General features: G+C 62.3%; 54 protein-coding genes (2 of these 54 cut by a window edge). 33 read left to right on the top strand and 21 right to left on the bottom strand.

Translation table 11 applies throughout. The features are described 5' to 3' along the window. Positions 1-1662, top strand: the 3' portion of a protein-coding gene (locus D0544_RS13490; RefSeq protein ID WP_125016994.1) for a diguanylate cyclase. 24 nt of this gene lie to the left of the window's left edge; 1662 of the gene's 1686 nt are visible here — the last part of the coding sequence; the start codon falls outside the window, past its left edge; the stop codon is at positions 1660-1662. Between the two features lie 48 nt (positions 1663-1710). Here D0544_RS13490 and D0544_RS13495 read toward each other — a convergent pair whose 3' ends face one another. After that, on the bottom strand, positions 1711-2166 hold the full coding sequence (locus tag D0544_RS13495) for a bacteriohemerythrin (RefSeq protein ID WP_125016996.1): 456 nt from the start codon (positions 2164-2166) through the stop codon (positions 1711-1713). Between the two features lie 261 nt (positions 2167-2427). On the opposite strand from D0544_RS13495, the gene D0544_RS13500 reads away from it, so the two are divergent. Both D0544_RS13500 and D0544_RS13505 read left to right on the top strand, forming a co-directional pair. Beyond that, the gene (locus D0544_RS13500; protein WP_125016998.1) at positions 2428-2817 is read left to right on the top strand and encodes a DUF4870 family protein; all 390 of its coding nucleotides are present in this window, start codon (positions 2428-2430) and stop codon (positions 2815-2817) included. A gap of 18 nt (positions 2818-2835) precedes the next feature. Beyond that, positions 2836-3075, top strand: a complete 240-nt coding sequence (locus D0544_RS13505) for a TIGR02647 family protein (RefSeq protein WP_125017000.1) — start codon at positions 2836-2838, stop codon at positions 3073-3075. A 149-nt stretch (positions 3076-3224) separates the two neighbouring features. Here D0544_RS13505 and D0544_RS13510 read toward each other — a convergent pair whose 3' ends face one another. Then, entirely contained in the window at positions 3225-4154 is a 930-nt protein-coding gene (locus D0544_RS13510; RefSeq protein WP_125017002.1) for a LysR substrate-binding domain-containing protein, read from the bottom strand. A gap of 181 nt (positions 4155-4335) precedes the next feature. Between D0544_RS13510 and D0544_RS13515 the strand changes: the two genes are divergently transcribed. From D0544_RS13515 to D0544_RS13545, 7 genes are all read left to right on the top strand, one after another. Further along, on the top strand, positions 4336-4896 hold the full coding sequence (locus D0544_RS13515; protein ID WP_125017004.1) for a TRAP transporter small permease: 561 nt from the start codon (positions 4336-4338) through the stop codon (positions 4894-4896). Then, positions 4889-6187 (top strand): TRAP transporter large permease, encoded by a 1299-nt coding sequence (locus tag D0544_RS13520; RefSeq protein WP_125017006.1) that lies wholly within the window; start codon positions 4889-4891, stop codon positions 6185-6187. Before D0544_RS13515 ends, D0544_RS13520 begins: the two co-directional genes overlap by 8 nt. Positions 6188-6240: 53 nt before the next feature. After that, the gene (dctP, locus tag D0544_RS13525; RefSeq protein WP_125017008.1) at positions 6241-7239 is read left to right on the top strand and encodes a TRAP transporter substrate-binding protein DctP; all 999 of its coding nucleotides are present in this window, start codon (positions 6241-6243) and stop codon (positions 7237-7239) included. A 92-nt stretch (positions 7240-7331) separates the two neighbouring features. After that, positions 7332-8462, top strand: a complete 1131-nt coding sequence (locus tag D0544_RS13530; RefSeq protein ID WP_125017010.1) for an NAD(P)/FAD-dependent oxidoreductase — start codon at positions 7332-7334, stop codon at positions 8460-8462. Then, positions 8440-8760, top strand: coding sequence for a (2Fe-2S)-binding protein (locus D0544_RS13535; RefSeq protein WP_125017013.1), 321 nt, complete (start codon positions 8440-8442; stop codon positions 8758-8760). Before D0544_RS13530 ends, D0544_RS13535 begins: the two co-directional genes overlap by 23 nt. Next, entirely contained in the window at positions 8757-10181 is a 1425-nt protein-coding gene (locus D0544_RS13540) for an FAD/NAD(P)-dependent oxidoreductase (protein WP_125017015.1), read from the top strand. Before D0544_RS13535 ends, D0544_RS13540 begins: the two co-directional genes overlap by 4 nt. 53 nt (positions 10182-10234) lie before the next feature. Beyond that, the gene (locus tag D0544_RS13545; protein WP_125017017.1) at positions 10235-10582 is read left to right on the top strand and encodes a RidA family protein; all 348 of its coding nucleotides are present in this window, start codon (positions 10235-10237) and stop codon (positions 10580-10582) included. A gap of 99 nt (positions 10583-10681) precedes the next feature. On the opposite strand, the gene msrB is transcribed toward D0544_RS13545, so the two are convergent. Further along, a complete protein-coding gene (msrB, locus tag D0544_RS17460) occupies positions 10682-11869 on the bottom strand; it encodes a peptide-methionine (R)-S-oxide reductase MsrB (protein ID WP_125017019.1) in 1188 nt (395 codons plus the stop codon). Positions 11870-12076: 207 nt separating this feature from the next. Between msrB and D0544_RS13555 the strand changes: the two genes are divergently transcribed. The 6 genes from D0544_RS13555 (at position 12077) to D0544_RS13580 (ending at position 17930) form a co-directional block, all read left to right on the top strand. Further along, complete coding sequence (locus D0544_RS13555) at positions 12077-12790, top strand: response regulator transcription factor (protein WP_125017021.1); 714 nt, start codon at positions 12077-12079, stop codon at positions 12788-12790. Continuing rightward, positions 12784-14259 (top strand): sensor histidine kinase, encoded by a 1476-nt coding sequence (locus D0544_RS13560; protein ID WP_125017023.1) that lies wholly within the window; start codon positions 12784-12786, stop codon positions 14257-14259. Before D0544_RS13555 ends, D0544_RS13560 begins: the two co-directional genes overlap by 7 nt. Positions 14260-14288: 29 nt before the next feature. Beyond that, positions 14289-15179, top strand: coding sequence for a MaoC/PaaZ C-terminal domain-containing protein (locus tag D0544_RS13565; RefSeq protein WP_125017025.1), 891 nt, complete (start codon positions 14289-14291; stop codon positions 15177-15179). Beyond that, the gene (locus D0544_RS13570; RefSeq protein WP_125017027.1) at positions 15176-15787 is read left to right on the top strand and encodes a LysE family translocator; all 612 of its coding nucleotides are present in this window, start codon (positions 15176-15178) and stop codon (positions 15785-15787) included. The genes D0544_RS13565 and D0544_RS13570 overlap by 4 nt, the downstream gene beginning before the upstream one ends. Positions 15788-15895: 108 nt before the next feature. Beyond that, positions 15896-16324, top strand: a complete 429-nt coding sequence (locus tag D0544_RS13575; protein ID WP_243647339.1) for a c-type cytochrome — start codon at positions 15896-15898, stop codon at positions 16322-16324. A gap of 508 nt (positions 16325-16832) precedes the next feature. Further along, complete coding sequence (locus D0544_RS13580) at positions 16833-17930, top strand: polyamine ABC transporter substrate-binding protein (protein ID WP_125017031.1); 1098 nt, start codon at positions 16833-16835, stop codon at positions 17928-17930. Positions 17931-17945: 15 nt separating this feature from the next. Here D0544_RS13580 and D0544_RS13585 read toward each other — a convergent pair whose 3' ends face one another. Further along, the gene (locus D0544_RS13585) at positions 17946-18377 is read right to left on the bottom strand and encodes a hotdog fold thioesterase (protein WP_125017033.1); all 432 of its coding nucleotides are present in this window, start codon (positions 18375-18377) and stop codon (positions 17946-17948) included. A gap of 91 nt (positions 18378-18468) precedes the next feature. Then, a complete protein-coding gene (gene rep, locus D0544_RS13590; RefSeq protein ID WP_125017035.1) occupies positions 18469-20481 on the bottom strand; it encodes a DNA helicase Rep in 2013 nt (670 codons plus the stop codon). Positions 20482-20752: 271 nt separating this feature from the next. Here rep and D0544_RS13595 point away from each other — a divergent pair, with 271 nt between their 5' ends. Further along, entirely contained in the window at positions 20753-22516 is a 1764-nt protein-coding gene (locus D0544_RS13595; protein ID WP_125017037.1) for a putative bifunctional diguanylate cyclase/phosphodiesterase, read from the top strand. Positions 22517-22522: 6 nt separating this feature from the next. Here D0544_RS13595 and D0544_RS13600 read toward each other — a convergent pair whose 3' ends face one another. Further along, entirely contained in the window at positions 22523-24025 is a 1503-nt protein-coding gene (locus D0544_RS13600; RefSeq protein WP_125017039.1) for a YifB family Mg chelatase-like AAA ATPase, read from the bottom strand. Positions 24026-24240: 215 nt separating this feature from the next. On the opposite strand from D0544_RS13600, the gene D0544_RS13605 reads away from it, so the two are divergent. Beyond that, positions 24241-26568, top strand: a complete 2328-nt coding sequence (locus tag D0544_RS13605; RefSeq protein WP_125017041.1) for a HEAT repeat domain-containing protein — start codon at positions 24241-24243, stop codon at positions 26566-26568. Positions 26569-26601: 33 nt separating this feature from the next. On the opposite strand, the gene D0544_RS13610 is transcribed toward D0544_RS13605, so the two are convergent. Beyond that, positions 26602-27816, bottom strand: a complete 1215-nt coding sequence (locus D0544_RS13610) for a CaiB/BaiF CoA transferase family protein (protein WP_125017043.1) — start codon at positions 27814-27816, stop codon at positions 26602-26604. Beyond that, positions 27816-28997: an acyl-CoA dehydrogenase gene (locus D0544_RS13615; RefSeq protein WP_125017045.1), complete on the bottom strand. Its 1182-nt coding sequence runs from the start codon at positions 28995-28997 to the stop codon at positions 27816-27818. The genes D0544_RS13610 and D0544_RS13615 overlap by 1 nt, the downstream gene beginning before the upstream one ends. 133 nt (positions 28998-29130) lie before the next feature. Here D0544_RS13615 and D0544_RS13620 point away from each other — a divergent pair, with 133 nt between their 5' ends. After that, complete coding sequence (locus D0544_RS13620) at positions 29131-30006, top strand: LysR family transcriptional regulator (RefSeq protein ID WP_125017047.1); 876 nt, start codon at positions 29131-29133, stop codon at positions 30004-30006. Here the strand turns inward: D0544_RS13620 and D0544_RS13625 are convergent, their stop codons facing one another. Continuing rightward, entirely contained in the window at positions 30007-30273 is a 267-nt protein-coding gene (locus D0544_RS13625; RefSeq protein WP_125017049.1) for an accessory factor UbiK family protein, read from the bottom strand. Positions 30274-30836: 563 nt separating this feature from the next. On the opposite strand from D0544_RS13625, the gene glnK reads away from it, so the two are divergent. Then, the gene (gene glnK, locus D0544_RS13630) at positions 30837-31175 is read left to right on the top strand and encodes a P-II family nitrogen regulator (protein ID WP_125017051.1); all 339 of its coding nucleotides are present in this window, start codon (positions 30837-30839) and stop codon (positions 31173-31175) included. A gap of 75 nt (positions 31176-31250) precedes the next feature. Next, positions 31251-32489 carry an ammonium transporter gene (locus D0544_RS13635; RefSeq protein WP_424220787.1) on the top strand — a complete coding sequence of 413 codons (1239 nt, stop codon included), beginning with the start codon at positions 31251-31253 and terminating at the stop codon, positions 32487-32489. Between the two features lie 439 nt (positions 32490-32928). On the opposite strand, the gene D0544_RS13640 is transcribed toward D0544_RS13635, so the two are convergent. Continuing rightward, complete coding sequence (locus tag D0544_RS13640) at positions 32929-34380, bottom strand: lipopolysaccharide kinase InaA family protein (protein WP_207905885.1); 1452 nt, start codon at positions 34378-34380, stop codon at positions 32929-32931. A 182-nt stretch (positions 34381-34562) separates the two neighbouring features. Here D0544_RS13640 and D0544_RS13645 point away from each other — a divergent pair, with 182 nt between their 5' ends. Continuing rightward, positions 34563-35033, top strand: coding sequence for an FKBP-type peptidyl-prolyl cis-trans isomerase (locus D0544_RS13645; protein ID WP_125017057.1), 471 nt, complete (start codon positions 34563-34565; stop codon positions 35031-35033). 69 nt (positions 35034-35102) lie between these two features. Here D0544_RS13645 and draG read toward each other — a convergent pair whose 3' ends face one another. From draG to D0544_RS13670, 5 genes are all read right to left on the bottom strand, one after another. Next, complete coding sequence (gene draG / locus D0544_RS13650) at positions 35103-36047, bottom strand: ADP-ribosyl-[dinitrogen reductase] hydrolase (protein WP_125017059.1); 945 nt, start codon at positions 36045-36047, stop codon at positions 35103-35105. Next, on the bottom strand, positions 36025-36603 hold the full coding sequence (locus D0544_RS13655) for a nitrogen fixation protein NifQ (protein ID WP_125017061.1): 579 nt from the start codon (positions 36601-36603) through the stop codon (positions 36025-36027). Before D0544_RS13655 ends, draG begins: the two co-directional genes overlap by 23 nt. Continuing rightward, complete coding sequence (locus D0544_RS13660; protein ID WP_125017063.1) at positions 36600-36890, bottom strand: 4Fe-4S binding protein; 291 nt, start codon at positions 36888-36890, stop codon at positions 36600-36602. The genes D0544_RS13655 and D0544_RS13660 overlap by 4 nt, the downstream gene beginning before the upstream one ends. A gap of 11 nt (positions 36891-36901) precedes the next feature. Next, on the bottom strand, positions 36902-38356 hold the full coding sequence (gene nifB, locus D0544_RS13665) for a nitrogenase cofactor biosynthesis protein NifB (RefSeq protein ID WP_125017065.1): 1455 nt from the start codon (positions 38354-38356) through the stop codon (positions 36902-36904). A gap of 398 nt (positions 38357-38754) precedes the next feature. After that, complete coding sequence (locus D0544_RS13670) at positions 38755-40434, bottom strand: methyl-accepting chemotaxis protein (protein WP_125017067.1); 1680 nt, start codon at positions 40432-40434, stop codon at positions 38755-38757. 790 nt (positions 40435-41224) lie between these two features. On the opposite strand from D0544_RS13670, the gene D0544_RS13675 reads away from it, so the two are divergent. The 3 genes from D0544_RS13675 to D0544_RS13685 all read left to right on the top strand — a co-directional run bounded on the left by D0544_RS13675 (position 41225) and on the right by D0544_RS13685 (position 42719). Then, positions 41225-41614 carry a CBS domain-containing protein gene (locus D0544_RS13675; protein ID WP_164880935.1) on the top strand — a complete coding sequence of 130 codons (390 nt, stop codon included), beginning with the start codon at positions 41225-41227 and terminating at the stop codon, positions 41612-41614. A gap of 215 nt (positions 41615-41829) precedes the next feature. Continuing rightward, positions 41830-42216, top strand: coding sequence for an MAPEG family protein (locus D0544_RS13680; protein ID WP_125017071.1), 387 nt, complete (start codon positions 41830-41832; stop codon positions 42214-42216). 74 nt (positions 42217-42290) lie between these two features. After that, positions 42291-42719, top strand: a complete 429-nt coding sequence (locus D0544_RS13685; RefSeq protein ID WP_125017073.1) for an MAPEG family protein — start codon at positions 42291-42293, stop codon at positions 42717-42719. Positions 42720-42907: 188 nt separating this feature from the next. On the opposite strand, the gene D0544_RS13690 is transcribed toward D0544_RS13685, so the two are convergent. The 6 genes from D0544_RS13690 to nifL form a co-directional block, all read right to left on the bottom strand. Then, on the bottom strand, positions 42908-43915 hold the full coding sequence (locus tag D0544_RS13690; protein WP_125017075.1) for an NADP-dependent oxidoreductase: 1008 nt from the start codon (positions 43913-43915) through the stop codon (positions 42908-42910). A gap of 356 nt (positions 43916-44271) precedes the next feature. After that, on the bottom strand, positions 44272-44697 hold the full coding sequence (locus D0544_RS13695) for a hypothetical protein (RefSeq protein ID WP_125017077.1): 426 nt from the start codon (positions 44695-44697) through the stop codon (positions 44272-44274). A 107-nt stretch (positions 44698-44804) separates the two neighbouring features. Then, positions 44805-46280, bottom strand: coding sequence for a flavin-containing monooxygenase (locus D0544_RS13700; RefSeq protein WP_125017078.1), 1476 nt, complete (start codon positions 46278-46280; stop codon positions 44805-44807). Between the two features lie 195 nt (positions 46281-46475). After that, complete coding sequence (locus D0544_RS13705) at positions 46476-46928, bottom strand: Hsp20 family protein (protein ID WP_125017080.1); 453 nt, start codon at positions 46926-46928, stop codon at positions 46476-46478. 186 nt (positions 46929-47114) lie between these two features. Next, a complete protein-coding gene (nifA, locus tag D0544_RS13710) occupies positions 47115-48677 on the bottom strand; it encodes a nif-specific transcriptional activator NifA (protein WP_207905886.1) in 1563 nt (520 codons plus the stop codon). 10 nt (positions 48678-48687) lie between these two features. Then, positions 48688-50199 carry a nitrogen fixation negative regulator NifL gene (gene nifL, locus D0544_RS13715; protein ID WP_125017084.1) on the bottom strand — a complete coding sequence of 504 codons (1512 nt, stop codon included), beginning with the start codon at positions 50197-50199 and terminating at the stop codon, positions 48688-48690. A gap of 345 nt (positions 50200-50544) precedes the next feature. On the opposite strand from nifL, the gene rsxA reads away from it, so the two are divergent. The 8 genes in view from rsxA to modA are tightly spaced (at most 13 nt apart) and all read left to right on the top strand, a layout consistent with a single transcriptional unit that may run on beyond the window. Continuing rightward, on the top strand, positions 50545-51126 hold the full coding sequence (gene rsxA, locus D0544_RS13720) for an electron transport complex subunit RsxA (RefSeq protein ID WP_125017086.1): 582 nt from the start codon (positions 50545-50547) through the stop codon (positions 51124-51126). Positions 51127-51139: 13 nt separating this feature from the next. Further along, positions 51140-51682 carry an RnfABCDGE type electron transport complex subunit B gene (locus D0544_RS13725; RefSeq protein ID WP_207905887.1) on the top strand — a complete coding sequence of 181 codons (543 nt, stop codon included), beginning with the start codon at positions 51140-51142 and terminating at the stop codon, positions 51680-51682. Then, positions 51679-53184 (top strand): electron transport complex subunit RsxC, encoded by a 1506-nt coding sequence (rsxC, locus tag D0544_RS13730; RefSeq protein WP_125017090.1) that lies wholly within the window; start codon positions 51679-51681, stop codon positions 53182-53184. The genes D0544_RS13725 and rsxC overlap by 4 nt, the downstream gene beginning before the upstream one ends. 2 nt (positions 53185-53186) lie before the next feature. After that, the gene (locus D0544_RS13735) at positions 53187-54263 is read left to right on the top strand and encodes an RnfABCDGE type electron transport complex subunit D (protein ID WP_125017092.1); all 1077 of its coding nucleotides are present in this window, start codon (positions 53187-53189) and stop codon (positions 54261-54263) included. Further along, positions 54260-54958: an electron transport complex subunit RsxG gene (gene rsxG, locus D0544_RS13740; protein WP_125017094.1), complete on the top strand. Its 699-nt coding sequence runs from the start codon at positions 54260-54262 to the stop codon at positions 54956-54958. Before D0544_RS13735 ends, rsxG begins: the two co-directional genes overlap by 4 nt. Next, positions 54958-55680 carry an electron transport complex subunit E gene (locus D0544_RS13745; protein WP_125017096.1) on the top strand — a complete coding sequence of 241 codons (723 nt, stop codon included), beginning with the start codon at positions 54958-54960 and terminating at the stop codon, positions 55678-55680. Before rsxG ends, D0544_RS13745 begins: the two co-directional genes overlap by 1 nt. After that, the gene (locus D0544_RS13750; protein WP_125017098.1) at positions 55677-55949 is read left to right on the top strand and encodes an RnfH family protein; all 273 of its coding nucleotides are present in this window, start codon (positions 55677-55679) and stop codon (positions 55947-55949) included. Before D0544_RS13745 ends, D0544_RS13750 begins: the two co-directional genes overlap by 4 nt. Continuing rightward, on the top strand, positions 55946-56011 hold the 5' end (the start) of the coding sequence (gene modA / locus D0544_RS13755) for a molybdate ABC transporter substrate-binding protein (protein ID WP_125017100.1). It continues 681 nt past the right edge of the window; the window shows 66 of its 747 coding nt (coding positions 1-66); its start codon is at positions 55946-55948; the stop codon falls past the right edge of the window. Before D0544_RS13750 ends, modA begins: the two co-directional genes overlap by 4 nt.

The raw sequence follows: 56011 nt of genomic DNA on the forward strand, positions 1-56011 counted from the left end.
CGGATTATCGTGGTGGTGGGGGCCGTCGTCATTGCCGGTCTGGTGGCAATGGCCCTGTTTTATGCAGAGAAACAGCGCGAGAGCATCATTGCCCAGAATGAAGAGGCGGCGAACAAAATGACCGGCAGCCTGATCAGGGTGCTGGAAACGGTGATGTTGGCGGGTTATGCCGATATCGCCCAGGCGTTCGCCAACAGTCTCAGGTCCATACCCGAGGTGCATGAGTTCCGTATCATGCGCACCAATGGGCTGGAAGCCTTCCGCGATAACACCACCATCAGTGCCGTTAACCTCTACCGGGGCGAAGAGGATTTCTTTCCCCGTGATGAGGAGATCGAGGTGCCGATCTACGCTGCCGATAACCCGCGGTTGAGAGAGGTGCTACAAAAAGGGGAGATGGTTCGCTATTACGATGTGGCTGCCAGCGGAGAGCGTTTCCTGACCTACCTGGTGCCCATCGAAAATAAAAACCAGTGTCACAAGTGCCACGGTGACAGCCAGCAGTATCGAGGCGTCATCAAGCTGACCTCCACCCTGGCGCGGGTGGATGCGGATATCACCAAGGCCTGGCAACAGTCGATGGCGGTACTGGCTATCGTGGTGACTTTCATCCTGCTGGTGACCTGGTGGCTGGTGCGCCGCTCCATTGTGCAGCCGATTCACCGTGTGACCGAGGCGATGGAGGCGGTTTCCCGAGGGGATATGAGCCAGAAGGTGCCGGTGTTGGGCAAAGATGAACTGGGCTCCATGGCGAAAAGCTTCAACCGCATGTCCAGCGAGTTGCAGTCCACCTACCTGGGTTTACACCATGAGCAGAACAAGCTCACCACCATCATTCTCAGCGCCCAGGAGGGGATCGTGGTCACCAACGCCCTCGGCGAGGTGGTATTGGTGAACCCGGCTGCGGAATACCTGTTGCAGAAAAGCCATGCCCAGATTGTGGAGGAGGGCTTTATGCAGGTGTTCGACAACGAGGCGCTGATGGCCTCCTGGCTGAAACTGTCGGAGCAGACCCTGGAGCCGATCATTTATGAGTACAAGGGAAGACTGCTCAGCACCTCCATCGCGACCATTCGTAATCCAGAGGGGCAGGTGGTCGGCTCCTCCGCCATGCTGCGGGATATCACCAACCAGAAAAAGTTGGAGGAGGAGTTGCGGGCCCTGTCGAACACCGACGGTTTGACCAAGCTGTTCAACCGCCGCTTCCTCGATGAGACCCTCAAGGCGGAGCTGGAGCGCTCCTACCGCTATGGAACCGAACTCGGCATCCTTATGTTTGACGTTGACCACTTCAAGAAATTCAACGATGAACATGGCCATGACCAGGGTGACCGTGTACTGCAGGTGATTGCGAGGGAGATGCGCCGGGTCAGTCGCAGCCTCGACTTCCCCTGCCGCTATGGCGGTGAGGAGTTCCTCATTATTCTGCCCAATACCTCAATGGAGGGGGCGATGGTCCTGGCCGAACGCCTGCGCGCGGATATTGCGGCGACGGTGGTGGACGGGTTGCAGGTCACCATCAGTATTGGCGTCTCCAGTGCACGCGACCACAAGCCGGTCGATGCCGCCGCCTTTATTGCCCTGGCCGATGGAGCGCTCTACGAGGCCAAGCGTGAAGGGCGCAATTGCGTACGCAGCGCCACCGCCCAGGCGGCCCACTAGGGACTCAGTGTCCGCCCCTGCAGGATGGCTGGGGGCGGGTGCTGGACTCTAGCCGAAAAAACGGTGCAGTGAGCGGGAAAGCCATCCCTGGTGCTCATGGCGCATGCGGCGCTCGTAGTCCTGCACCGCGTCGACGTAATCGCCGTCTTCGTTCTTGATGTGATTGAGGAGCCACTTTTGCAGGGTGGTGAGCAGCTCTTCGGCGACATCCTCGCCCGCTTCGTAGCGTTTGCAGAAACGATCTACACGGCTGATAAAGAGCTCGTGAACCTTTTTGTGGGGGGCGCAGAAGGAGTAATTCGCCTGCTCCATAAGCGCCTCTTCAAAGGCAAAATGGGAGATGGTGTAGTCAACGACCTCGTTGAGGACGTCTCCCACCGCCTCCCGGTTTCCATTTTCATGCGCGTCCTGTAACTGGTTGATGTAACCGACGATTCGCTTGTGCTGCTCGTCGATGATATCGATGCCTGTCTCCAGTTCGCTGCTCCAAGCCAGCTTCTCCATAGATCACATCCTCCTGTGTGAATTGTTGGCCTGTCTCCCGCAGGCTCTGCCCTGACCGCCACTACCAAGCATTGCTCACACTATAGGGCCGCTGAGGGCAAGCATGCTTTGATATATGTTAACGTTTTGGTGCGCACCGCCGCCGCTTGGGGGTGGGTGTGTGAAACTGTGCACCATCACCGGTCTGGCACTTGAAGGCGTGACAGGGGCACTCACCCGCTGCTACAGTGAATCGGTCCCCGCCGGAGTATTAATAGCCCTATGAGCGAACAGAGTCCTCCCGAATTTCCCGCCGACCTCAGTCGGGTTATGACGCCGCTCAGCGCGGATGAGAGTCGTCGATTGACCATTATCTACGCGCTCTATGCGGCCTCTTTCTTTGTGGGTATCACCTTTTTTGCCGGCCTGCTCTTCAATGTGTTGTGGAAGGCTGAATTCCACAGCGATCTCGCCCGCATCCACGCCCGCTGGCAGTTGCGTAGCGCACTGTTCGCTCTGCTCTGGTTTATTATCGGCGGCATGGCGATACTGCTGGTGGTCGGTTGGATATTGATGGGGATAGTGGGCATCTGGTTTATCTACCGCCTGGTGCGGGGGTGGCTCGCGCTGTCGGATCAGCAGCCTCCCAAACCGGGGTTTGGGTTATCTTGAGCAATTCTAGGAGTCGCTATGTCATTATCACAAACGCTGTTTGAAGAGATTCGGGTACTGATGCAGTTCAGCCCGGACAGTCTCCAGGAGGGGATCAAGGTGCACCACGACGCCGCCCCGGAGCTGGTGCAAGCCGCCCAGAGCCTGTACGACAAGGGTTTGATTGACCGCCACGACGGCGGCTACCTGACCGACCGAGGGCTGGAAGCCCTGCAGCACGCGCGGGCTCTGACCGGCTTGCTCTCCTCGGCGGATTAGGCGCTACAGACACCTCCCATCGCGTCGCCCGAAGGGGTTGGTCGCAAGCGCGCTGTAGTTTGGGTGTGTGAATGAAAAATGCCCCACAGGTTGAGTCCCGTGGGGCATTTTTTTGACCCTGTTATTTTTTCACGCGGTGTAAGCCTGGGTTAGGCATCTATCTGAAACAAACCGTCAGAGCTGTCCGATAGTTGCTTTAGCCTCTGCCGCAGCAGCTGGGTGAACTCTTTACCCAATTGAGACTGGGAGCGAGTCACTGGGTAGAGAATGTTGTAGTTAAATGTGATGGCGGGTTCAAAAGGCTTAACGATTAGCCCCAGCTTGGCATAGTGGATTGCCGTTGCCGGATCAACCAGGGAGACGCCACCTCCAGCCAAAACATAGGCGCATGCTACGTGGGATACCTGGGTATCAAACAACAACTTGCGTTGAACACCCGCCTTATCAAACACTTCGTCAACCTTGTAGCGCACACTCTGCTCGGTACCGAGGGAGACAAACTGCTCGCCCTCCAGGTCCTCCGGCAAGATCAGTGCTTTATCAGCGAGTCGATGAGCCGGAGGTAGAACACACAGCAGTGAGCTGCTGGCCAGGCTACGTACTTCAATGGCGGGGTCGGAAACCTTTATAGCCGAAATCCCAATATCGAAGTGCTGGTTGGCGATCCAGTCGGCCACCTGCTGGGAGCTGCGGACCTGTAGCGTGATCGCGACCCCTTCATGGTCAGCCATAAACTCGCTCACTACGCCGGGTAGAAAGTCTTGAGCCAGCGCCGGCATGCAGACAATCCGCAAGGTACCCCGGTGAAAAACTTTCAGCTCTTCAGCGGTACGCGCCAGTTTTTCCATGCCTACGAAAGACTTTTCCACCTCTTCGAACAGAATGGTCGCTTCCGGGGTGGGGATCAGGCGCTTCTTTTGCCGCTCAAACAGTTGAACGCCGACGCTCTCTTCAAAATCGCTCAGCAAACGACTCACCGCAGGCTGGGATATATAGAGAATCTCAGCGGCTCCGGTGGTGGTGCCGGCAATCATCACGGCTCGAAAGGCCTCCACCTGTCTGAAACTGATCCGTGCCATGTGCTGACCTTTCGTTAGAAACAAGCTGCCCAACGGCAGAAAGTTTATAGCATGATGTTATTAACTACAGAAAACAAACGATTTGATGTTATTTGATCCGGGATCCAAACTAATTCCCTATCAAACGAAGGCTTTCTCTGCGTAGATGGCCTCTAAAGACTCCGTTAAAAGAGATAAGAACATGGAGAAACTTTTTCGCTATACGCTAGCGGCGTTGATCAGCACTGTAGCGGGCTTTCAGTTCCTACAGGTGATCACTCGCTATGTCTTTGAAACACCGATTATGGGGTTAGAGGAGGTGGCGATGATTCCTACTCTCTGGCTCTATATCCTGGGCGCAGTCAACGCGTCGCGTGAAGATACCCAGATCCGAGCTAACGTGCTGGAGATCTTTCTCAGCACAGAGCGGGCTCGCCATATTCTGCTGGTGGTCTCGGAGACCTGCAGCCTGGTGATCTCCATCTGGCTGACCAGCTGGGCATGGAACTACTTCCGCTATGCGCTGCGTGTCGACAAGGAAACCCCGACCCTCTACCTGCCCACGCTCATCTACGAATCGGCCCTGTTTTTCGGCCTGCTGCTGATGACCCTGTACACCGCCTGGCACCTGTTGGGTCACCTGCGCGCGCTGCTCAGGGGCGGAGCCGGACTGGACACCCCGATTGATCACGAACACCCCCACACCAGCGAATTAGACGAATTCAAGGTGCTAGAACGGAGCGAGGATAAGAGTCATGGTTGAGATTGCCCTCCTTGCGTTTCTGGTGCTGATATTCCTGCTCAGCCTCGGTGTACCGCTACCGTACTGCTTTGGCGCCGGCCTGATGGTGATGACGCTGGTCGGCGACGCCACCATGAAGGGGATGATGTTGTGGGGGTTTAGTCAGCTCACCAATCCGGTGCTATTGGCGATACCGCTATTCGTGTTTGCCGGTACCATCATGAGTGTCAGTGGAATCGCCGCCAGCCTGCTTAAGTTCGTCAACGTCTTTGTCGGCCGTGTCCGCGGTGGCCTCGGAGTGGTGGCTTCTGTCAGCTGCGCCATTATCGGTGCTATCTCGGGTTCCGGCCTGACCGGCATTGCCGCCATCGGCCCGCTGCTCATCCCGGAGATGGAACGCAAGGGCTATCCCCGGGCTTATGCCACCGCGCTGATCGCCAACTCCTCGGTACTGGGGCTGCTGATCCCGCCGAGTGTAACCATGATCGTGTTTGGATGGGTCACCGAAACTTCCATTCTGGCCAGTTTCCTGGCCACCCTCGGGCCTGGTCTGCTGATCATGATCAACTTCGCCATTGTTAACCTGGTGATGGCGCGGAAGTTCCCGCTGGTGCTGGATCAGCAGATCGAGTTCGGTGAAATGATGAAGCAGGCCGGGCGCAACACGGTCCACGCGATCCCCGCTTTGTTGATGCCGGTCATCATTCTTGGTGGTATCTACGGTGGTGTGATGACGCCCACCGAAGCCGCTGCGGTGGCGGTCATCTACGCCCTGCCGGTGGGCTTTATGATCTATAAAGGGCTCACCTGGCAATCGTTCCTGGAGTCCGGCAAAGAGTCAGCGACCGCGGTCGGTGCCATCCTGATCATGATCCTGTTTAGCCTGATGCTGAGCCAGATCTTCGTCATGGAAGATATTCCTCAGGCGCTGGTTGAGGCGATTTTTGAGATCACGACCGACAAGACCCTGCTGCTCCTGCTGGTAACGCTGTTCCTGTTCCTGATCGGCATGGTCGTTAACGATATTACCGCCATCATTCTGACCGCGCCCCTGCTGATGCCACTGATGGAAGCGCTGGGGGTCAGCCCGATCCAGTTTGCCGCCATCATGGGCGTTACAACCGCCATGGGAGGGGTCACCCCTCCTTACGCCAGCATCCTCTACCTGGGTGCGCGTATCGGTAATGTGAAATTCACCGAGATCATCAAGCCGGCCATGCTGCTTCTGCTGTTTGGTTACCTGCCGGTGGTAGCGCTTGTGCTGATCTGGCCGGAATTGTCCGAGTTTATCCCTCAAATGATGGGGTACTAAGAGCAATGACAAAACATTCCACTGTGGAATATTAAAATAAAGAGGAGAAGACCATGCATAATTCTTTAACCAAGAACCTGGCACTGGCGCTGTCACTGAGCCTGGGTGCTGTTGCAGTCGCGGAAGCGGCAACGTTGAAAATCAGTCATGTTCGTCCCCAGGGCGCGATCATTGACCAGGAGATCAACGCGTTCGCCAGTGAAGTCAATAAAGCCACTGACGGCGACCTCAAAATCAAGATCTATGCCGCCAGTGCGCTGGGTGATTACACCTCCGTCCAGGAACGTATTTCTGTGGGCGCGATTGATATGGCGGTCCAGCCTGCGGCTGCCGCGGCTGACCGTAAGATGCAAATCAGCTCCTTCCCCTATATCGCCGGCAACTGGGAGCAGGCACGTAAGATTTACGGTCCCAACGGGGCGATCTACAACACCATGAAGGAGCTGTACGCCAAGCAGGATATTACGATGCTGGCTGCCTATCCGGTTTATTTCGGCGGTATCGCCCTCAACCGTGAGGCCGTAGCTGCGGGTGACCCCAACGTGGCCAAAGGGATCAAAGTGCGCGTTCCCGGAATCAAGAGCTTCCAGCTGACCGGCGACGCTCTGGGTTACATCAGCTCCCCCATCCCCTTCTCTGAAGCCTTCACTGCCGTACAAACCGGTGTTGTCGATGGTGTCATCGGCTCCGGTGCAGAAGGCTACTACGCCTCCTTCCGTGATGTGACCAAGACTTACATTCCGATCAACACCCACTTTGAGGTGTGGTACATGATCATCAACTCGGAAACGCTGGCTGACATGGACGCAGATGATCGCCAGGCACTGCAACAGGCCGCCCTGGCATTCGAAGCCAATCGATGGGAGCGCGCCAAGTCGGACCAAGCCGCTTACGAGCAGAAACTGGCTGATAACGGAGCCACCATCGTTCGCCTGACAGACGACGAGCTGGAAGCCACGGCCCAGAAGGTGCGCACTGACGTTTGGCCACAGATCCTTGAGGATGTGGGTGCCGACTGGGGACAGAGCATCCTGGACCAGGCTGCCAACTGATCAGCACCCTGAACCAACCTGCCGGCCGCTTCCTGGCGACCGGCATTCAGGCCCCGTTGCAGGCCGAGTGATACCCCTTTGGAGAGAAGACCATGAACGCAGGATTGACACCTGGCTGCACGGATGCCGACGTGTCGGTTATCGGTGGTGGTTTGGTCGGTCTGGCGGTCGCGCTGGGTCTGCAGGATCATGGCCGACAAGTCGCAGTCATTGATGAGGGTGACATAGCCCTTCGTGCCTCGCGAGGTAACTTTGGTTTGGTGTGGGTTCAAGGCAAGGGCGACAGCTGCCCTGACTACGCCCGCCTGACTCGCCAATCCGCCAGGCAGTGGCGCCGATTTGCCGACGGCCTGACCGATGCTACCGGTATCGATATACAGCTATCACAGGTGGGTGGGCTCTACATCTGCCTCACCGAAGAGGAGTTGCAGCAGCGCCAGCAGATGCTCAGTTCGATGCGCGACGCCCTCGGTGGTGACTATCCCTTTGAGGTACTGGATCACAGTGCACTGAAAGCCAGGGTCAGGGAGATCGGTCCCACCGTGGCCGGCGCGACCTGGGGGCCGGAAGACGGCCACGTCAACCCGCTCTTTTTGCTGCGGGCGATGGTGGAGCGATTCCTGAAACGCGGTGGCCAGTTGCTCACCTGTGGCCCGGTTTCCCGTATTACCCCGGTTAACGGCGGCTTTGAAGTCCTGGCGGGAGACCACCGGATCGGGTGCTCCAAGGTGGTACTGGCCGCAGGGCTGGGCAACAAAGCCTTGGCTCCACAGGTCGGGTTATTCGCACCCCTTGAACCCAACCGCGGCCAGGTGCTGATTGCTGAAAGGGTACGCCACTTTCTCGACTACCCTACCGGCCACGTCCGCCAAACGGCCGAAGGCACCATACAGTGCGGCGATTCAAAGGAGGATGTCGGCTTTGATTGTGGCACCACTACCGACGTACTGGCCGCTATCGCCGCCCGTGCGGTACGTATGTTCCCACTGTTGGCGCAGGTTCGGCTGGTACGCTCCTGGGGAGCGTTGCGGGTTATGACGCCGGATGGCTATCCCATCTATCAACAGTCCGAACAGTACCCTGGCGCTTACCTGGTGACATGCCACAGTGGCGTCACCCTGGCGGCAGCCCATGCCGGTCCGATTGCGACCTGGATCGAGAACGGACAGCAACCTGACGAATTTTCACTGGAGACTTTTCATGGCCAGCGATTCAGCGTTTAAGCGCTTGCCGGCAAACCCGGCTGACGCGGTTGAGATTTGGGTCGAGGGGCAGGCCGTTACCGCGCGTGCCGGCGATAGCGTGGCGGCCGCGGTATTAGCGGCTGGACTCGGACCGACACGCACCACACCCGTGTCAGGCAGCCCGCGGGCGCCTTACTGCATGATGGGCGTGTGTTTCGAGTGCCTGATGGAGATTGATGGCCAACCAAACACCCAGGGCTGCATGATCCTGGTGACTGACGGCATGAAGGTCAGCTTTCAACGGGGTGCCCGTGATATCCCGGAGTGTAGCGCATGACCGAATCACATTACGACCTGGTGATCGTCGGCGCTGGCCCTGCGGGTATGGCGGCCGCCATTGACTCAGCCAGGGCTGGCCTCAGAGTCGCCCTGCTCGACGAGCAACAGACCGCCGGAGGCCAGATTTATCGGCGTGTGGGCAGCCCTGCCCTGCGTGATCGCAAGATCCTTGGTCCCGACTATTACTACGGCGAGAAGCTGGTAGACAGCTTCCAGCGCTGCTCTATCGACCATATTCGTGGAGCCAGTGTGTGGGAGGCGGAAGCGGACCAACTCTGTTTCTCTGTCGACGGCGGTAGCCACCGATTAACCTTCGATGCCCTGCTACTGGCAACTGGAGCACAGGAGCGACCGGTTCCGTTCCCGGGCTGGACCGCACCCGGTGTAATGACCTGTGGTTCCGCCCAGATTATGTTTAAGACCAGCGGCCTGGCCCCCGCCGTTCCCGTGGTCATCGCCGGTAGTGGTCCGCTGCTGTTGCTGGTGGCTTGCCAGCTGGTGCGTGCCGGCGTCCCGGTAGAGGCGGTGCTGGATACGACCCCCGGCAGCCACTACCGCGAAGCCCTGGCAGAGCTTGGCGGTGCATTGCGCGGATGGCGATATTTGCTGAAGGGGGTCCGGTTACTCGCCGAGTTGCGACAGGCGGGTGTGCCACTGATCAAAAATGTCCGTCAATTACAGGCCCTCACCGGTTCAGACGGGCAACTGGAGCGTGTTGAATATAGCCATCGCGGCCGCCGCTATAGCCGCGTATGCAAAACACTACTGGTTCACCAGGGTGTGGTGCCCAATGTTCAATTGAGCCGCTCCATGGGCTTGGAGCACTTCTGGAGTGAGCAACAGCAGTGCTGGCTGCCCCGCTGTGACCTATGGGGCGAGTCTTCCATGGCCGGCATCTACATCGCTGGTGATGGCGGCGGTATCGGGGGGGCTCTGGCGGCAGAGCTGCAAGGGCGCCTGAGCGCCTGCGCCATAATCCACCGGTTGGGGCGAATCAACCAGGGTGAACGAGACGAGCAGGCGCGGGGGCTGCGCCGCCAGCTTGATCAGCAATTGGCTATACGCCCCTTTCTTGACCGCCTGTACCGGCCCGCCGCTGAGTTTTTACATCCGGCGGATGAAACGCTTGTGTGCCGTTGTGAAGAGGTTAGCGCCGGAGAGATTCGCCGTATTGCTGGCCAGGGCTGTGCCGGACCTAACCAGGCCAAGGCGTTTAGCCGTGCCGGCATGGGGCCCTGCCAGGGCCGATTATGCGGATTGACCGTGTCGCAGTTGATCGCCGAAGTGCACCAGTTGCCGATTGAAGAGGTGGGGTATTACCGGGTGCGCGCTCCGATTAAGCCCGTCACCCTGGGGGAACTCGCAACAATGGCCCCCCAATCCTCTCATCATGGCGCGGGAGAGGTCGCAGAAAAGTGATCCGGATACTGTGTCTTTAAAATCCCCAAAACATTTCCAATTGAGTACTTATTATGTCTATTGATCGTTATCAAACCAGTGCTCGCATGAGCAAAATTGTTGTCCACAACCAGACGGTTTACCTCTGTGGCCAGGTGGCTGAAGATCGGAGTGCTGATATTACCCATCAGACCCAAACCATGCTGGCCAAGGTCGATGAGCTGTTGCAGTCGGTGGGCAGTAGCCGCGAAAAAATGCTGAGCGCCACGGTCTATCTAAAATCGATGGAGGATTTTGCCGCCATGAACGCGGTATGGGATGCGTGGGTACCCGAGGGCTACGCACCCGCCCGAGCCTGTGTTGAGGCCGCTATGGCGAGTCCGGAGTTAAAGGTGGAGATATCGGTTACAGCTGCCCTGTGACTGGTCCGTAGGGAGCATCTAGCGAGCCCTTAAGTGGCACTCTGTTGACCTTGTTACAGGTTGCACAGAATGCCACTGACTCAGGTTTTTACAGACTCGTTACTGGAACAGGTGGCTGTACTGGCCGTACCCTTCCTCTGCCAGGCGCTCCTTGGGAATAAAGCGCAGCGCCGCCGAGTTGATGCAATAGCGCAGGCCCGTGGGGGCGGGGCCGTCGTCAAAAACATGGCCCAGATGGGAGTCGCCGTAGCGGCTACGCAGTTCGGTGCGGGGCATGATCAGCTTGAAGTCCGTTTTTTCCACGATCAGCTCTTTATGCAGGGGCTGGGTGAAGCTGGGCCATCCACTTTGGGAGTCGTATTTGTCGAGGGAGGAGAACAGCGGCTCTCCACTCACCACATCGACATAAATACCCGCCTGCTTGTTGTCCCAAAACTCGTTGCGAAAGGGGGGCTCGGTACCCTCCTCCTGGGTCACTTTGAACTGCAGGGGCGTCAGGCGTTGGCGTAAGGTCGGTTCGTCGGGTTTGGTGAACTGCTCAAAGTCACTCATGGTCAGGTTACCTTTTGCTGGTGATGCCATCGGCATTGTGCCCATGGACTCGCTCTTCATGGCACCGGTTTTCATCATCTGTCCCGGAGTGTATTTGAGCTCTTCTCCCCAGGTTTGTTCCAGGTACTGGTCGCGGCCCGAGTTGTAGCGGTAGAACTTGTAGCGGATCGGGTTGGTGGCGTAGTAGTTCTGGTGGTATTCCTCCGCAGGCCAGAAGCGCTCATGGTTGCGCACGATGTCCGGCAGGATCGGCTTGGAGTAGCGTCCGGAGGCATTCATCTGGGCTACCGACTGCTCGGCGGCTGCACGCTGCTCGTCATTATGGACGAAGATAAAGGGGCGGTAATGGTAACCGCGGTCGACAAACTGGCCACCGCCATCGGTGGGGTTGATCTCGCGCCAGAAGATCTGCAGCAGGTCGTCGTAGCTGATTTTAGCCGGATCGTAGTACACCTCCACGGCTTCTACATGGCCGGTTTTACCGCTGGAAACCTGCTTGTAGGTGGGATTGTCCACATGGCCACCGACGTAGCCGGAGATCACCTCGGTGACACCCGGGTATTTCTCGAAGGTGGATTCGGTGCACCAGAAGCAGCCACCGGCAAAGGTGGCAACTGCGCCCTGGCCCGCCATGCTGGCGTCCATCCCCTGGCCGCTGGACTGGTGCGAAGTGCTGTAGACGCTGCCGGCAAGCACAAGCAGGGCGGCGGCGCCGAGGCTGATAAGGTGTTTCATGCTGGATCTCCTGTTACGGGCAGGTTCAGGTTGGCCCGTTAGTAACCAGTGTGCACAAGCGGTGGGGCGGGGGAAAGGGGTGGCCGTACGGTTTTATGGAATCATGACATCTCGTGACAGAATCGTGATAACTTCCCCTCAGGTCTAAACCATACTGGTGGCTAAGGGCCCCGCGGGGACCTCCCAATCCACCGGCCTGAGGGCGGCATGACAAAACGGATTCTGGTGATCGAGGACGATCCCGATATCAACAAACTGGTGGCGATGAACCTGGCCGATGCCAACCACGAGGTCGACAGCTGCGCCGATGGGACCGAGGGGTTGGAGCGTGCCCTCGCGGGCGATTACGACTTGCTGGTACTGGACCTGATGCTGCCGGGTATCGACGGCCTCGAACTCTGCCGCCGCCTGCGCTCAGCGCGGCGAACCCTGCCCATACTGATGCTGACCGCCCGCGACTCGGAGGCAGACCGGGTCGTGGGGTTGGAGATGGGGGCCGACGACTACCTCACAAAACCCTTTTCGGTTCGTGAGCTGCAGGCCAGGGTCAAGGCGCTGTTGCGTCGGGTAGAGATGCTCAGCCAGCGCGACGATGCCGAGGTGCAGCCGATCAAGATCGGGCAGCTGTCGATCGACCCTCTCCGGCGGCGGGTGGAGATGGCGGGGCAGGAGGTGGAGCTGACCGCGACCGAATTTGACCTGCTGCTCTATCTGGCGAGCCAGCCGGGGACCGTATTCAGCCGTACCGAGTTGCTCGATGGAGTGTGGGGTTACCAGCACAGTGGTTACGAACACACCGTCAATTCTCACATTAACCGCCTGCGCAACAAGCTGGAGTCGACTCCCTCCGAGCCCCGCTATGTGCTCACCGTGTGGGGGGTGGGCTACAAGCTGTGCGATGCGCCGGGGCCCCCATGCTGAAGCGCTTCGCCACCTTCTACAGCAAGCTGTCGCTGGCCCTGTTGGCGAGCTTTCTGCTGCTGGTGGTGCTGATGATGGCCCTGGCCCAGCAGCTCAGCCGTACTTACCAGGATGAAGTGGAGCAGCGTCTGCATAGGGACCTGGCCCGCCACATCGTGCAGGATTACCCCCTGGTGAAGGGGGGGGAGGTCGACCGGGTCGCCCTGCGCGAGCGCTTCCACTCGATGATGATCCTGGGTCCAAGTTTCGAGTTTTACCTGCTTGACCCCGCGGGGGAAGTGACCACTTACTCAGCCGATGATGCGCGCATCAAAAGACGGACCCTCAGCCTGGAGCCGATCCAGGCGTTTCTGTCCGCGAGCCGTATGCTCCCGATCAAAGGGGACGATCCCCGCTCAGTGGCGCGACGTAAGGTATTTTCGGCCGCCGAGATTCGCGACGGGGAGCGCCTGTTGGGTTACCTCTATATCATCATCGGCGGAGAAGCCTACGACGATCTGATGGCGCTCTTGCAACAGAGCCACATCGTCAAACTGGGGGTCTGGGGCGCACTGGCGGCGTTGGCCTTCGGCCTGGTGGTGAGCCTGCTGCTGTTTGCCCTGCTGACCCGGCCGCTCAGGCGGCTGTCGCGGGAGATGAGCCAGTACCGGCAGCGGGGGTTCGAGCAGGTGGTGCCGCCCCCCGGGCAGTGGTCCGCCGATAGCCCCGACGAGATCGAGCGCCTGGGGGCGACCTTCAACGAGCTGGTGGGGGTGCTGGAGCAGCAGTACTTGAGGGTCAAGGGCAGTGATGCCCTGCGCCGCGAGCTGGTCTCCTACATCTCCCACGACCTGCGCACCCCATTGGCCGCCCTGTTGGGCTACCTGGAGACCTGGCAGATTCGTCACGCCGATGCCGACGGGGCGGATCTGGTCCGGGTGGCGCTGGACAACGCCTACCGGGTCAGCGCGCTGGTGGAGCAGCTGTTTGAGCTGGCCCACCTCGACAGTGCCGACAGCGCGGTGCATGCCGAGCCGGTGGCGATCGCCGAGCTGGTGCAGGACCTGCTGCAGAAACTGGCGCTGCAGGCATCGGAGCGCGGGATCGAGCTGTCGGTCGAGCCCCGCGACCCCTCACTGCAGTTGATGGCGGATATCGAAAAGCTGGAGCGAGTGCTGACTAACCTGCTGGATAACGCCATCAGGCACTGTCAGCGAGGGGATCGGGTCTGGGTCCGGATCGAGGCCCAGCCCGGGGGGCTGGAGGTGAGCGTGTGCGACAGTGGGCGTGGCATCCCCGCCGAGGAGCTGCCCCGTATCTTTGAGCCTCACTACCGGGGCACCAACGCCGCCACCGGCAAACTGGGCAACAGTGGTCTGGGGTTGGCGATCAGTCGCCGTATCCTGCAGCTCCACGGCAGCGATATCGGGGTCGAGAGCCGCCTGGGGGAGGGCAGCCGCTTCTTCTTTGTGTTACCGTTTGCGCCCTGAATCAAGCCCATCCGAAGGACCCACACCCCGTGCTACTGGACCGCATGCCCTCGCTGCCCCTACTGCTTGCGCGTATCCTGCTGCGCCGCAAAGCCCCCTATCAGGGGCAGCCGCTGCCGCCGGGCCGGGTACGGGTGGAGGGGATTCGCATTAACCCCGCTCACCTTGAGCGCTACCGCCGCCTGATCCAGTGTGTCGAAGGCGATGCCGGTGTGCCACTGTGTTACCCTCACCTGCTGAGCTTCCCCCTGCAGTTAAGCCTGATCACGGTGCCGGCGTTCCCGCTGCCTCTGCTGGGGCTGGTACACCTGCGTAACCGTATCCGGGCCTATAGGGCGATCAATCCCCATGCGCCGGTGCAGCTGGAGAGCTGGCTGCAGGGTCAGAACCCGACCGAGCGGGGGCTGGAATTCGAGCTCTGTACCCGGCTGGAGCAGGGAGGCGAGCGGGTGTGGGAGAGTTGCAGTGTTAACCTCTACCGTAGCCGCACAGCCCCCCGGGCCGCTCGTGTCGCCGACCGGCTGAGTCCGTTGGGCTGCCGCGGGCGCTGGGAGTTACCCGCCAACCTGGGTCGCCGCTACGCCCGCCTTGCCGGTGACTATAACCCCATCCACCTGTTTGGACTGAGTGCCCGCCTGTTCGGTTTTCCCCGTGCCCTGATCCATGGCATGTGGAGCAAGGCCCGCTGCATCACCAGCCTGCAGGACGCGGTGGCCGAGCTGGGGGAGGCGCTGGAGGTGAGTTGTGAGTTCAAGACCCCGCTGTTTCTTCCGGGGGAGGCGCTGATGAGCTGGCAGGTGGGGAGTGAGGGTGGCGTGGATTTCCTGTTGCAGGATGGGGCCGGGGTCAGGCCTCACCTGAAGGGGGTTATGCGCGCGCTGAATCCCGGGGTTGGGGCGATCGCGGAGGGGGCATCATGACGCTGGCGGCCTGGTTGGCACTGGCGGGGGTCTGTTTGTTGGGGGCGGTCTCCCCCGGCCCGAGCCTGGCGGTGGTGTTGCGCCACACCCTGAACCATTCACGGGCCCACGGCATGGCGGTGGGGGTGGCCCATGCCCTGGGGGTCGGAGGCTACGCCCTGCTGTCGGTGACCGGGCTGGCGGCGCTCTTTGCCCACTACCCCCTGGCGCAACAGCTGTTGGGGTGGGGGGGCGCCGCGTACCTGGCCTGGCTGGGGATCAAGGCCCTTCGGTCGGAGGGCAGTATCGGTCCGTCGGGCACTGGCTCCGTCGGCCAGCACTGGCGGCAGGCGGCCCGGGATGGGTTGATGATCTCGCTGCTCAACCCCAAGCTGATGATCTTTTTCGTCGCCCTTTTCAGCCAGTTTGTGGAGGCGGATACCCCGTTCTGGGTAGGGGTAGTGATGGTGTTGACCCCCACCCTGATCGATGGCGGCTGGTACTGCCTTGTGGCTGTGTTGCTGTCGCACCGGTCGGTGCTGGAGCGCCTGCGGGCGCGGGCGCAGTTGATCGACCGGGTGACCGGGGTGTTCCTGCTGCTGCTGGCGCTACGGGTGGTGACCCTCTGAGCCGCCTGCTTTGTGGTGCGTAGAGAATGGTCTATAATCGCCCCTGCAAAAAAATCCATATGATCAAATAATGGTCAAACACTTTTAAAATTGATGAGGGGAAGCTGCGTGGCTTTAGCAATTGAGATGTTGAAAAAAGGTGCCTTTGGCGCACTCTGTATCGCCGGTCTGCTGCTGACTTCTGCCAGCCAGGCGGATGAAGCCATTGCCGAGCGAATCAAGCCTGTGGGCGAGGTCTGCGTTCAGGGCGATGCCTGTGCCTCTGGTGGCGCGGCGACCGCTGCGGCAGGGCGCAGTGGCCAGGATGTCTACAATGCAGCCTGTGCGGCTTGCCATGGAACCGGTGTGCTGGGTGCTCCCAAGCAGGGTGACACCGCTGAGTGGAAGGCCCGTGCCGATAAGGCCGGCGGTTTCGACCAGCTGCTCGCCCACGCCATCAATGGTATCAACGCGATGCCTCCCCGTGGCGGCTGTGGCGCCTGCTCCGACGATGAAATCGGCTCTGCCATTGAGTTTATGAGCGGCCTGTCCCGCTAAACCCGGACCGACCGATAAAACCTCCCCCGGTCCCCCGGCGGGAGGTTTTTTTATGTACAGGATGTACGGTAGATCGCGGGAGCCAGGGATGGTGTGAGCGATCAAGGGACGGGCGGGCCGATAGCTGCGCTCCTGCGCAATCGGCACTCCTGACATCCCTGTCAGTCGTAGATCGCGGGAGCCAGGGATGGCGTGAGCGATCAAGGGACGGGCGGGCCGATAGCTGCGCTCCTGCGCAATCGGCACTCCTGACATCCCTGTCAGTCGTAGATCGCGGGAGCCAGGGATGGTGTGAGCGATCAAAGGATGGGTGGGCCGCTGTACACCACCGGCACTTCCGGTTTGAGCGCGCACGATCGCTTTTTATTCCGGGCGCTATTCTGGCCGGCTTTGATTTTGCGTCGACAGGGGCGCGCTTTGAACTAGTCTGGAAAGGGGACTTGGCGGACCACTTAAGCGGTCATCCAGTGGCCCGGATCCTGGGTAAACAGCGAAGGAAACCTACACCATGCAGAGACTCTATCGATGGGGAGCCGTGGTGCTGCCCGCGTTGCTGGCCGCGCCCCTTGCCTGGGCCGAGGCGCAGGTCAACGTCTACAACTGGAATGATTACATTGCCGAGGACACCATCGCCAATTTCGAGGCCCGCACCGGTATCAAGGTGGTCTACGACCTGTTCGATGCCAACGAGGTACTGGAGGCCAAGCTGCTGACCGGCAACTCCGGCTATGACCTGGTGGTTCCCTCGGACAACTTCATGGCCAAGCAGATCCAGGCCGGCATCTACCTGCCTCTGGACAAGAGCAAGATCCCCAACCTGAAAAACCTCAACCCCAAGTTGATGGCCGAGTTGGCGGAGGTGACCGATCCGGGCAACCGCTATGGTGTACCCTATCTGTGGGGCACCACCGGCCTGGGTTACAACGTCGACAAGGTAAAGGCGGTGCTGGGGGATGACGCGCCGGTCGATAGCTGGGCGCTGGTGTTTGAGCCCCGGTACATGGAAAAGCTGGCCGGGTGTGGCGTCAGCTTTATGGACTCCCCCGCCGAGATGATGCCATTGGCATTGACCTATCTGGGGCTGGACCCCAATAGCCTGAGTGCGGGCGATTATGAGAAGGCGGCGGCCCTGATGCAGTCGGTACGCCCCTACATCACCTATTTCCACTCCTCCAAGTACATCACCGACCTGGCCAACGGGGACACCTGCGTTGCCGTGGGTTGGTCCGGCGATGTGCTACAGGCGGCCGACCGGGCTGAGGAGGCGGGCAATGGGGTGAATGTGGCTTACAGCATCCCCTTGGAGGGGGCTCCGATCTGGTTCGACCTGCTCGGCATCCCCAAGGATGCGCCCAACGCGGATAATGCCCATCGCCTGATCAACTACCTGCTGGAGCCTGAGGTGATGGCGGGTATTGTCAACTATGTGGCCTACGCCACCGCCAACGATGCTGCCATTGCGCTGGTGGATGAGGCGATCCGCACCGACCAGGGCATCTTCCCGCCCCCTGAGGTGATGGGCAAACTCTTTATCCACCGGCCGGTACTGCGCAAGATCGAGCGCCTGCAAACCCGGCTCTGGACCCGCCTCAAGTCCGGTCAATAAGCGCTGGCCGGGGTCTCAGGCCCCGGCCTCCCTTTTCAGGACCGCCATGGTCAAGCGCGAGATGCAGACCGCTTTGCCCTGGTCGTTGTGCATTTGAATCTCCCACACCTGGGTCGAGCGCCCCACATGGATGGCCCGCGCGGTACCGGTGAGGGTCCCTTTGCGCATGCTGGAGAGGTGGTTGGCGTTGATCTCCAGCCCCACGCAGTAGCAGTCGGGGTCGGCAGCCAGATTGGCCGCGGTGCTGCCCAGGGTTTCGGCCAGCACCACCGAGGCCCCGCCGTGCAGGATACCGAAGGGCTGGTGGGTGCGGGGGTCGACCGGCAGGGTGCCGACCAGGTAATCATCGCCGAGCTCGGTCATTTCGATCCCCAGGTGGCTCACCAGGGTGTTGTCCGACTGCTGGTTCAGTTGCTCGAGGGTCAGCGGGGTTTTCCAGATACTCATCGATAGGCTCCACAGAAAGGTGGATCGATTCAAGCAGGAAGCCCCTTGCCTGCGCAACCACTCGTTGGAGTGATACTTATTCGCAGGCTCCCTAGCGGTTGAGCAGCTGGCGCATGGCGCTCAGGTGGCTGTTGGCGTTGGCCTGTTTCTGCTCAGGGGAGGCGGTTTCACCCCAGCCCTCGCGAATCAGGTCTTCGGGGGGGAGCTCGTCGAGGAAGCGGCTGGGGGTAGTGTCGAAGATCTCCCCATACTGTTTGCGCATCCCGGCGAGGGTGAGGGTGAGGGTCTGGCGGGCACGGGTGATGCCGACGTAGGTGAGGCGACGCTCCTCTTCGATATTGTCCTCCTCAATACTGGTGCGATGGGGCAGCAACTCCTCCTCCATCCCCACCATAAACACATGAGGATACTCCAGCCCCTTGGAGGCGTGCAGGGTCATCAGCTGCACCCGGTCAGCGTCGTCCTCCTCCTCCTGGCGCTCCAGCATATCCCGCAGCACCAGGCGGGCGATGGCATCCTCGAAGCCCATCTCCTCATCCTCGGCTTTGGCCAACGTCTGCTGCAGCGCTTCCAGCAGGAACCAGACGTTGCCCATCCGCTTCTCGGCAATCAGGTCGTTGCTGCAGTGTTGGGCGATGTAGGTTTCGTAATCGCAGTCGTAGATCATCTCGCGAATCGCGGCGATGGGGTCGTCGGTGTAGCAGCGCTTGGAGACGCCCTCGATCCACTCGGAGAAGGTGCGCAGTTTTTCGAGGTGGCGCCCCCCCAGGTGTTGCTCCACCCCCAGCTCGTCGATGGCGGCGAACAGGCTGACGTGACGCTCATTGGCGTAGTTACCCAGCTTCTCAAGGGTGGAGGGGCCGATCTCACGACGGGGTACGTTGACGATGCGCAGGAAGGCGTTGTCGTCGTCACGGTTAATCAGCAGCCGCAGGTAGGCCATGATGTCCTTCACCTCGGCGCGGGAGAAGAAGGAGGTGCCACCATTGATGTGATAAGGAATCTGGTGGTGCTGCAGTTTCAGCTCCAGCAGGCGCGACTGGTGGTTGCCGCGGTAGAGGATGGCGTAGTCCTTATACTGGGTGCCCTTTTTCAGGCGCTGGCTAACGATCTCGGTCGCCACCCGCTCCGCCTCCGCTTCGTCGTTGCGGCAGCGCAGCACCCGGATCTCCTCCCCCATCCCCAGCTCACTCCAGAGACGCTTCTCGAACACATGGGGGTTGTTGTCGATCAGGGTGTTGGCCGCCTTGAGAATGCGGCTGGTGGAGCGGTAGTTCTGCTCCAGCTTGATCACCCGTAGAGAGGGAAAATCTTCCTTCAGTTGCACCAGGTTCTCCGGTCGTGCCCCGCGCCAGGCGTAGATCGACTGGTCGTCGTCCCCCACCACGGTAAAGCGGGCCCGTTGCCCCACCAGTTGCCTGACCAGCAGGTACTGGCTGGCGTTGGTGTCCTGGTATTCGTCGACCAGCAGATAGCGAATGCGGTTCTGCCACTTCTCGAGGATGTCGGGACGGGTCTGGAACAGTTTTACCGGCAGCAGGATCAGGTCGTCGAAATCGACAGAGTTGTAGGCCTTGAGGGTACGGTCGTAATGGTGGTAAACCCGCGCCGCCACCTGCTCACTGGGACCGCGGGCGTTGGCCAGCGCCTGCTCGGGGGTGACCATGTCGTTCTTCCAGTTGGAGATCATGTGCTGGATCTGGTCGGTCTGCTCCTCCTCCCCCTGGTCATCCTTGAGCATCAGGTCGCCGATCAGGGTCTGGGCGTCCTGGGCATCGAAGATCGAAAAGGTGCTCTTGTAACCCAGGGCCTGGTGCTCCTTGCGGATGATATTGAGCCCCAGGTTGTGGAAGGTGGAGACCGTCAGGCCACGCGCGGCTGCCCCTTTCACCAGTTTGCCGACCCTCTCCTTCATCTCCCGCGCCGCCTTGTTGGTAAAGGTAACGGCCACGATGTTGCTGGCCTTGAAGCCGCACTGCTGGATCAGGTAGGCGATCTTGGTGGTGATCACACTGGTTTTGCCGCTGCCGGCACCAGCCAGCACCAGCAGGGGGGAATCGATATAGTGCACCGCCTGGTGCTGGCGCTCATTAAGGTGGTTCACGGCGGTCCGGGTCAAAGGGAAGGGCGCGATATTTTAACAGGTTGCGACGCTGAAAAGCAGAACCTGTGAGGGGTAGAGGAGGGGAAGTTCGACTCTTTGATTTCGTTAGTTATTTAACATTTTATTTATTTTTCCCTTGTATCGACTTGTTTGTATTGAAAAAAACTAAATTAATCCGGTACTGTTGTCTTCTTTGGATGGATTCCTCAGGAGCTGGCGTGGAGTGCCAGAACGATAGTTTTTAACTCATTTGATAACTAAAGGTGGTCGTTTGTCCCCTCATCGCGACGCAGGGAGTCCCTCCCTTAACCTACTGCTGATCAGCACCGATCAGCAGCGGTTTCTGTTGTTGCGACAGCTGCTCGCCAGCCATGTCGACACCACCGATTGCCAGCTTTACTGGTGTCCCTCGGTACCCGGTGCCCTGGCGCACCTGGAGGGGTTTGACTGCGACCTCTTGCTGGTGGATGAGTCCACCAGCCAGGAGGGGGTTGAGGCCCTCGGTAGCGCCCTCAATGCCATGGCCGATCCCTGCCCGGTGGTGTTGCTGGGAGAGGGGGGCGACAGCGCGTTGACCAACAGCGACCGCCAGGTGGTCGACCTGCTGCCGGACAGGGCCCTGAATGCCGAACTGCTGGCACGGGTGATTCACTACAGCTGTGAGCTGAACCGTTGCCGCCTGCAGATGGACCAGCAGGCGCAGGTCGACCCCCTCACCAATCTGCCCAACCGCATTCTGTTCCGTGACCGCCTGCAACGCGCCATCGCCCGGGCCGACCGCGATGGGAGTAGCTTTGTGCTGCTGGTGGTGGACCTGGACGAATTCCGCAAGGTCAACGAATCCTTCGGTCAGGAGGCCGGAGACCAGCTGATCTGCAAGGTGACCGAACGCCTGCAGGCCTCCATGCGCCGTACCGATACCCTGGCCCGTACCTCCGGGGATGAGTTCTCCATCATCATGGAGCACATGCCCAATTCGGCGGAGATGCTGCGGGCCGTCAAGAAACTGGTGGATGCCATCGCCACCCCGATCGAGATCGGCGAGCACCTGGTGTCGGCCAAGTGCAGCGTCGGCATCAGCAGTTACCCCGAGGGGGGGACCGACCTGGCGGGGCTGGTGCATAACGCCGAGCTGGCGATGAAAGAGGCCAAAAAGCAGCTCGGTAGCAGCTACCAGTTTTATACCGAAGAGATGAAAGTCGAGGCGATGGGGCAGCTCTACCTGGAGGCGGAGCTGAGGCGTGCGATCCGGCTGCAGGAACTGAGGCTCTACTACCAGCCCCGCATTGATGTGGCCACCGAGCGGCTGGTGGGGGTGGAGGCGCTGGTGCGCTGGCAACACCCCACCCGTGGCCTGCTGTCACCGGCGGAGTTTATCCCGCTGGCCGAGGAGAGCGGGCTGATTGTGCCGATCGGATACTGGGTGGTCTACCAGGCCTGCAAGGATCTCGGGGTGCTCACCGCCGCCGGGCATAGCGACCTGCACGTGGCGGTCAACCTCTCCTTCCGCCAGTTCCGCGACGAGCGGCTGCAGGATACCCTGATCCATATCCTCAACGAGGCCAGGGTGGACATGGGGCGGCTGGAGTTCGAGCTCACGGAAACTGCGGTCATGCAGGACCCGGCCCGGGTGAGCGGGGTGATGAGGTCCCTCAATGAGCTGGGTATCCAGTTTTCCCTCGACGATTTTGGCTCCGGTTACTCCTCCTTCTCCCACCTGCAGCAGTTGCCGATCCAGACCCTGAAGATCGACCGTGGTTTTATCAGCGACCTGCAATCCAATACCGACAACCAGGTGATAGTGCGGGCCATGATCAGTCTCGCCCATAAGCTCAACCTGCAGGTGGTGGCCGAAGGGGTCGATCACCTCTCCCAGGTGGGTTTTTTGCGGGGCGAAGCCTGTGACCAGATCCAGGGTTTTCTCTACAGCCAGCCGATCCCACTGAACGCCCTGATGACCCTGCTCGAAAGCGACGACCATATCCGTCGCCTGCTGAACGACCCCCAGGTTGCCCTGGAGTCGATCGGCCTCTAGCCGGCCTTAGCCCGGCGGGCGATCCAGCTGGCGAAATCCCAGTGCTTCATTGAGGTGGTGCTCCTCCAGCGACCCCGTCTGCTCCATATCCCCCAGGGTTCGGGCCATGCGCAATACCCGGTGGTAGGCGCGTCCCGACAACCCCAGCTGCTCAATCGCCCGCTCCAGCAGGCGGCTCTGGGAGGGTTCGAGGGCGCACACCCGCATCAGGCTGCGGTTATCCAGTGCCGAATTGAGGCATCCCTGGCGCTCGAACTGAAACCGGTGACAGGCGCTGACCCGGTCGCGAACGGCGCTTGAGGGCTCTCCCCGGTAAGCATCAAGCTGTGCCAGCGCGCTGGCGGGCAGTCGTCCCAGCTCTACCTGCAGGTCGATACGGTCGAGCAGCGGGCCGGAGAGCTTCTGTTGATAACGCTCCAGTTGCGCCGTGGTGCAGCGGCAGGGGCGTTCGCTGTCTCCGCGGTAGCCGCAGGGGCAGGGATTCATGGCCGCGACCAGCTGGAAACGGGCCGGAAAAGTGACCTGCCGGGCCGCGCGGGAGATCACAATCTCCCCCGACTCCAGCGGCTCACGCAGCACCTCCAGCACCCGACGATCAAACTCAGGCAGCTCGTCGAGAAACAGCACCCCGCGATGGGCGAGGGAGATCTCTCCCGGCCGCGGATTACCGCCTCCGCCCACCAGGGCCACCGAAGAGGCGCTGTGATGGGGGGCGCGAAAGGGGCGTTGCCCCAGGGCCAGGGGGTGACCGCTGGCGATGGAGTAGAGGTTGGCGACCTGTAACGCCTCCTCACGCTCCAGCGCCGGCAGGATACCGGGCAGGCGGCTGGCGAGCATGGTCTTGCCGGTACCCGGCGGGCCATAGAGCAGTAGGCTGTGGCCACCGCTGGCCGCGACCTCCAGTGCGCGCCGTCCCTGGAACTGTCCCACCAGGTCGCTGAGGCAGGGTCCCGGGTGGCCATCGGCCATGGCAGGGGGCGGGCAGGGGGGCAGCGGCTGGCCTTCGGTTAGGGCGCGGCACAGGGCCAGCAGGTGGGGAGCACAGCGAATACGAGGGGATTGCAGCAGCGCTCCCTCGGCGGCATTGGCGACGGGGATCAGCATACAGCGCCCCGCCTGTTCCGCCGCCATCATGGCGCTTAGGGCTCCGCTGCAGGCGCGCAGCTCACCCGACAGGGCCAGTTCGCCGAGCAGTTCGTACCCCTCAAGCGCCACCCCCGACAGCTGGTCCGAGGCGGCCAGTATGCCGATCGCCATCGGCAGATCGTAGCGCCCCCCCTCCTTGGGGAGGTCGGCGGGGGCCAGGTTAATGGTGATACGGCGGGTGGGGAACTGGAAGCCGCTGTTGAGGAGCGCGCTGCGCACCCGGTCCTTGGCCTCCTTTACCGAACTTTCGGGTAACCCGACGATTGACAGCGAGGGGAGTCCGTTGGAGAGATGGGTTTCCACCGTGACCAGGGGGGCATCCACCCCCACCCGGGCCCGGGTATATACAATCGAGAGCGACATAAACCTTCCCTGGTTCTCTGTGGCTGGAGTGTGGCCGCAGCAGCCTAGCAGGGTCATGCGGGCAGCGCTGTGGGGAGATCGCCCCTGGTGCTGGCTGAGATTGCCGTTACCCGACTACGCCAATCTGCTAGGGTAGAGTGAGCGGACAGCGTCACCCGGACAGGGCGCTGTTTACCATCAATGGCGGGGCAAGGCTGGCAAGGATCAGAGGGCCGATGAATAAGAACGTGGAGAGCCGTGGGCGGGTGGTCGCGCGACTGGTTAGGCTGTTGCAGCAGGGTGATGAGGTGGACCGTTGTAGCGCGGCGGCCGCCCTCGGGGAGTTGCAGGCGGTGGAGGCCTCCGGGGTGCTGGTGGAGCAGCTGCGCGACCAGGATCTCGATCTCTGCATCGATGCCGCGCAGGCGCTGGGGCAGATTGGAGATGATAGCGCCGTTGCGGGCCTGCTGGAGGCGTTGGCCTGGCACGGCGATGGCGAGGTCAAGCTGGCGGCGTTGCAGGCGCTGGGCCGGATCGGCTCAGCGGCCGCATTGGAGGCCATTAAGCCCCTGTTGCTGGAGCGCCCGCAAGGGCTGGCCAGCAGCTTTACCGAGGGCTGGGACGACTGGTGGGACCTGCAGCTGGAGGCGGTGAACACCCTGGGTGAGTTAGGCTACCAGGCCGCCCTTGGGGATCTGGAGCAGCTACTGGAGCAGGATGAGGGGCAGGAGATCGAAGTGCCGCTGCTGAAGGCGATCGCGCAGATGGGAGCGCCGGGGGTGGCAAGCCTGCAGCGACGCTGGCCCCGGGCCTCACCCAGAACCCAGCGTCGTATCGCGGCCGCCCTTGGCCACAGCCCGTTGCCCGAGGCCGGCGAGACCCTGCTGGCGCTGTTGGCCAGCCCCCACGACGAGGTGCGCGAGGCGGCCCTGCGGGGGCTCGCGCAACGGGGTGGGGCGCTCCCCTGCAATGCGTTTTTGGAGGCGATCGATGACCCCAGCCCGGCGGTTCAGCTGGCGGCACTGGAGGGGTTGCAGACGGTCGGCGAAGCCCCCCTGGAGGCGGATCGTGCTCGCCAGTTGATCGCCTCGCCGGCGGCGCCGGTGCGCTGTTTTGTGCTGCGGCAGTGGCTGGCTCAGGCGGGCGAGGGAGCGTCGCTGGATGTGGTGGTGAACTGTTGCAACGGAGAGGAGGAGGCGGTGCTCGCCTGCCAGCTGCTGGCGCAGATGGGGACGGAAACCTCCCTGGCGGTACTGCTGGCGGTGGTCAACGACCCCGCTCGGTCGTTGCGGGTGCGGGTCCAGGGGATACAGGCGCTGGCACAGCGGGGGCGTTGTGAGCCCGAGGTGATGGAGGCACTGCTGGCCTGCGCGGAGCCGCAGGACGGGGTGCTGTGCCAGGCCGCGTTGCGGGCCCTGATCGCGCTCGATCCTGCGGCGGAGGCCGCAGGGCTCGACCCCTCCCCCCTCAGCTGGGTGCAGCAGCGATTGGTCGGTGCGGCGAGGGCGCCCGAGCCGACCACCGGGCCCGACCCAGAGTCCAACGCAGAACCCGAGCCCGACCTGATCCCGCTCCATGCGCTGGAGTCGGTCGAGGCGCCGCTCGAACCGCCCTCCCTGGATGAGGTGCTGGCGCAGCTCACCACCCATTACCCCGCGCAGGAGGAGGCCGCTATCGCGGCCCCCCTGGGGTCCACTCTGGAGGCGATTCATCTTCGTAACGCCGAGGCATTGGTAGCGGCGGAGCGGGAGCCGGCGACCGAGGCGGGGGATCTGTTGCCTATGGTCGAGGCGCTGCCGCCGGAGCTGGCCGAGTACGGTGCCCTGGTCAAGCACAACCTCGGGCGTATCCGCTCCCCCGGGGCGAGCCAGCCAGCGTCCGTCCCGCTGCGGGTGGTGGCCGCACAGGTACTGGGAGAGGCAAAGGCCCTCTCCAGCGTGCCGTTACTGCTGGGGTGCCTGCTGGACGACAACGCCGAGCTGCGCCAGCAGGCGCTTTTGAGTCTGGCGGAGATAGCCCGCGCGCAGCCCCACTGGCCGGGCTGGAGCGAGGCCCTTGGCCCCCTGGTAACCCAGCTAAACGCCGGTAGTGAGGGGGTGCGCCAGGCGGCGGCCCAGGCGCTGGGGGCGCTGTCGCTCGACGGCACCCGGGTGCCGCTACTGGCGGCGCTGGAGGATAGTGATGGGCTGGTGCGGTTGCAGGCGATTCGTGCACTGGTCAAGAGTGCGGGCAGCGACCCACGCAGGGCTCTCTCGCCGCGCCTGCTGGAGGCGATTCGGGGCTGCTGCGATGATAACTCCATCGCCGTGCGCACGGCGGTCATTGAGGCACTGGGGACGCTCGCGGGGCGGATGCGGGGGGCGGACGGGGTGGCGTCGCAGACGCTGGAACTGATTGTGGCCCTGGGGTTGGAAGAGGGGGGCGCGCAGGTCAGCGCCGCCGCCAAGGCGCTGGCCATGCTGGACCGGGAGGCTGCCAGCGACCGCCTGCTGGCGGTGATCGACGGTGAAGATCCGCTGCGCCGGCGGTTGGCGGTTCAGGTCCTGACCCTTCTCCAACGCTAGGTCCAGCGCCATTCACCGATCACTTACCCCCGCTTACTCCACTACCCCCTGGGCCCTGAGGCTTTCCCAGCTCTCATCGGGCAGGTCGAGCAGCTCCTTAAGCAGTTCGCGGGAGTGTTCTCCCCGCATCGGCGCCGCCCGCCCGTAATCGATGGGGGTGGCGGAGAAACGGATCGGGTTGGCGATGGTGGGCACCGTCCCGGCTTCCGGGTGGTCGAGCTGGCGCTCCATCTGCCGGTGCTGTACCTGGGGGTCGGCAAACACCTGGTCAAGGGTGTTGATGGGGCCGCAGGGCACTCCCTGGCTGGAGAGCCGATCGAGCCACCAGTCGCTCCCCTGTTGCTGCATCAGCTCCGCCACCAGGGGCACCAGATGCTGGCGATTGCGGACCCGCTCGCGATTGCTGCTGAACCGGGGGTCGCTGGCCAGCTCGTTGCGGCCGGCGATGGCGCAGAACTTGATGAACTGCGCGTCGTTGCCTACCGCGAGGATAATATGACCGTCGGCGGTGGCGAACGCCTGGTAGGGGACAATATTGGGGTGGGCATTGCCGAGGCGGCCGGGCACCTCACCGCTGGCCAGGTAGTTCATCCCCTGATTGGCGAGGGTGGCCACCTGCACATCCAGCAGGGCAAGGTCGATCTGCTGTCCCTCGCCGCTGCGCATGCGGTGCAGCAGTGCCGCCTGAATGGCGTTGCAGGCATAGAGCCCGGTCATCACATCGGCCAGGGCGACACCGGTTTTCATCGGCATCCCCTCGGCTTCGCCGGTGACGCTCATCAGCCCGCCCATGGCCTGGATCATAAAGTCGTAGCCGGCCCGCTCGCGATAGGGGCCGGTCTGGCCGAAGCCGGTGATGGAGCAGTAGATCAGTGCCGGGTTGACCGCCTTGAGGGCGTCGTAGTCGAGTCCGTATTTGGCCAGCCCCCCGACTTTGAAGTTCTCGATCAGCACGTCGCACTGCCCGGCGAGGGCGCGGATCAGCGCCTGGCCATCGGCCTGGGTGATGTCCACCGCCAGTGAGCGTTTGCCGCGGTTGGTGCTGTGGAAGTAGGCCGCCTCCCCGGTGTCGCTGCCGTCGCGGTCCTTGAGGTAGGGCGGGCCCCAGCTGCGGGTGTCGTCACCGCTGCCGGGGCGCTCGATCTTGATCACCTCGGCGCCGAAATCCGCCAGCATCTGGGTCGCCCAGGGGCCGGCCAGGATGCGGCTCAGGTCGAGGACGCGGATTCCACTCAGTGCGCCTTTCATCAGCCGAACGCCTGCAACCCGGTCTGGGCACGTCCCAGGATCAGGGCGTGCACATCGTGGGTGCCCTCGTAGGTGTTGACCGCCTCCAGGTTCATGACGTGGCGGATCACATGGAACTCGTCGCTGATGCCGTTGCCGCCATGCATATCGCGGGCGATACGGGCAATCTCCAGCGCCTTGCCGCAGTTGTTGCGTTTCATCAGCGAGATCAGCTCCACCGGGCAGGCGCCCTGGTCCATCAGCTGTCCCATGCGCAGGGCGCCCTGCAGGCCCAGGGCGATGTCGGTCTGCATGTTGGCCAGCTTAAGCTGGATCAGCTGGGTGGCGGCGAGCGGGCGGCCAAACTGCTGGCGGTCGAGGCAGTACTGGCGTGCCGCGTGCCAGCAGAACTCCGCCGCGCCCAGGGAGCCCCAGGCGATGCCGTAGCGCGCCTTGTTGAGGCAGCCGAAGGGGCCCTTGAGGCCGCTGACGTTGGGGAGCAACTGCTCCTCGCCCACCACCACGTTGTCCATCACGATCTCGCCGGTGATGGAGGCGCGGAGGCTGAACTTGCCCTCGATCTTGGGGGCCGAGAGGCCAGCCATCCCCTTCTCGAGGATAAAACCGCGGATCTCTCCGTCGAGCTTGGCCCAGACCACAAACACATCGGCGATGGGGCTGTTGGTGATCCACATCTTGTTGCCCACCAGGCGGTAGCCGCCCTCAACCCGCTCGGCGCGGCTGCGCATGCTGCCGGGATCGGAACCGGCATCGGGTTCGGTCAGGCCAAAGCAGCCGATCCACTCGCCCGTGGCCAGCTTCGGCAGGTACTTGCGGCGCTGCTCCTCGCTGCCGTAGGCGTAGATCGGGTGCATGACCAGCGACGATTGCACGCTCATGGCCGAACGGTAGCCACTGTCGACCCGCTCCACCTCGCGGGCGATCAGGCCGTAGCAGACGTGGCTGACGTTGGCGCAGCCGTACTCCTCCGGCAGGGTGGCACCGAGCAGCCCCAGCTCACCCATTTCGCGCATGATGGCCGGGTCGAACTGCTCATGGCGGCTGGCCATCAGTGCCCGGGGCATCAACTGCTTCTGGCAGTAGTCGCGGGCACTGTCGCGCACCATACGCTCCTCGTCGCTGAGCTGGGCATCGAGGTTAAAGGGATCTTGCCACTGGAAGGCGGTGCGGGACTGGCTCATGGGGTTCTCCAAAGTAAAAGCGGGATTGGAGCTACTGTACGATCTGGCTTTTGATAAATACAATATATGTTACTGATACTTTCAATCATTAACGTTGATACATTGGCGATCCACCTCCCCACAGGGAATCCTTATGGACCTGAAACGATTGCGTTATTTCACCGAACTGGCCAGCATCGGCAACTTTACCCTCGCCGCCAGCCGCCTGGGGATTGCCCAACCGGCCCTGAGCATGGCGATGCAGAAGCTGGAACAGGAGGTGGGGCTGAAGCTGATCAACCGCACTGAACGGCGCATGACCATCACCGCCGATGGCGAGGTGCTGTTGCGCTACGCGCGCCAGGTGTTGCAGTTGATGAGTGACGCCGAGCGCGAGCTGCAGGCGCAGAAGGGGGTGGAGCAGGGGGTGATTCGACTGGGGGTCTCGGCCATGCTGGCCTCCTATTACCTGCCGGAGCACCTGCTGGGGTTCTGCAAACGTTATCCCGGGGTGCGCATCACCCTGTTTGAAGCGGGCACCGCCACCCTGGAGCGGATGGTGCTGGAGGGGGAGCTGGACCTGGCCCTGCTGCGCACCGACCGTCCCCATGAGCAGATTCGCAGCCGGCCCCTGATCGAAGAGCAGATTGTGGCCTGCGTGCCCGCGGGTCATCCGCTGGCGGCGCAGCCCTCGGTGAGCCTGGCCGAGGTGACCGATCAGCCGCTGGTGCTGTTCAGGGAGGGGTATTTCCTGCGCGAGGCCCTCAGCGAGTATTCCCGCAGTGCGCGCAAGCCGCTGGATATTCGCTTTGAGACCAACCTGATCGAGCTGCTCAAGCGGCTGGTGCGCGAGGGGGTGGGGATCAGCACCTGCCTGTCGATGATTCTCGAGTCGGAGAGCGACCTCTGTGCACTGCCCTTCGATCCCCCGATTGCCCTACCGATCGGTATCGGCTGGAAGCGCAACCACTACCTTTCGCGGGCCGCGGAGGCGTTGGTCAACTACCTGCAAACACCCTCCAAGGGGTAATCAGGAGGGGGACTGGTCGCGCTTTTCCAGCTCGCTCACCAACGCCTCATAACGAGCCTCCAGGGCCTCGAGGCGGGCGCGGGTGCGGGCCAGCACGGCGGCCTGGGTATCGAACTCGTCGCGGCTGACCAGGTTGAGCTTGCCTAAGGCGTTCTGCAGCAGCAGCTGCAGGTTCTTCTCCGCATCCCGGTGGAGCTGGGACTTTTCGCCGCCGAGGATCTGCGCGGCTTGCCGGCTAAGGCCGGCGATAAACATCTTGTTGATCATATGACTGCTTCTACGGAGCCCAAAAGAGGGCGCCAGTCTACCACAGACGCACCCTAACGCCCCGCGGTTGCTTCCCCCATTTGTCCTCCTTTTTCACCGACGTGCCTAACCACTTGTTTCGTGGCTGTTTTACAGGGCCTCTGCAAGCGTCCCTGACCGCCCCCGCCGTCAAGGATGCTGCACCAGCCCTGCTCGGCCTGTGAGCCGTTCTAGTGCCCGCTGCGGCTGAGCGGGCGGGGTGCTCCCTGTTGGTGCACCGTTAGGGTGCACTGATCACAAATGGTGCTTTTTGGTGCGCCCAATCCGGGGCTGGGGGGTGTTTATATAGCTAACCTTTTGAAATAAATAGGGAAAAATAATGTGGCACAGCCAGTGCAAAGAGCCGGTACCACGTAATTGCACAGGCCGATCGCTCAATCGCAGTTACCCGAGGAGGCGTGGCCTTAGCCATCAACGCTGTACCGCAGTGTTTATGGCTAAGGTCCTTCCGGTCAGGATGACCAAAGAATAAGCCCGGGAGTCGAGCCAACGGCCAGCCCCGAAAACAAACCAGGAGATTCTACATGAAGTTAGTTTCAGCAATTGTCAAACCGTTCAAGCTCGATGATGTGCGCGAAGCCCTCTCCGAGATTGGTGTTCAGGGCGTGACCGTGTCAGAGGTCAAGGGCTTCGGTCGCCAGAAGGGCCACACCGAGCTCTACCGTGGGGCCGAGTACGTCGTTGATTTCCTGCCCAAGGTCAAGCTGGAGATCGCCATCTCCGATGAGTTGCTTGATCAGGTGATCGAGGCTATTAGCAAGGCGGCCCATACCGGCAAGATCGGCGACGGCAAAATCTTTGTAACCACCGTTGAGCAGGTGATCCGGATTCGTACCGGTGAGACCGGCACCGACGCCGTCTAACCCATTACGAATCACACGATTTTCAATTAGAGGGGAACTGTTGTGGAAAACAACCTATATCATCTCCAGTATGCAATGGATACGTTTTACTTCCTGGTGTGTGGCGCCCTGGTCATGTGGATGGCCGCCGGCTTTGCCATGCTGGAAGCGGGCCTGGTACGGTCCAAGAACACCACCGAAATTCTAACCAAGAACATCGCCCTGTACGCGATCGCCTGCATCATGTACATGGTGTGCGGCTACGCCATCATGTACGACAATTCGCTGCTGCTGTCCGGCATCGAGAGCGTTGACGTTGATGCGGTGATGGGCGACTTCGCCAGCCGTGAAGACGGCTTCGAGGGCGGCTCCATCTACGCCGGTGCCTCCGACTTCTTCTTCCAGGTAGTGTTTGTGGCCACCGCCATGTCCATCGTCTCCGGTGCCGTGGCTGAGCGTATGAAGCTCTGGTCCTTCCTGCTGTTCGCAGTAGTGATGACCGGTTTCATCTACCCCATGGAAGGTGCCTGGACCTGGGGCGGACAGTCCGTCTTCGGTATGTACACCCTCAGTGACCTTGGCTTCTCCGACTTCGCCGGCTCCGGTATCGTGCACATGGCCGGTGCGGCCGCCGCTCTCGCCGGTGTCCTGCTGCTGGGTGCTCGTAAGGGCAAGTACGGCCCCAATGGCCAGGTCAACGCCATCCCCGGTGCCAACCTGCCGCTGGCTACCCTGGGTACCTTCATCCTGTGGATGGGCTGGTTCGGCTTCAACGGTGGTTCCGTCCTCAAGCTGGGTGATGTGAGCAACGCCGCTTCTGTTGCCATGGTGTTCCTCAACACCAACGCCGCCGCTGCCGGTGGTGTTGTGGCTGCCCTGGTGGCTGCCCGCCTGCTGTTCGGCAAGGCTGACCTCACCATGGCCCTCAACGGCGCCCTCGCCGGGCTGGTGGCGATCACCGCTGAGCCCTCTACCCCCACTGCTTTCCAGGCCACCCTGATCGGTGCTATCGGTGGTGTGCTGGTGGTCTTCTCCATCCTGACCCTGGACAAGCTGAAGATCGATGATCCGGTTGGTGCCATCTCTGTACACGGTGTGGTGGGTCTGTTTGGTCTGCTGGTGGTACCGGCTACCAACAGCGGCTCCAGCTTCAGCGGCCAGCTGATCGGTGCCCTCACCATCTTCGTCTGGGTATTCGTCACCAGCCTGATCGTCTGGACCATCCTCAAGGCCGTGGCTGGAATCCGCGTCACCGAGGAGGAGGAGTACGAAGGTGTGGATCGTTCCGAGTGCGGAATGGAAGCCTACCCCGAGTTCACCAACACCTCCAAGTAATAGAAAGTCTTCTCGCTATTGGGCGCCCTCGGGCGCCCTTTTTTATGCCCAGGGACGGGCGGTATGCCGCGGGGCCAAGGATGGCCAGGAGCAGCTTATGTACAGGAAGTACGGTATGCCGCGGCCGTTTTTGGCTCCTGCAAAAACGGCACTTCCCACGTCCCTGTGGGTCGGGGCCAGGGATGGCGGTAGCGATCAGGTTGAGCGCACTCGAAGTTCCATGTAACCGGCCTGCGGCCTGATATCCAATAAGGGGGCAGGCGGCACAGGGGCTTCATCCACCAAGTCGGCAATCTAAGCCAAAGCGCAGCGTAGCCGCAGGTCGACTTGGTGGAGCCAGCGGGGATTCTTAAGGGGGCGCTGGTCGTCCCCTTAAGGCACCCGTCGGGGTGCATCCCGACAAAATGGCGGTCGCCAGACCAGGAGTGCCGGACGGCGTTCAGGCCGACAGGCGTTTGGCAACCGGTGCCAACAGGGTTTCAAACTCTTCGCGAAGCGCCCCCTCCCAGTTGCGCAGGAAGCGATCGAGATCCTTGCGCAGGGCGCTCTTGAGCGGCCCCGGGCGGCGGTGCATCCTGAGACTGTCGAGGTCGATCAGCTGGATCCCTTCGGCGGTGACCAGCAGATTGCTGGCCTTGAGGTCCCCATGGCTGAGGCGCGTGCGGTAGAGGGTGTCGAACAGATCTACCACCTGCTGCTTGAGCCGCTCCGGCGGGCAGGGGGAGCGGGCGGGTTGGCTGAGGGCGGTGTGCAGGTCGGTGCCCTCAACCGACTCCATGACCAGGAAGGCGCGCCGACGCAGGGGGCCGAAACGCTCCTCCACCAGAGCCAGCGGAGTGGGGGTGGCGATGCCCTCGAAGCGCAGGCGATAGGCGTTGCTCCAGTAGTGCCAGGCGCGACTGGGGCGAAGCCCTCGGCTAAGGGCGTGGCCCGCCCCCTTGAGGTTGTAGCGCTTGACGACCCAGCGATGCCCTTCAATCTCAACCCGGCTGACGGTGGCGGTATTGCCCTGTTTGAGGAGCTGGCCGCACTCGATCAGCGGATCGGGGTTGACCAGCAGCTGCTCCAGAGCGGGGCCGAGGGCGTCCCGTCGTGCCACCTGCCAGCGGTTGAAACGCGCCTGGCAGTGGAACTCGCTGCAGTCGCGGTAGAGTTTCTTGCGGTAGTGCTGCCAGCGCCGGGTTCGCATGCGCTGGACCGCCTCGGCCAGTGCGCTGCTGTCGAAGCCTGGATCAGCGACAACCCGGCGGTAACCTTGCCACAGGGGCGCGATCCAGTCCTCCACCGTGGCGGGCAGCTGCGCCAGCAGCAGGGCGAGGTTGTCACGGGCGCGGTCGGCGTCCAGCGGGGTCGGGTGGGCGCTGATGCCGGCGCAGTCGATCACCTGCAGGTGATCATCGGTGGCGAGGAAGTTGTCGAGGTGGATATCGGCCTGCACCAGCCCGGCACGGTGCAGGTGGGCACAGGCCTCCACGGCGCGCCCCAGAATGGCTAACCGCTGGTCGGCCTGGTCCGCCTGTTGCCAGCACTGCAGCAGCGACTGGCCGGCGCAGAAGCTGTAGAGCACCAGCGCCTGTTCAGCTTCCGGGTTCTGGTAGTGGTGCACCATTGCCGGGGTGTCGATGGCCTGCTGTTGCAGCTGTTGGTGGCCATCGTATTCGCGCTGGTAATCCTTGCGCCGGTAGAACAGCTTGGCCACCACCGGCGGCTCAGAGGCGCGTTTGAGGCGCAGCACCACCCGCCGTCCGGGCAACATGCGCAGCACGGCGCTGCAGTGCCAGGGGGCTCCCTCGTCGAGTTGAATCGAAAAGGGGGGTGCGAGATCATGGGTGGCGAGGCGCAGCGAATCCAGGGTGTGGAGGGTGGCGGGCATGGTCGGGTGCTTTGTCAAAGAGGGCCCTATTCTAGTCGCAACCGCCACGGGGGGGCCAGCCCGCCGGGGTATCCGGGTCGCCAAGGGAGGGCGCTTGATGTACTCTTTGCCCGAGGGCGTCGGATGACGGATGCAGGTGTGCGGGTCAAACCCAACTCTCCATCTTGGGCGCATAAGCCATCTATTAAACGGGAGAGACTATGTCTTTAATGATTGGGGATAACCTGGTGGTCAGCATGCATTACACACTGACCGACGACGAAGGAACGGTGATCGACAGCTCCGCTGGCGGCGAGCCGATGAGCTACCTGCACGGCTCCGGCACCATCATTCCAGGGCTCGAGAAGGAGCTGGTGGGCAAGGTGACCGGTGCCAAGGTAAAGGTCACCGTTGAGCCCGAAGAGGCCTATGGCGAAGTCGAGCCGGAGTTGATCCAGACCGTCGAGCGCGGCCTGTTCCAGGGCGTTGACACCATCGAGGCGGGGATGACCTTCCAGGCCCAGGGCCCCGATGGTTCCGTCCAGCGCATCACCGTCAAGGCGGTTGAGGGTGACGAGGTCACTATCGACGGCAACCACCCCCTGGCGGGTGTGGTTCTGCACTTTGATGTCGAGATTGTGGGTGTGCGCGAAGCCACCCCGGAAGAGATCGACCACGGTCACGTCCACTGATTGGACCTCAGCCGAACAGAAGGGAGCCCACGGGCTCCCTTTTTTATGCCCAGGGACGGGCGGTATCGATCAGGGACTGGCGGCCAGTTCAAAAGGCGCCAGGGCCAGCAGTCGGTTGGCCTGGCTGATGCACTGTTGGCGAATCGTCGGGTCGAGGGCCTGCAACCATCTGGGGGGGATATCACGCTCCCCGTAGGCGGCACCGGCCAGCATGCCGGCGATGGCGCCGGTGGTGTCGGCATCGCCGCCGCGGTTGACCACGGTCACCAGGCACTGCTCGAAGTTTTCGCTGTCGAACAGCCCTTCGAACACCACCCGCAGGGTGTGACCCATAAAACCGGTGGGGTTAAGGCAGGGACGGCGCCGGAAGCCGTAGGCCGGGTAGGCCTGGGCGAGTGGCTGCACCTGCTGTTTGAGCTGCAGCAACAGGGTTTCGCCGCGCCAAAGCCCCTGCAGCATCAGCATCACCGCCTCGGTACCGGCATCGGCCAGTGCATTGTTGTGGGTAATGTGAGCCTGCAGTCGCGAGGCCTGGCGCAGACGGGGCTCATCCAGCCCCAGGGTGGCGATCGCCAGTGGCAGGCAGCGCATACAGGCACCATTGCCGGCGCTCATCTCCTCCACCGGCATACAGGTATCCCCGGTGCGGCGGTAGCGGGCGATGCCGGCGCGCACCGTATGGCCGATATCCACCGGCTTGGCGCGCATCCAGGCGCTGAACGCCTCGGCGATGGCGCCGGGGTCTATTGCCCGGGCCTGCAACAGGGCCTCCCCCAGTGCCAGCGCCATGGTGGTGTCATCGGTGACCTGCCCCGGCTTCAAGCGCAGCCAGCCGCCACCCACAATGGAACGGTGCACTCCGTGTTCGTGGGCGATCTCCCGCGGAGTCATAAACTCCACCGTGGCGCCGAGGGCGTCGCCGACGGCCAGCCCCAGGTAGCTGCCCCGTACCCGCTCGGCAAGGGAGGGGGAGAGGGGGGCAGAGAGTCCACTATTCGGGCCCGAAGCAGTCATCGAAATCAGTGCATTGATCACAGCTGGGGGCTCGGCAGATGTAGATTCCTTCGGCTTCGCACAGCTGTTTGAAGAGAAACTTCTTCCACTTCATGTCGCGGGTGTTGAGGGCCGCCAGGGTGGGAAAGTTGTAGCTCAGCAGCTGGCTCAGGGTGGAACGGTCCCACACCCCCAGATCTTCCCACAGGTGGTTGCTCCCCTGGCAGGCCGTGGCCACCAGCTCGGCGATCCAGCGCACCGAGGGACTCGGGTCGCGGGCGTGCTGTAGCAGCAGGCGCAGCAGCTCATCGCGCAGGTCGTCGAGTCGCTCATCAAGCCGCTCGCGGCTGTTGTAAAGCTCATGGCGCCAGGCGCGGGCGAGGCCGAAGTGGCTACGCTGCAGTTCGCTGAAGGCCTCCCGGGAGAGCCCCAGCCGTTTGGGCAGCACGCCGATGCCGCTGTGCCAGCTGGCGATGATCTGCGCCAGCGGACGGGTATTGGGGTGAAACTGGGCCTGCTGCATCAGGCGGCTGAACTGCAGCTCCCGCCCTGCGTGACGGTTGGGAGCGCAGCTCATGGCAGCAGGCTGGCCGCCGGTTGACCCTCCATCGCGACGACGCGAAGGGTGGGGGGGATACCGGTGAGAGAGCCGGGCGGGTGCAGTGCCTGTCCCTCGCCATCCAGCAGGGCGCCCTCCACCGGGCAGATACTGGCGCACTGGGGGTCGGCAAAGTGGCCCGCGCATTCGGTACAGCGCAGTGAATCAATATGAAATTGACTCACCCCCTGGGATATTGCGTTACTCGGGCAGAGGTCGAGGCACGCGTAGCAGTTAACGCAACGATCACTGATGCTGAATGACATAAACCAGCCTCCTAGGCCGTGGCCTGTTGTGGGTGAGAGGTTGTCAGTTTTCCCTGCTCGAGAAGATCCTGGTAGAAACGGTCGAGGGCCTGGTCGATCGGTTCCAGGGCATAGCTGCTGCTGGGCTCGATTCCTGCGCGTTCCAGTTGCTGCCAGGGGCCGATGCCGATGCGCGAACAGAGCACGCCGTTGCAGTCGGCCAGCGCCCCCAGGTGACCCTCAAGACGCTCCTCCTCCTCGGGGCAGTCGCTTGCACCACTACAATAGAGGGCGACCGCGCGGCGCTCGACAAAAGCGCGGCGCCCAGCGCTGACCCGGTAGATGGAAAAGTGGCGGGCGTGACCGAAGTGCTCATCCACCACCTGCCCGCCTTTACTGGCCACCGCGATCAGCGCCTCGGGAGGTGGCTTGGCGGCCAGAGGTGGGGTGGCTTCGGCCAGGGAATCGAGAATGGCACGCTGTACCCGCTGGCGCCTGGCCATGGCTGTGGGGTAGTCGATCTCCTGGCTGGCAATCTTGTCGAGGGTGAACTCCTGTCCCCGGTCCTCCCCCAGCATCCCCACTGCATCGGCGCGGCACTGGCGGCAGTGGCGCATCATGCTCATGGAGTCGCTGCAGCTCTCCTGCAGGGCGTGAAGCTCGGCGTTGGAGGGGGCGCGCTGGCCCGTCACCCCGTAAAAGGTGCCGTGCTCCGCCTCGGCGATCAGCGGCATCACGTTGTGGAGGAAGGCTCCGCGCTCCTTCACCGCCCGGCTCACCTCGGCCAGGTGGTGGTCGTTGACGCCCGGGATCATTACCGAGTTCACCTTCACCAGCACCCCCCTCTCGACCAGCATCTCCAGCCCCTTGAGCTGGTTGCGGATAAGGATCTTGGCGGCCTTGACGCCACGGATACGGCGGTGATTCCAGAAGATCCAGGGGTAGATACGGGCGCCGATTTCGGGGTCGAGACAGTTGATGGTGATGGTGACGTGCTGGATATTGTAGCGGGCGATCTCGTCGGCAAACTCCGGCAGTCGCAGGCCATTGGTGGAGACGCAGAGCTTGATGTCCGGGGTCTCTTCGCTGAGGCGGCGGAAGGTCTCGAAGGTACGCTCGGGGTTGGCTAAAGGGTCGCCAGGGCCGGCGATCCCCAGCACCGTCATCTGCGGGATGGCAGCAGCCACCGCCTTTACCTTGCGGATCGCCTGGTCGGGGGTCAGTACTTCGGAGACCACCCCGGGGCGCGATTCGTTGCTGCAGTCGTATTTGCGGTTGCAGTAGTGGCACTGGATGTTGCAGGCCGGCGCCACCGCTACGTGCATACGGGCGAAATGGTGGTGGGCCTTCTCCGAGAAGCAGGGGTGGTTCTGCACCTGTTCGCGGACCGAAGCCGGCAGCCCGGCCAGCCCGTCGTCGTTGGTGCCGCAACCCTTGGCCTTGCAGCCGCGGGTGGGTGGCGTTGCTGTACTGGCGATCAGTTCCATCGCGTGTCTCCTCGGATCTCTGCCCTAAACGCATCGGTTAGTTGGGTAGAGCAAGGAGCGTGCCCGCCCGCTGGGGGTTGCTAACTGATTGATTTAATTAGGTTAGTACTGGGCGTACCGGTACCCTTGTCGGGAAGGCGACAGGGCCTCGGCGCACTTTGTGAGGGGTACGACAGAGGCGGGTAGGGTTGGTTTAGCGCTGCATCTGGAAGTGAAACGGTTACCTCCACTACCGATGAGCGTTAACGAGGTATGAGCCTTCATGTCAAACCACGGGTTGTCGAAGGCCCGTTGAGGTGCCACCCCTGACACTAACACCGGGGAGGGGCGTGCCATTGGGGTTTACATAAAAAAAGGGCTCCGTGCAGGGAGCCCTTGGTTGAGGTATGGGTTTTTCCCTAGGCCACCTTGAATTCTTGCACCAGTGACTTCAGGTTTTCAGCAAGCTGTGCCAACTCCTCTGTTGCCACTGCCACCTGTTGGGCACCGGCCTCTGCATCGTGCTCGCTCTCATTAATTATGCTGATCGACTGGTTGACCTGCTCGGCAACGGCACTCTGCTGTTCGGCGGCGCTGGCAATCTGGTTGTTCATGTCGGTAATCAGGTCGACGGAGCGGGTAATCTCGGTCAACGCCGTGGAGGCCTGCCGCGAGAGATCAACAGCCTGCGTTGCCTTTTCGTAACCCCGGTTCATTGCTTCCACGGAGCCTCGGGCCTCCGCCTTGAGCCCGCTGATCATCTCCTGAATGGAGGTTGTGGACTCCTGGGTGCGTGAGGCCAGCGTGCGAACCTCATCGGCTACCACAGCAAACCCTCGTCCCTGCTCGCCAGCGCGGGCCGCTTCGATAGCGGCGTTAAGGGCCAGCAGGTTGGTCTGGGCGGCAATGGAGGTGATCACCTCGAGAATGGTATCGACGTTTTCGGTCTGCTCACCCAGGCGGGTGATCGCATCCCTGGACTCTTCGATACTGTGGGCCAGCTCCTGAATGGAGGCATTGACCTGAGACACCACCTCCTCTCCCTTGCGAGCTTCTGCATCCGCCGTGGTGGTCGAGTCGGCCGCTTCCGTTGCGTTTCGGGCCACGTCCCGCACGGTCGCCGACATCTCATTCATGGCCACAGAGGTTTGATTGAGCTGCTCGGTTTGAAGTTCGATACTTTTCGCCGACTGGGTGGTGATGGTTGCCACCTCGTTGGTGGCACCGCTCAGCTGCTCGGTTCCGGCTGCGATCTGGGAGACCATGTCCAGCAGCTTATGGCTCATCACCTGCATGGCATGCAGCAACTGTCCAGTTTCATCCTTCGAACGTACATCAATCTGTACGGTGAGGTCGCCCTGTGCCAGACGTTCCGTTGCGTCAACGGCCTGCGCCAGGGGCTTGGTGATTGCCCGGGTAACCATCACACCAAATGCCAGGCCAAAGAGGGCGGATAACAGTCCGATCATTACCATTCCCTTAAGACCGGCCTCCTCGTCGTGGTGCACTTTTTCGAGGGTGTGGTCAGTCATTTTTTCGACGCTGACGAGCACTTTTTGGAGGTGCTCATTAATTTGGCTTTGCGCATGCTCCAGGGCAATCACCTCGGAATCGGTAACGGCCTCACCACGCGTGAGCTTCATCATCATCGGCTCAACCTTCTGCTCATAGGCCCGGTGCTCTTTTTCTGCAGCAAGCATCGATTGCTCGATAGCCTCAAGCTCTACCAGCAGTTCTTGGGAAAGCGCGTGGGTTTTGGCAGTCGCGACGATCTGCTCCCCCTGTTTAATCTCATGGTCGATCTCTGACGCCAGTTCCGTGATCTGGCGGTGCAGTCCAGGCACCGTCTCCTCGGCGGCGGTAATGCCGGCGATACGCATCGCCTTCTCGATGCGGATCGCCTTTTCGAGCTGCTTGGTGGTGATGTCGGATATCAGCTCGATCAGTGGCATGTCCTCATTCTGAACGGCTTGCAGCTCATGACCGATCAGGCGCATCTTACTGATGCCGTAGACCGATGAGATGGCCAGTAAAACTAAAAGCACGGCAATAATGGAACCGATTTTTTTGCCGATTTTAAGATCATAAAAATGTTGCATGTGGTACTCCCTGTATTAAACACGATGCGTTTGTGCCCATTCTGGCGTTTTTTTAGTAATTGGTATGACCAGTTGACCGTGGTGATTTTGTAATGGATAGAGTAATCGGGAGAGGGGGTAGACTTATTGATCTCGAGGGTGGTTTTGTTGGGTTTTTTTGCGAGCACAAGCACATAATTTAATTTTTTAAGTTGCTGATATATAAGAGATGATCTTTATGCCCTTAAAGCATTAGCCTGTGCCCGGCCTTAAGGGGGATGGCGCCCTTGCTGTGCTTCGTGGCGGTGATCAACCGTCGTTTGAGCAACGCGATCCTGCCCGGTTGAGTCTCAGGCTTTCCAGTCTGGGCTGTGGACGCCCATCCCGGGCGGATAGGAAACTGTGCCTGCCTATCCCCGGGGGCGCGCTGGGGTTGCGTAGTAGCGTCGGGCCTTGTTCTGGCGGTGCATCGCTAACCCCTATCCGCGGCAAGTCCGGTTATCAATCCAGCCTGTTGTGATCAAACGCTGACCCATCCGAATGCCGGCCAATGACAGCAGGTCGTTTTCGACGGCGCGCATCTGCTCATCCGTGAAAAGCCGTGGGGCTACAAGTTACGGGTAACGTGGCGCAGCCGGCGGCTTGATGGAGCGGAGTTACCGGGTCGAGCGCCTGATAAGGATTTCAGATACAAGTGGCAATGCGGCCGAGGAGCTTTTCATGAAATCCGTCTATCTTAGGGTATCAGCAGGAGATCTGCGGATAGCGTTGTGCCAACCCCAGGATGATAGGAAGAATAAGGAGCAACTCGATGGAGCGAGCGATCCAGGCCATTATTCAGCAGCCGGTGGTTTGCGTGGGTGCCGATGACAGCATTGAGTCGGTGCAGCAGACGCTGGATAAAAACCGTCTCCACTGTGTGCCGGTGCTGGATGCACAGGGTGGCTGTTTTGGAGTGATCAGTGCCCAGGACCTGGTCCATTTCCATGTTCTCAATAAGAACGCAAAGGCTGAACGGGCGTGGGAGGCCTGTAGCCACAAGGTGATCGAAGTGGCCTCGGGTGCTTCGGTGCGGGAGGTCGCTGAACTGATGATGGCTCACCATATACATCATGTACTGATCATGGAGGCCGGCGATATCCTTGGCATTGTGTCGTCGGTGGATATCATTCGCCACTGCTTTGACTGCATGAATCTCTAGGAGGTCGTGCTCAGCCGTATGAGCGGTTTAGCGGGTTGTCGGTCGTTTTTGCGCCTCGCCCTTCTTGCCAGCAGCCCATGGCAATCAGCCAAAGCAGGGTATCTCGAAAGGTACCCTGGCTAACCAGTCGGCTTATTGGTTTTTCCTGCAAAGAAACAGTTCTCTCATACAGCTCCTGGGGCTAGGCTGTAGTGGCTTACCCTACAGGAGTTGTTATGATCAATTTTCACTGGTTTGCTCTCTTTGCTGCGCTTAATGGCCTGCTGCTGCTCTTGCTCACCATCAACGTTTCCCGGCTGCGGATGAAACATCGCATCTCCTACGGCGACGGGGGCAATCGCGAGCTGATGCTGGCGATCCGGGTCCACGCCAACGGGGTGGAGCAGGTGGTGATCTTCGGCCTGGTACTGTTGGCGCTGGCGTTGCTGCGGGCACCCCAGTGGCTGCAGGAGGCGCTGGTGGTGGGCTTTACCCTGTCGCGCCTGGCCCACGCCTATGGCATGCTGGGTCGGGTGCACCGGATGCGGCAGCTGGGAGCGGCGGTGACCTATCTCGCCCAGGCGGTGGCGGTGGTGGCCCTGCTGCTGGTGCTGCTGGGCTAAGGGGGATTTCGACCCTAGGCCGCTAGCTATCGGTGAGAGTTCAATAACAATAACCCACAGGATAAGGAGATAGGATGGACGCGCATTTAATACTGCAACCGGTGTTTGTGGTGGGTCTGTTGACCCTGGCGATGGCACTGTGGATGCTGGTGACCCGCATCCCCACCATGACGCGGATGAAGATCCACCCCCAGGAGGCGCAGAACACCAGCAAGCTGGTGGACCTGTTACCGGCGGAGGTGACCCGCATCTCCAACAACTACAACCACCTGTTCGAACAGCCGACCCTTTTCTACGCCGTGGCCATCGCCATTGCGCTGCTGGGCCACGTTGATACCCTGCATCTGGTCTGCGCCTGGGCCTACGCCGGTTTGCGCATCCTCCACTCTCTGGTGCAGGCCACCATCGACCGGGTGATGATCCGCTTCAGCCTCTTTATCCTCTCCTGGATCGCACTGGCTATAATGCTGGTGCGCGAAGCGCTGGCGGTGTTTGGTATGTAGGAAAAGCTGATCCTGACCATCCTTTAGCATCGGTTATTACTCAGGCTTGGTCCAATTACAGGCTAAGGTCATGACTGCTTCAAGGGCAGATCGTCAGCGTACATGCCTAATTAAAAAAGGCCTGCACAATGCAGGCCTTTTAACTGAGGGTCCGTCACTATAGGGTTTGTCCTCGGGTACGGGCTGGCTTACAGCCTGACCAGCATCTTGCCGGTGTTTTTGCCTTCAAACAGGCCGATAAAGGCGTCGGGGGCCTGTTCGATACCCTCAAACACGGTCTCCTGCCAGCTGATTTTTTTCTGCTGGATCCACTGCGCCATCTCGGCCACAAAGGCGGGGTAGCCGTCCCAGTGGTCGGAGACGATAAAGCCCTGCATCTTCAGCTTTTTGGTGACCAGGTTGGAGAGGTTGGCCGGCCCTGGCTGGGGTGCGGTGGCGTTGTAGAGATCGATCATGCCGCATACAGCGATGCGGCCATGGGCGTTCATGCGGTTGAGCACCGCCTCCAGGTGGGCGCCGCCGACGTTTTCAAAGTAGACGTCGACCCCCTCGGGGGTGGCGGCGGCGATATCCTTGTGGAGGTTCTGGCTGGTCTTGTAGTTGACCACCGCATCTACCCCCAGCTCCTCCTTCAGGTAGCGGGCCTTGGCGTCGGAGCCCACGCTGCCGGCGACGTAGCAGCCCTGCAACTTGGCGAGCTGGCACACCAGGGCACCCACGGCGCCCGAGGCCGCCGACACAAACACCCGGTCACCCGGCTTCAGTTCGGCGATCTTCATCAGCCCTACGTAGGCGGTCATTCCGGGCATGCCCATCACCCCCAGGAACGCCTGCTCGGGGATGCCGTTGTCCGGCAGCGGCTGCAGCTCTTCGCCGCTGGTAATGAAGTACTGGCGCCACCCCTTGCTGCTGGCCACCTTGGTGCCTACGGCAAAAGCGGGGTTGTTGGACTCCACCACCTCGCCGACGGCGCCGCCCTCGAGGGGCTCGTTGAGGGCGAAGGGGGCGATGTAGCTGTCTCGTTCGCTCATGCGCCCACGCATATAGGGGTCGACCGACATCCACAGGTTCTTGACCAGCACCTCGCCCGCGCCGAGCGTGGGCAGGGGGGTGGAAACAAGCTGGAAGTTGTCGTGGGTGGGCTGCCCCTCGGGGCGGCTTTTAAGGATGATCTGCTGATTCGCTTCGATGTACATACTGGCCTCTGGATTGGGTTCAGATTCTGTAAGGTATAGACTACGCGCCGCGCTATAATGCATCCAATGCATTATTCTGATAGTTAATATAATTATCGTTTATGGTAGCTTTAGCCTGAACTTCACCGGACTCTCCGCGGCCGATCTCAATCTGCTGCCGGTGCTGCAGCTGCGGCAGCAGGTCTACGAGGCGCTGACCCACACCTTGGGCCAATTGGATAATGATGGCTTTAGGTAGGGTAAAGTTGGGTTAGTCGAGTTGTTGTAAAGGTCGAACTATAGAGAAGGATTTGATTGAAGGGCTCTGTAAATGGCACGTAAAGCTACACACTGACAGCTAGCCAACCTGCAATCACTTATGCCGTGTTGCATGCAGGGTAGTCGCCATTTTTTTTGAAAAACTCCCAAATAACGGCGCGTTCAATCAGTTTTATAAAAGCCTTGCCCTCTTTCTCTGGGCGATCCACAGGAAGGATGGCTACATATAGGTTTTCAGGTGGGGCGACATTGGGCACCCCTTTCAGGAACTGATTCGAGTAGGTCAGTCCACCGCTATGGCCTCTCTTCGCAAAGAAAGCTGACTGAGAAAACTGATAAAGCCTTTTGGCGATTGTCTGTCCTGTTGTTTCACCAACATAAATAATATTTGCAGAGGTTAATTTGGGCGGTGAACTGGGCTTATGACTAAAGTGAGCCAATATGTAGACACCACGAAGCCCTACCCCCGTAATGCATTTGTAGTCCTTAAATTGCACCCAGCCATTAAAGTTGGGGATATCCATCTCACCACCCTGAAAAAAGACGTCGATATAACCTGTAGCCTGAAGCAGAAGGATTGGAAGAGAAAGCGGTGGCTTTGCTCTCTTTCATTGGTATACGCCACCCGAAGCTACTCAAAAGTCATCACCCCATCGTCGAGTCGGCCGTAGCGGATACGGAGCATATCCTTGATCACGTTGTCGTTGTTGCGCCAGGGGGCGAGGGTGCCCTGGCGGGGGATGCGGTCGAGGGCGCGCAGGATGTAACCCGAGCTGAGGTTGACGATCGGCTGGCGCTCCATGTCGGTGAACTCGGCGTGGCGTTTGCAGTGCTCAACTGAGGGCATGGCCTGGTCGTAGTGGTGGCGGTCCATATGGTTGAGCAGGCGGCAGACATAGTCGCAGGTGAGGTCCGCCTTCAGGGTCCAGCTGGCGTTGGTGTAGCCAAACACCGTGGCCAGGTTGGGGACGCCGTTGAACATCATGCCGCGGTAGTTGAGCAGCTCGTTGAATTGGAGCGGCTTGCCGTCGAGGGAGAGGCTCATGCCCGCCAGGAACTCCACCTGAAGCCCGGTGGCGGGGACGATGATATCGGCATCCAGCAGTTTGCCGGAGCTGAGCTCGACGCCGTTTTTGGTAAAGCGGCGGATGCGGTCGGTGACGATGTCGGCGGCCCCGCTGCGCAGGGCGGCGAACAGGTCGCCATCGGGGATCAGGCACATACGCTGGTCCCAGGGGTTGTAGTTGGGGGTGAAGTGGGGGTCTACCGGAACCTCGGGGCCCAGCTCACGGGCCGCCTGCTGCTTGAGGAACTGGCGCACCTTGTCGGGCTTGCGGCGCGAGAGGCTGTAGATATAGACCGACAGCAGGGCGTTTTTCAGGCGCATCAGCTTGTAGGCGATCCCCGCGGGCAGCAGCCGGTTGGCCCAGAGGGCGATGGGGTCGATGGCGGGTCGGCTGAAGATATAGGTGGGGGAGCGCTGCAGCAGGGTGACCTGGGCGGCGCGGCGCGCCATGGCGGGTACCAGGGTGACGGCGGTGGCGCCGCTGCCGATCACCAGTACCCGCTTGTTGTCGTAGTCCAGCGCTTCGGGCCAGTGCTGGGGGTGGGCGATGGTGCCCTCAAAGTCGTCGTAGCCTTGGAACTCCGGCAGGTAGCCCTGCTCGTAGTTGTAGTAGCCGGTGCAGGTGATGAGGAAGTTGCAGCGCAGGCTGAAGGGCTCGCCATCGCGGGTGCCGGTGAGGGTCCAGCGGCGCTCCTCCGAGCACCAGTTGGCGCCGGTGACGCGGTGGCCGAAACGGATCTTCCGGTCGACCCCGTACTCGGCGGCGGTCTCCTTCAGGTAGTTGAGGATATCCTGGGCGTCGGCGATATCCTTGCGTTGGGTCCAGGGGCGAAAGCTGTAGCCGAAGGTGTACATGTCCGAGTCGGAACGCACGCCGGGGTAGCGAAACAGGTCCCAGGTACCGCCGATGGCATCGCGCCCCTCGAGAATCGCGAAGCGATGGTGAGGGTTTTTCATGGTCAGGTGGCAGCCCGCGCCAATCCCCGATACCCCCGCCCCTATGATCACCACATCCAGCTGTTCGGTCGCTGTGTCCGCCATGCCTGTGCCCTCAGTGCGGCCAGTGTGCCGCCGTTTTTTATTGTTATAGGCCGTTGTGCGGGCGGCTCTGCGCCTGCACCGGCGTTTCATACTGACGCAATCGGATGGGGAAATAAAGGGTGTTGGCGGGGGTAGCTGGCGGGGAAGATGCGGGACAAAAAAAGGCCGCCCCTGAAGGGCGGCCCGGAGTCCCAATCAGGACTCGCTGTGTTCCAGCGGCGCCTTGTCACCGGCGATCTCGATGGTGCGCGGTTTCATCGCTTCTGGAATCTCTTTTTTCAGGCCGATGGTCAGCAGGCCGTTGTTGAGGTCGGCCCCGGTGACTTCGATGTAGTCGGCCAGGTTGAATTTGCGCTCGAAGCTGCGGGTCGCAATGCCCTGGTGGAGGAAGTGACGCTTGCTCTTCTCCTCCTGCTTCTTGCCGTGTACCCGCAGGACGCCGTTCTCGGTCTCGATGTTCAGCTCGGAGCGGTCAAAGCCGGCCACGGCCAGGGTAATGGCGTACTGGTTCTCGCCCACCACTTCGATGTTGTAGGGGGGGTAGCCGGGGGCACTCTGGTCGCCGCGCAGGGCGTTGTCGAGCAGGGAGCCAAAACGGTCGAAGCCGATGCTGTTGCGGTACAGGGGGGTTAAATCGATGGTGTTCATGTGCATATCCTCCAACGGAAGCGATATTGGGTTAAAGCGGGGTCGTCGCCCCAGGGTGAGAGGTCGTTCTGCTGGAGACCCGACCTTCCTATTAGCGGATATAGGGATCGGAGGTGAGGGTTTCAAGGGGATTTGTTTGAAAAAAAACGCCCCGCCGGATAGGCGGGGCGCCGGAGGATATGGCCGCTAGATGCGGCGCACCGGGATATCCAGGGTCTGGATACGGTAGGCCACCTGGCGGGGCGTCATCCCCAACAGGCGAGCGGCCTTGGCCTGTACCCAGCCCGCCTGTTCGAGGGCGGCCATTACCCGATCGCGCTCGTCCAGCTCGGGGTTGTCGAGATCGACGCTGGTGCTCATCGGCAGGGGGGCCCGGCTCTCCATCGACACCACCCCGGTGAGGCGGATCACCTCCTGGTCGATGGCGCCATCGGCGCTCATGATGGCGGCCCGCTCCAGGCAGTTCTCGAGCTCTCGCACGTTGCCGGGCCAGTGGTGCTGCATCAACAGGCGCACCGCATTGTCGTTGATCTCCAGCTCCCGCCCCTGGCGGCGCGCAAGCTTGCCCACCAGGAAGCGGGCCAGGGCCGGCAGGTCCTCGATGCGGTCACTCAGGGGCGGTACCTGGATCGGCATCACGTTGAGGCGGTAGTAGAGGTCCTCGCGGAAATCCCCTGAGGCCACTTCGGCCTCGAGGTCGCGGTTGGTGGCGGCGATGATGCGCACATCCACGGTCAGGGTCTTGGTGCCGCCTACCCGCTGCAGCTCCCCCTCCTGCAGCACTCGCAGCAGCTTGGCCTGGAAGGTGGGGCTGATCTCGCCGATCTCGTCGAGGAACAGGGTGCCGCCATCGGCTTGTTCGAAGCGCCCCTTGTGCTGGTGGGTGGCGCCGGTAAAGGCGCCCTTTTCGTGGCCGAACAGTTCCGACTCCAGCAGATTGTCGGGCAGGGCGGCGCAGTTGAGTTTGACGAAGGCGGCGTTGGCCCTCGGCGAGTTGTAGTGAATGGCGCTGGCGATCAGCTCCTTGCCGGTGCCCGACTGGCCGCGGATGAGCACGGTGGTGTCCCACTTGGCCACCTGGCGCACCTGCTCGAACACCCGTCGCATGGAGCTGGAGGAACCGACCACGTTGTCGAAGCCGTGCTCTGCCTTGATGGCGCGGCGCAGGCTGTCGCGTTCGTTGGTGAGGGTCTGGCGCTCGTGCTCTACATCCCAGGCCAGGCGCACGCTGTTGCCCATCAGGTTGGCGATCATCTCCATCAGCTGCACCCGCTCCTCCAGCATCGCGCGCCCCTCAGCAGGGGGCTGCGCCGCCAGCACCCCCACCGGACTGTCGTTGCCGGCAAAGATGGGCACGCCGATAAAGGGCAGGGTGGTGTTGTAGAGCCCGAGGCGGTCGAGGAACTGGGGCTCGTCCGCCAGCCGCGAGGCCACCAGGGGTTCGCCGCTCTTGAGGATACGCCCGGTCAGCCCCTCTCCCTCGCGGTAGCTGATGGTGGGGGGCAGGGAGGCACCCGGGGCGTGTACCGCGCTCAGCAGCAGCTCACCGCTGGCGGGGTCGAGCAGTGCCGCCATGCCGTGGGACATATTGGCGCGCAGGTGCAGAACCTCCAGCACCTGCTTGAGGATACTGTTGAGGTCGAGGGAGTGGTTGAGCACTTCGCTCACCCGGTAGAGGGTGTCGAGCTGTACGCTCAGGCGCTGCTCGCGACCGGGTTGTTTTCCAGGGGGGTATTCAACGTCGTTCACCCGCAACTCCTCAGTGTCCCGCCAGGGCCGGGAAGGTGAGGGAGAACTGGCACCCTCCACCCGTGCTCTGGTCGATATCGATGGAGACTCCATGCTCGTTGGCGACATCCTGCACCAGTACCAACCCCATTCCGCTGCGGTTGCCATCCTCCTGGTAGGTGGTAAAAAAGGGTTGGAACACCTTGTTGCGCAGGGTGTCGTCGATGCCCGGGCCGTTGTCGGCGATGGTCACCCGCACCGCATCCTCGAGGCGCTGGCTGCAGATGCGCAGTTCGCGGTCGCGGGTGTGGGCGTGGGCCATGGCGGTGAGGGCGTTGTCCAGCAGCTGCTTGAACAGGTTGCACAACGAGATCTCGTCCCCCAGCACGCTGGGCAGGCTGTTGCAGGGTTTCCAGTCCACCACCACCCCCTCGCTCAGCAGGCGCTCGGTGTAGAGCGACAGCACCTCGCGCAGCAGCTCGTTGAGGTTGAGGGGCATCTTGTGGATGGGGGGCTGGGGCGGCAAGGCCTGGCTGAGGGTGTCGATCGCCAGCTGGCAGGACTCCAGCACCTCGTGCAGCGCCTGGTGCAGCGGGTCTTTGTCGCCGTTGCGCCGCTTCTGCAGGGCAGCGGCGGCGCCGGTCACATTGAGGGGGCGCTGCAGCTGGAAGATGGCGCCGTTGAGGGCCTCGCGCATGCTGTGCACCAGCTCGTTTTCGGCCAGCCGCGCCATCAGCGCGTTGATGCGCACCTCCTCCTGCTGGATCTTGAGATCGGTGATGTCGTTGACGGTGAGCAGCAGGCAGTCGTGCCCCTGCTCATGGTGAAAACTGTCGTCGCTCTGCCACAGCCGCAGGCTGGAGCCGGAGCAGCTAAGCCAGCGGGGGGTGCCGATGCCGGGGATGTCGCAGCGCACTTCGAGGTCGGTGAAATCACCGCACTGGCGGTAGTCGAGGCCCAGGCGCCGGCTCAGCAGCACCAGCAGCTGTTCGCTGTCGCAGCCGAGGGTCAGGCAGAGCTGCTCGAGGGCGGGGTTCTCGAAACGGACCCGCCCCTCGTTGTCCAGCAGCAGGGTGGCCACCGGGCTGCCGCGCACGATGGAGTCGGTGAGGGTGCGTTGGTTCTCCAGCTCCTGGCTCAGCTTCTGCAGGCGGGTGATGTCACGATGCATCCCCAGGTAGTGGGTGGTGTTGCCCTCGCTGTCGATCACCGGGGTGATGGTGAGCTCGGCCAGGTAAATGCTGTCGTCCTTGCGCCGGTTGACCAGCCGGCCACTCCACACCTGCTGGCGGGTGAGGGTGCTCCAGAGTTCACCGTAGAGGCAGGCGGGGGTTTTGCCGGCAGAGAGGATGCGGGTGTGCTGGCCGCGCACATCCCCCGCCTCGTAGCCGGTGACCTGGGTAAAGGCCGCATTGGTGTAAAGAATGCGGGATTCGGGGTCGGTGATGGTGATCGCAACCGGCGACTGGTCCACGGTCTGGAAGTAGACCCCGGAGGGTAGGCGAGTCGCCTCCCGGCTGTCGAAAACCTGCGCTTTGCTCATGGGGCACCCCTGTTGGATTCGTGACAAGGCGGTTAATGGTTATGGGCGCCTGCAACTACCGCGCCATGCTGCAATGGGGGACTGGAATCGCCGCCAACCCCTGCCACGCCAGTATCCACAGGGGGTTTGTGGGTTTGTAGGTTTTGCGACAAAGCGCACCCATGTGAGGCAGCTGTGTGGGGAAGCCAACAGCCCACGGCTACCGGAAGATGGCGAGGCGATTTTTTCAAAAATCAATGAATTCAAGAGGTTGGCTGCTTTCAAGGGGTGTGGGTCCGGGCTGGCACAGGGGCTGCAATGGTCCCTGTGCACTGCAAGCGTGCGTGCACCGTTTTGGAGAGGCCTGTGTCCGAGTACCTGCTACTGATTTTGGGGACCGCGTTGGTCAACAACGTCGTCCTGGTGAAGTTCCTGGGGCTGTGTCCCTTTATGGGGGTGTCGGGCAAGCTCGATACCGCCATCGGTATGGGGATGGCCACCACCTTCGTTCTCACCCTCGCCGCCGCGGCCAGCTGGGCGATCGAGGAGTTGATCCTCACCCCCCTGGGGATCGGTTTCCTGCGCATTCTCTCCTTCATCCTGGTGATCGCGGCGGTGGTGCAGTTTACCGAGATGCTGGTGCGCAAGAGCAGCCCGCTGCTCTACCAGTTGCTGGGGATCTTCCTGCCCCTGATCACCACCAATTGCGCAGTGCTGGGGGTGGCCCTGCTCAATGTGCAGGAGCACAAGAGTTTCACCCAGAGCCTGATGTTCGGCATGGGGTCGGCGCTGGGGTTCAGCCTGGTGATGGTGATCTTCGCCGGGCTGCGCGAGCGCCTCGAGTTTGCCGAGGTACCGGCCGCCTTCGCGGGGGTGCCGATCGCCTTTATTGTCGCCGGGCTGCTGTCGATGGCCTTTATGGGCTTCGCCGGCCTGCCGGTTCATTAGGGAGGAGTTGCCGATGTTTACGGCGGTGATGTCACTGGCCCTGCTGGGGTCCGCACTGGGCTACCTGCTGGGGGTGGCGGCGATCCACCTGCGGGTGGAGGAGCCGGAGATCGTGCAGGAGCTGGAGGCACTATTGCCCGGTACCAACTGCGGTCAGTGCGGCTTTCCCGGCTGCCCCGCCGGTGCGCGGGCGTTGGCCGAGGGCACGGCGCCGGTGACTCTCTGCCCCCCCGGTGGCCAGCCGCTGGCGGAGGCGCTGGCGCAGAAGCTGGGGGTGGCGCTTGACCTGTCGGCGTTGGCCGACAGTGGGCCGCGGGTGGCGATCGTGCTGGACGAGCAGTGCATCGGCTGCACCCGCTGTTTCAAGGCCTGCCCCACCGACGCCATTATCGGCGCGCCCAAGCAGCTCCACAGCGTGGTGAGCGAGGCCTGCACCGGTTGCAACAAGTGCGTGGATATCTGCCCCACCCTGGGGATCGAACTGCAGGCGCCGCGGCCCACCCTGTCGAGCTGGCAGTGGCCCAAGCCGGCACCCCTGGCGGAGGCGAAACCATGAAGCTGTTTGGCTTTCGCGGCGGTGTTCACCCCCACGCCCGCAAGGAGCGTACCGAGCAGCTGCCGATCATCCGCCTGCCGCTGCCGCGCCGCCTCTATGTGCCGCTGCAGCAGCACATCGGCGAGCCGGCGGTGGCGCAGGTGCGGCCCGGCCAGCCGGTCAAACGCGGTGAACTGATCGGCGGCAGTGTGGAGTGGCTGTCGGCGCCGGTGCATGCCCCCGCCGATGGCACCGTGGTGGAGGTGAGCGAGTTCGCCTCCCCCCACCCGGCGGCGCTACCGGTGACCACGGCGGTCATCGAGGTGAGCGCCCACCAGACCCCCTGGCGGGTACCCGCGGAAGACCCCTTCGGTCTCAGCCCCGCCGAGTTGGCCCTGCGCATCCGCCAGGCCGGTATCGTGGGGATGGGGGGTGCTACCTTCCCCTCGGCGGTCAAGCTCGACCTGGCCCGCCAGCATGGGGTGGATACCCTGATCATCAACGGCGGCGAGTGCGAGCCCTACCTCACCTGCGACGACCGCCTGATGCGCGAGCGGGGCCAGCAGATCGTCACCGGGGTGGCACTGATGCTGCGCTGCCTGGAGGCGCGGCGTGCGCTGATCCTGGTGGAGGATAACAAGGAGGAGGCGCTGGCCACGTTGCGGACGTTGTGCCGCGAGCAGCCACAGATCACTACCCTGTCGGTCCCCACCCGCTACCCCCAGGGGTCACAGAAACAGATGATCCAGTCGGTGCTGGGGCGCGAGATCCCCGCCGGCGGCCACGCCACCGACCTGGGCGTGGTGATGCACAACGTGGCCACCGCCTATGCGGTGTACGAGGCGCTGGTGGATGGCAAACCCCTGGTGTCGCGCATCGTCACTGTGGGCGGCGGCGCGGTACCGCGGCCGGCCAATCTGGAGGTGCCCCTGGGCACCCTGGTGGAGGAGCTGCTGGCCTACTGCGGGCTCGAAGGGGAGGCCTACGAACGCCTGCTGGTGGGGGGGCCGATGATGGGGCAGTGGTTGCCCCACCCGCGGGTGCCGGTGATCAAGGGCAGCAGCGGCATTATCGCCCTGAGCGAGGCGGAGACGCGGGTGGAGATGCCGCGCCCCTGTATCCGCTGTTCGCGTTGCGTGGAGGTGTGCCCCTCGGGGCTGCTGCCACTGGAGCTGGCCAAGCGCATTCGCAAGGAGCAGTTTGCCGCCGCCAGCGAGCTGGGGTTGTCCGACTGTATCGCCTGCGGCTCCTGCGCCTACGTCTGCCCCGCCAAGATCCCCCTGGTGCAGTACTTCCATTACGGCAAGGGGCAGCTGCAGGCTCGCCGGGTACAGGAGAAAAAACTGGACAACACCGCCGACCTGGCCGCCACCAAGGCCCAGCGCCTGGCGGAGATCGAAGCGCAGAAGGCGGCCGCGGCCCAGGCGCGCAAGCGCGAAGCTGAGGCTCGCGCTCGCCAGCAAGCCGCGGAGAAAGCGGCGGCGCACGAGGCGGAGCCCTGCGCCCGCACTGAAGGAGACTGACCATGGCCCACACCCTGTTGAGCGGCCCCCATACCCTGGCCCCCACCAGCGTCAGCCGGACCATGCTGGCGGTGATGCTGGCGCTGCTGCCGGCAACCCTGTGGGGGCTGTACCTGTTTGGCTGGCCCGCCCTCTACCTATTCGTCATCACCCTGCTGGCAGCACTGGCGTGCGAGGTGCTGTGCCTGGCGCTGGCGGGCAAGCCGCTGCACCTTAATTTGCTTGACGGCTCGGCGCTGCTGACGGGCTGGCTGCTGGCGATGAGCCTGCCCCCCTGGGCCCCCTGGTGGATCGGTGTACTCGGCAGCCTGATCGCGATCGGGGTGGGCAAGCAGGTGTTTGGCGGCATCGGTTACAACCTCTTCAACCCCGCCATGGTGGCGCGAGTGGCGCTGCTGGTCTCCTTCCCCCTGCCCATGACCCTGTGGACCGCCCCGGCCCCCCTGGGGAGCGCAGGGGCACCGGACTGGCTGGAGGGGCTGGCGATCACCTTCGGCGGCGCCACGGTGGATGCCTTCAGTGGCGCCTCCCTGTTGGGCAGTGTGAAAACCGAATTCACCCTTGGCCGCGAGCTGGCCGAGATCCTGCCCCAGGGGGTCAACACACAACAGCTGTTGCTGGGAAGCCACCACGGCAGTCTCGGTGAAACCTCGGCACTGCTGGTGGCCCTTGGCGGGATCGCCCTGATCGCCCGTGGGGTGATTCGCTGGACCGTTCCCTTCGCCATGCTTGGCACGGTGGCGCTGCTGGCGCTGCTGTTCAACCTCATCGATGCGGGACGCTACCCCGGTGTCGACTACCACCTGTTGAGCGGCGGGCTGATGCTGGCGGCGCTGTTTATCGCCACCGACCCGGTCACCTCCCCCAACACCACCGCTGGCCAGTTGCTGTTCGGAGCCGGCTGCGGGGCGCTGGTCTACCTGATCCGCACCTGGGGCGGTTATCCCGAGGGGGTCGCCTTCGCGGTGCTGCTGATGAACGCCCTGGTGCCCCTGATCGACCACTACCTGAAACCGCGCATCTACGGTCGCGACCGGGGCGGGCGGCCACTGCCAGTGGTCAGGGAGACGGCACCATGATTGGCGGCGGATTAGCCCGACGGGGGGTGGCCAAGCCCAGCTACACCCAGCGGCCAGCCTACTTTGCCGGAATACTCGGCATGCTCTCGGTACTCTCCGGGACCCTGCTCACCTTCGGCTACATCGGCACCGCGGATGCTATTGCCCAGCGCCTGAAGGAGGACTTGCAGCGCTCCCTGCAGCAGGTGCTGCCACCCGGCTACTACGACAACCCGCCGAGCGAGTATCCGGTGCAGGTGGTGCTGGCCTCCGGTCAGACCCTGACCGCCTACCAGGCCCGCCGGGGGGAGAAGCCGGCGGCGGTGGCCTTCGAGGTGGAGCAGGCCGGTTATGCCGGCCCCATCCGCCTGGTGATGGGGGTGAGCGCAGGCGGTGAAATTTTGGGTGTGCGAGTCCTTGCTCACACCGAAACCCCTGGCCTGGGTGACAAGATAGAGATTGCCCGCGACGACTGGATCCTCAGTTTCAACGGCCACTCCCTCGCCAGCCTGAGCCCGAACCAGTGGGCAGTGAAAAAGGATGGTGGAGAGTTTGACCAGTTCAGCGGTGCCACCATCACCCCGCGGGCGGTGGTGCGGGCGGTGCACCGCGGGCTCGAGTGGCACCGCGACCACGGCCAGCAGTTGCTGGCCAGCGCCGAACAGGATGAACCCCTGGCGGCGGCTCCCTTCACCAACCCCCAGGAGGCCGACTGATGGCGCGCAACAACTACTTGAAACTGTGGAAAGAGGGCCTGTGGAACAACAATGTGGTGTTCGGCCAGATGCTGGCACTCTGCCCGCTGCTGGCGGTGACCGGCACCGCCACCAACGGCCTCGGCATGGGGCTGGTATCGCTGATGGTGTTTGTGGTCACCAACCTGCTGGTCTCCACCCTGCGGGGGATGATCCCTCCCGAGGTACGGATTCCCGCCTTCGTGCTGTTGATCGCGACCGTGGTGACCCTGGTGGACCTGATGATGAACGCCTGGCTGCACGAGCTGCACCGGGTGCTGGGGCTGTTTATCCCGCTGATCGTGACCAACTGCGCCATCCTCGGTCGCGCCGAAGCCTTCGCCTACAAGAACCCGGTGCTGCCCTCGCTGGTGGACGGGGTGGCCATGGGGCTGGGATTCACCCTTGCCCTGGTCACCCTGGGGGCGAGCCGGGAACTGCTAGGTAGCGGCACCCTGTTTGCCAATGCCCACCTGCTGCTGGGTGACGTTTTTGCGGTGATGGAGCTGACCCTGATTCCGGACTACGACGGCTTCCTGCTGATTATCCTGCCGCCGGGAGCCTTTATCGTGCTCGGCTTTATCATCGCCGGCAAACGGGTGCTGGAGCAACGCGCCAGCCGCCTGCGTACCCGCGGTGAAGGGCCGGGCTGCTCCCTCGACGGGGCACGCGGCGGCACCGCCTGTGGAGGAGTGAACCCATGAAGATATCGGTGGCCTACGCCGAGACCTGGCGGCAACACTGGATTCGGCTGGAGCTGGCGGAGGGGGCCACCCTGACCGACGCCATCGAAGCCTCGGCCATACTGGAGCGCTACCCGGGGATCGACCTGGAACAGCAGCGGGTGGGGATCTTCGGCAAGCTGGCGAAGCTGGACACCCCCCTTAGCGAGGGGGACCGGGTGGAGATCTATCGTCCCATCATCGCCGACCCCAAAACGGTCGCCCGCCGGCCCCAGGAGAACGCCTCATGATCCCTGTTGGCTATCGACCGTTGCTGGCGCTGCTGCTGGTGTTGTGCTGGGCTCCCCCGCTG

Origin of the sequence: Aestuariirhabdus litorea (assembly GCF_003864255.1) — a bacterium.
GTDB lineage: Bacteria > Pseudomonadota > Gammaproteobacteria > Pseudomonadales > Aestuariirhabdaceae > Aestuariirhabdus > Aestuariirhabdus litorea.

Bases quoted from the DNA above. Each gene is read 5' to 3' on its own strand.
- D0544_RS13495 (WP_125016996.1), bottom strand. From the start codon at position 2,166: ATGGAGAAGCTGGCTTGGAGCAGCGAACTGGAGACAGGCATCGATATC.
- D0544_RS13500 (WP_125016998.1), top strand. From the start codon at position 2,428: ATGAGCGAACAGAGTCCTCCCGAATTTCCCGCCGACCTCAGTCGGGTT.
- D0544_RS13505 (WP_125017000.1), top strand. From the start codon at position 2,836: ATGTCATTATCACAAACGCTGTTTGAAGAGATTCGGGTACTGATGCAG.
- D0544_RS13510 (WP_125017002.1), bottom strand. From the start codon at position 4,154: ATGGCACGGATCAGTTTCAGACAGGTGGAGGCCTTTCGAGCCGTGATG.
- D0544_RS13515 (WP_125017004.1), top strand. From the start codon at position 4,336: ATGGAGAAACTTTTTCGCTATACGCTAGCGGCGTTGATCAGCACTGTA.
- D0544_RS13520 (WP_125017006.1), top strand. From the start codon at position 4,889: ATGGTTGAGATTGCCCTCCTTGCGTTTCTGGTGCTGATATTCCTGCTC.
- dctP (WP_125017008.1), top strand. From the start codon at position 6,241: ATGCATAATTCTTTAACCAAGAACCTGGCACTGGCGCTGTCACTGAGC.
- D0544_RS13530 (WP_125017010.1), top strand. From the start codon at position 7,332: ATGAACGCAGGATTGACACCTGGCTGCACGGATGCCGACGTGTCGGTT.
- D0544_RS13535 (WP_125017013.1), top strand. From the start codon at position 8,440: ATGGCCAGCGATTCAGCGTTTAAGCGCTTGCCGGCAAACCCGGCTGAC.
- D0544_RS13540 (WP_125017015.1), top strand. From the start codon at position 8,757: ATGACCGAATCACATTACGACCTGGTGATCGTCGGCGCTGGCCCTGCG.
- D0544_RS13545 (WP_125017017.1), top strand. From the start codon at position 10,235: ATGTCTATTGATCGTTATCAAACCAGTGCTCGCATGAGCAAAATTGTT.
- msrB (WP_125017019.1), bottom strand. From the start codon at position 11,869: ATGAAACACCTTATCAGCCTCGGCGCCGCCGCCCTGCTTGTGCTTGCC.
- D0544_RS13555 (WP_125017021.1), top strand. From the start codon at position 12,077: ATGACAAAACGGATTCTGGTGATCGAGGACGATCCCGATATCAACAAA.
- D0544_RS13560 (WP_125017023.1), top strand. From the start codon at position 12,784: ATGCTGAAGCGCTTCGCCACCTTCTACAGCAAGCTGTCGCTGGCCCTG.
- D0544_RS13570 (WP_125017027.1), top strand. From the start codon at position 15,176: ATGACGCTGGCGGCCTGGTTGGCACTGGCGGGGGTCTGTTTGTTGGGG.
- D0544_RS13580 (WP_125017031.1), top strand. From the start codon at position 16,833: ATGCAGAGACTCTATCGATGGGGAGCCGTGGTGCTGCCCGCGTTGCTG.
- D0544_RS13585 (WP_125017033.1), bottom strand. From the start codon at position 18,377: ATGAGTATCTGGAAAACCCCGCTGACCCTCGAGCAACTGAACCAGCAG.
- D0544_RS13600 (WP_125017039.1), bottom strand. From the start codon at position 24,025: ATGTCGCTCTCGATTGTATATACCCGGGCCCGGGTGGGGGTGGATGCC.
- D0544_RS13605 (WP_125017041.1), top strand. From the start codon at position 24,241: ATGAATAAGAACGTGGAGAGCCGTGGGCGGGTGGTCGCGCGACTGGTT.
- D0544_RS13610 (WP_125017043.1), bottom strand. From the start codon at position 27,816: ATGAAAGGCGCACTGAGTGGAATCCGCGTCCTCGACCTGAGCCGCATC.
- D0544_RS13615 (WP_125017045.1), bottom strand. From the start codon at position 28,997: ATGAGCCAGTCCCGCACCGCCTTCCAGTGGCAAGATCCCTTTAACCTC.
- D0544_RS13620 (WP_125017047.1), top strand. From the start codon at position 29,131: ATGGACCTGAAACGATTGCGTTATTTCACCGAACTGGCCAGCATCGGC.
- D0544_RS13625 (WP_125017049.1), bottom strand. From the start codon at position 30,273: ATGATCAACAAGATGTTTATCGCCGGCCTTAGCCGGCAAGCCGCGCAG.
- glnK (WP_125017051.1), top strand. From the start codon at position 30,837: ATGAAGTTAGTTTCAGCAATTGTCAAACCGTTCAAGCTCGATGATGTG.
- D0544_RS13635 (WP_424220787.1), top strand. From the start codon at position 31,251: ATGGATACGTTTTACTTCCTGGTGTGTGGCGCCCTGGTCATGTGGATG.
- D0544_RS13645 (WP_125017057.1), top strand. From the start codon at position 34,563: ATGTCTTTAATGATTGGGGATAACCTGGTGGTCAGCATGCATTACACA.
- draG (WP_125017059.1), bottom strand. From the start codon at position 36,047: ATGACTGCTTCGGGCCCGAATAGTGGACTCTCTGCCCCCCTCTCCCCC.
- D0544_RS13655 (WP_125017061.1), bottom strand. From the start codon at position 36,603: ATGAGCTGCGCTCCCAACCGTCACGCAGGGCGGGAGCTGCAGTTCAGC.
- D0544_RS13660 (WP_125017063.1), bottom strand. From the start codon at position 36,890: ATGTCATTCAGCATCAGTGATCGTTGCGTTAACTGCTACGCGTGCCTC.
- nifB (WP_125017065.1), bottom strand. From the start codon at position 38,356: ATGGAACTGATCGCCAGTACAGCAACGCCACCCACCCGCGGCTGCAAG.
- D0544_RS13670 (WP_125017067.1), bottom strand. From the start codon at position 40,434: ATGCAACATTTTTATGATCTTAAAATCGGCAAAAAAATCGGTTCCATT.
- D0544_RS13675 (WP_164880935.1), top strand. From the start codon at position 41,225: ATGGAGCGAGCGATCCAGGCCATTATTCAGCAGCCGGTGGTTTGCGTG.
- D0544_RS13680 (WP_125017071.1), top strand. From the start codon at position 41,830: ATGATCAATTTTCACTGGTTTGCTCTCTTTGCTGCGCTTAATGGCCTG.
- D0544_RS13685 (WP_125017073.1), top strand. From the start codon at position 42,291: ATGGACGCGCATTTAATACTGCAACCGGTGTTTGTGGTGGGTCTGTTG.
- D0544_RS13690 (WP_125017075.1), bottom strand. From the start codon at position 43,915: ATGTACATCGAAGCGAATCAGCAGATCATCCTTAAAAGCCGCCCCGAG.
- D0544_RS13695 (WP_125017077.1), bottom strand. From the start codon at position 44,697: ATGGATATCCCCAACTTTAATGGCTGGGTGCAATTTAAGGACTACAAA.
- D0544_RS13700 (WP_125017078.1), bottom strand. From the start codon at position 46,280: ATGGCGGACACAGCGACCGAACAGCTGGATGTGGTGATCATAGGGGCG.
- D0544_RS13705 (WP_125017080.1), bottom strand. From the start codon at position 46,928: ATGAACACCATCGATTTAACCCCCCTGTACCGCAACAGCATCGGCTTC.
- nifL (WP_125017084.1), bottom strand. From the start codon at position 50,199: ATGAGCAAAGCGCAGGTTTTCGACAGCCGGGAGGCGACTCGCCTACCC.
- D0544_RS13725 (WP_207905887.1), top strand. From the start codon at position 51,140: ATGTTTACGGCGGTGATGTCACTGGCCCTGCTGGGGTCCGCACTGGGC.
- rsxC (WP_125017090.1), top strand. From the start codon at position 51,679: ATGAAGCTGTTTGGCTTTCGCGGCGGTGTTCACCCCCACGCCCGCAAG.
- D0544_RS13735 (WP_125017092.1), top strand. From the start codon at position 53,187: ATGGCCCACACCCTGTTGAGCGGCCCCCATACCCTGGCCCCCACCAGC.
- rsxG (WP_125017094.1), top strand. From the start codon at position 54,260: ATGATTGGCGGCGGATTAGCCCGACGGGGGGTGGCCAAGCCCAGCTAC.
- D0544_RS13745 (WP_125017096.1), top strand. From the start codon at position 54,958: ATGGCGCGCAACAACTACTTGAAACTGTGGAAAGAGGGCCTGTGGAAC.
- D0544_RS13750 (WP_125017098.1), top strand. From the start codon at position 55,677: ATGAAGATATCGGTGGCCTACGCCGAGACCTGGCGGCAACACTGGATT.